Origin of the sequence: Nocardioides sp. NBC_00368 (assembly GCF_036090055.1) — a bacterium.
Taxonomy (GTDB): Bacteria; Actinomycetota; Actinomycetes; order Propionibacteriales; family Nocardioidaceae; genus Nocardioides.
The window spans coordinates 5,618,734-5,675,143 of sequence record NZ_CP107970.1 but is presented as its reverse complement, the minus strand read 5'-3'; the positions used below and the strand labels follow the sequence as shown (position 1 = coordinate 5,675,143).

Sequence of the window (56,410 nt, the reverse complement as noted above, 5' to 3'; positions counted from 1 at the left end):
GGAGCGGAGCGAGTCGGGCGGGGGCTGGAACCCTCGCGGCTCGGCGTGGGCGGTGGACGACGCGACGAGGGCGACGGTCGAGGCTGTAGCGATGGCTGCGGCCAGGTGGCGAATCTTCACGGTGCCTCCAGACGGTGAGTGTGATCGGCATCACAGACTGGCCCTGCCGAGGCGTGGCTGTCAATCGTTGTCGATAACGTTTTCTGAAGACGCGCACAGAAGCCCGCACCCGACTACGATCCGATCATGCGCACCGAGACCTCTACCCGCGAAGCTCCCGGATCGACGTGGGCCCGCAGCTATGACTACACCGCCCGCGCGCTCGTGCGACCACGTTCCGTGGAGGACGTACGCGACCTCGTGCTGCGCGAGCCACGACTGCGGGCGCTGGGGTCTCGGCACTCCTTCACCGATCTCGCGGACACATCGGGAGTGCTGGTCTCTCTCGACGCTCTGGAGTCCGCGCCGAGCCTGACCGGGGAGGTCGTCCGGGTGCCCGGCGGCACGCGCTACGGCGAGCTCGCCGCCTGGCTCGAGGAGCGCGGACGGGCGCTGCCGAACCTCGCCTCGCTCCCCCACATCTCCGTGGCCGGAGCGGTCGCGACGGGAACGCACGGATCCGGGGTCGGCAACGGGTCGCTGGCAACCTCCGTGACCGCGCTGGAGATCATCGACGGCAAGGGCGAGCTGGTGCGCCTGGAGGCCGGGTCGCCCGACTTCGCCGGGGCCGTGGTCGGCATCGGCGCGCTCGGGATCGTGACCCATCTCGAGCTGGCGACCTCGCCGACCTACCAGGTCCGGCAGACGGTCCACGACGGTCTTTCCTACGCCGACCTGCGAGAACACCTCACCGAGATCCTCGGCGCGGCCTACTCGGTGTCCGTCTTCACGCGGTGGGGCGACGAGCCGGACGGCTCCGTCGGCCGGGTCTGGGTGAAGTCACGTACGACGACTCCGGAGATCCCCGGGACGGAGCTCGCGACCCGTCCGCACCACGTCATCCCCGGTCTCGACCCGGCACCGTGCACCGAGCAGCTCGGGGTGCCGGGGCCGTGGCACGAGCGGCTGCCCCACTTCCGGCTCGACTTCCAGCCGAGCGTCGGCGCGGAGCTGCAGAGCGAATACCTGGTGCCGCTGGATCGCGCTCAGGAGGCCGTCGACGCCGTCCGGTCGCTCGCCGAACGGATTCGGCCGCTGCTGCAGGTGGGCGAGATCCGCGCGGTCGCCGCCGACGACCTGTGGCTCTCCCCCGCCTACGGCACCGACATCCTGGCGCTGCACTTCACCTGGCAGGCCGACCCCGTCGGTGTGGGCGAGCTCCTGCCCGAGCTGGAACGACGGCTTCCGGCGGGCACCCGGCCGCACTGGGGCAAGCTCTTCGCCACCGCGGACCCCGGCGCCGGCTTCCCGCACTGGGACGACTTCAAGCGCCTGGTCCGCCGCTTCGACCCGGACCGGCGGTTCTGGAACGCCTGGCTGGCCCGCGTGCTCGACTGAACCGGCTCAGCTCTCGAGGAACTGGCGGTGGTTGCGGATCACCTCGGCGATGATCACGTTGAGGATCTTCTCAGCGAACTCGGGGTCGAGACCGGCGTCGTCGGAGAGGCGGCGGAGCCGCTCGATCTGGATCGCCTCGCGGTTGGGGTCGGCAGGAGGGAACCCCGCGCGCGCCTTCAGCCGACCGACCTGCTCGGTGCACTTGAAGCGCTCGGCGAGAAGGTGGACGAGGGCGGCGTCGAGATTGTCGATGCTGCCGCGCAGGCGGAGGAGCTCTTCGTGGGCGGCGCTATCGGGTTCGGTCACAGCGCTATCAAACCTGATGGGCGCCGCGGAGCCACGACGAGTCTTACTCGCCGGACTCCTTCGAGGCCTGCTCGGCCAGCGCCTTGTCGATGTCGAGGTCGACGACCGCGTCGATGACCTGCTTGAGCGCGGGCGCGGGAAGCGCACCGGGCTGGGAGAAGACGAGGTTGCCCTTCTTGAAGGCCATCAGCGTCGGGATGGAGGTGATGTTGGCGGCACCGGCGAGCGCCTGCTCGGCCTCGGTGTCGACCTTGCCGAAGACGATCTCCGGGTGCTCCTCGGAGGCGGCGTCGTAGATGGGGCTGAACTGGCGGCACGGGCCGCACCAGGACGCCCAGAAGTCGACGAGAACGATCTCGTTGTCGGTGACGGTGCTCTCGAAGTTCTCTGCGCCGAGCTCGACGGTGGGCATGGGGCTCTCACTTCCGGTCTGAATTCGTGTGCGCGCCGGGCCGGCGGACACGTACGCCTCAACGCACGTGTGCCGCTGAGGATTCCCGGGGCGGTTGCCGGCGGGATCAGGGAAGGCGCTTGGTCTTCGGTCCGATGTGCCGCTCTATGCGGCTGCGTGGCTGCCCGGTCAGCTTGGCGACGATCGGCACCCGGAACACGTAGCCACCAACAGCCGCCGCGATGACGAGGAGAATGATCCAGAACATGTGAGCAAGCGTACGCCGCAGCACCCAGGCCCCACCTCAGGATTCTCCCTGAGATGGGGCCTGGATCGAGCCCGCGAACCGGGTCAGGCCGCTCGGCGACCCCGGCGACCCGACTCACGCTTGCGGAGCGCGTCGGTGAGCAGCGAGACCAGGGCCTCGAGCTGCACGTCGGCGGAGTCGGTGATCTCCTCGTCGGAGCCGTCCAGGGCGCGAGCCGCCAGGCCGGCCTTGGAGTCGATCAGCTCGGCGATCCGGGTGTCGATGGTCTGGCTCGCGATGATGCGCCAGGCGGTGACCGGCTCGGTCTGGCCGATGCGGTGGACCCGGTCGATCGCCTGGGTCTGCTCGGCATCGGTCCAGGAGAGCTCGGCCAGGACCAGGTTGGAGGCGGCCTGCAGGTTGACGCCGACGCCGGCGGCGGTGAGCGAGCAGACGATGACCTCGACCTCGGGGTCGTTCATGAACTCGTCGATGGCCTTCTCGCGCGCCTTCGAGGTCTGGTCGCCACGGATCGTGGAGTAGCGGATGCCGCGCTCCTCGAAGAGCTTCTGCGCGGTATCCATGACCTCGATGTGCTTGGCGAAGAAGACGACCTTGCCGACGTTGCGCGCCAGCTGGGCGGCGTAGTCGGCGGCCAGCGACGCCTTCGCGCGACCGATGCGGCGCATCATGCCGAAGACGTTCTCGCCGGTGGAGGCGTCCTGGTCCTCGCGCTCCCAGGTGGCAACCCGACGGATCAGCTCGAGGTCGAGCTCGCCCGGAGCCGGCTTGGCGCCGGTCACCCGGGTCTCGATCGCGGTGTCGTAGCGCTGCATCATCCGCTTGGCCAGCTCGGCCTCGGCGGCCCGGATCGAGCGGCCCTCGGCGTCGTCGAGCTCGACCGGCAGGTCGGCCACACGGCGCGCCGGGATGTCGCTGGCGACGTCGATCTTGCGGCGACGCACGATGCCCTGGTTGACGACCACACGGCGGGCGGCGCCGTAGAAGCTGTTGTCCTGCGGCGTCAGCCCGGTCTCCTCGAGCCCCTCGAGCAGACCGCCCAGCGGCTTGACGTCGTCGATCCAGCCGAGGAACTGCCAGATCGCCCGGAAGTCCTCGATGTCGTTGATCAGCGGGGTGCCGGTCAGAGCCATCAGCAGCGGGTTGGCCGTACGCTGCCGGATCTTCTCCGAGAGGGCCAGCACGTGCTGGGAGCGCTGGGAGGACTTGTTCTTGATGAAGTGGGCCTCGTCGACGACCATGCCCTTGAAGCCGAACTCGCCGAGCCAGCCGACGTGGCGGTCGAGGATCTCGTAGTTGACCACGATGATGTCGGCGAAACCGTCGATGTCCTCGCCGTTGCCGTGCACGACGGTCGCCTTCTTGGACGGCGTCCAGAGACTGACCTCGCGGGCCCAGTTGGCCTTGACGACGTTGGGCACGACCACCAGCAGCGGGTAGGCGTTGGCCGCCTCAGCGGCGAGCAGCGCCTGGGCGGTCTTGCCGAGACCGGGCTCGTCGGCCAGCAGGTAGGAGCGGTGTCCCTCGGCCGCGGAGGCGACCAGCTGCGCCTGGTGGTGCATGAGCTCACGGGTGCCGGGCGCCTCGACGTGGCCGGGCCCGTAGGCGGGCGGCTCGGGCAGCGGCATGCAGGAGGGGCCGGAGTCGGCGTACTCGAAGCTGCGGAACAGCGGCCCGAGCAGCTCCCAGCCGGAGAGCCGACGGGCATGCACCGGCGGGCGGGCGTTGGTGAAGTCGGGCGCCAGGAACGGGTTGGAGAGCTGGCGCTGGATGACGCTCGTCGGCACCACGCGCTTGTCGGGGACGACGACGGCGGGGGTCTCGTCCTCGTCCTCCTCCTCGTCCTCGGGCACGTCGACGCCACCGCGGGCCATCAGCTCGTGCTTGAGGTCGAGCGCGGCCTCGGAGATCTCGGCGTCCTCGGCCAGGAGCTCGAACAGACGCGAGTCCATGGTCGCCGTCTTGGCCAGGATCGTGGCGATCCCGTCCAGACGCTTGAGCTGCTCGGCTCGGCGTCCGTCGTTGAGGGTCTCGTCCTCGAGCACGCGGTGGCGCTCGTCTCGGGCGAGCAGCGCGACGACCTGGAACTTGGTGCGTACGTCGGGCATCGCCGAGCGGCGCTGCACGGCCGACTCGACCTCGCGGACGACCTGGGCGAGCACCGGGATGATGCCCTCGTTGTCCTTGTGGACGCCCTTGCGGCGACCGTTCTGCCCGGACCTGCCGGTATTGCCGTTGCTACGCGAACGGCCGGACCGGTTGTTGCGCCGGGTAGCGGCTCCCTGAGCCAACTGAATCCTCCTTGGGCCACGCACGGGTGAGTGGCATGTCCAAATGCCGACCCTCATCGGCCGGTCGCCCTCCCAGGGCTCGCGCAGGTCGATGGCTGACGACTGACGACCGCGTACAAACAGCGGATACGCGAGATCGGCGCCTCATCGACCGGGCAGTGACTCGTTCGGTCCCCACGACGAACGTCCACGAGCCGGGCGCTTGCAGCGAGTGTAACCCCACCCACACCGGTAAGTGGAAGTCTCGTTCGGTGTTTTCTGTCAATTGATCAAACATGCGTGTCAGGCAGACCGCGGACGCGCCCGGTAGAACTCGCGTGCGCGCCGACCGAGCCGCTTGGTGGCGGTGTCCGAGAGCACCACGCCGAGCGGGATGTTGAGCACCGGGATGCCGCGCAGCACGACACGCCGGGCCACCCGGGCACCGACGAGCTGCGCCATCGACCTGGTGGCCTGGACGGTCTTCCTCGCCGCCCACTGGGAGGCGGCGCGGACTCCGAACCGGCTGCCTGCCGCACCCGCCGCGCTGCCACCGCCGTCGAAGAGCAGATCCACCCCGGCCAGCCTGAGGAACTCGTCGATCCGGTCGGGATCCTTCAGATCGTGCCCGTACGCGGCGGCGATGTGCATCACCATGCGCTGCTCGATCCACGCCAGCGCGACCAGGTCTCCGAGGATGGCCGTTCCGGCCGCCGCGACGACCGCAGCAGGGCCTCCGATGAGGGCCGGCACCTCGGCGACTGCGATCATCGCGCCGCCGCCGGCACCCTGCAGCCGGGCGAGCCAGCGGTGCTTCCTGATCAGCTCGTCGACGTACGCCTCGGGGTCGAAGCCCGGCTCCTCGCGGTCCGCGGCCACCTTCCTGGCGATCTCCGGACCCTGGGTGGCCACCATGTGCCCGACCAGCACCTGCGGTGCCGCCGGACCTGCCTTGATCAGCTCCTTGACCGGGAACTTCGGCTTGTTGCTCATCTGCCCTCCGCGTCGATCGGCGACGGTGTCGCCTCCTGATGAGCAGAACCTATCCGAGGCCGGCCCCGGTCCGGCGCTACGACTCAGTCGTTCAGGTACTGATCCGCCCAGGCCGAGATGATCCGGGCGGCGCGCTGGGCCTGGCCCCGCTTGGTGAGGAGGTGGTCGGAGCCCTCGAGCGCCACGAAGGAGCGCGGGTGGCGGGCGGTGTTGAAGATGTCGGAGGCGTTCTCGATGCCGACCGTGGTGTCGGTGGGGCTGTGCATGACCAGGAGCGGCTTCTTGAGCTGCATGATCTTGTGGCGCAGGTCGGCGCGGCGTACGTCATGGACGAAGGCCTTGCGCAGGGTCAGCGACTTGCCGCCCGCCATCCACGGCGACTCGCCCTCCTCCATGACCCGGGAGAGCACGGCGTCGTAGTTGTGCTCGACGTGGGCCGGCTGGAACGGGGCACCGACGGTGGCCACGGCGTCGACCCCGATCGACTCGTTGGCCGCGGCCAGAACCGCGGCGCCGCCGAAGGAGTGGCCGACGAGCAGCTCGGCACGGGTGCCGCGCTCGGCCATGAAGCGGGTGGCCTCGACGGTGTCGGCGACCTTGTGGGTGAAGGAGCCGTCGCCCCAGTCGCCCTCGGAGTCACCCAGCCCGAGGTTGTCGAAGCGCAGCATCCCGATGCCCTCGGCGGCCAGCTGCTTGCAGATCCGCGCGGCGGCCGGAGAGTCCTTCCCGAGGGTGAAGCCGTGGCTGAACACTCCCCAGCCACGCACCTCACCCTCGGGCAGGTCGATGAGACCGGCCAGCATGGGTCCGGACGTACTCTTGAAGGTCACCTTCTCAGCCACGCACAGGATTCTCGCAGAGTCCGGCGCGACCGCTCAGGTGTGCTCAGCCCAGCTCAGCGCTCGACGTAGAACAGGCGCTTGTTGAGGAACTCGTCGATCCCGAGCGGACCGAGCTCACGTCCGAAACCGGAGCGCTTGGTGCCGCCGAAGGGGACGTCGGCACCCTCGCCGGCCGGGGTGTTGACGTTGGCCATGCCGACGTCGAGCTGCTGGGCGACGGCGATCGCGCGGGCCTCGTCGGTGGAGAAGACGGCACCGCCGAGGCCGTACTCGACCGCGTTGGCCAGCTCGACGGCCTCCTCGTCCGTGCTCACCTTGTAGACCACGGCGACCGGGCCGAAGAGCTCCTCGGTGTAGGCGCGCATCTCCGGCGTGACGTCGGTGAGGACGGCAGGAGCGAAGAACGCGTCGGGCCCGTCGGAGATCTCGCCGCCGGCGTGCAGCGTGGCGCCCTTGTCGACCGCATCCTGGATCTGCGCGCGCAGCGCCTCTGCGGCCTTGCGGGCCACCAGCGGGGAGTAGACGGTGTCGTCGCCGTCCTCGCCCTCGAGCGGCTTCATCGCGGCGGCGCGCTTGGTGAGGGCCGCGACGAAGTCGTCGTAGACGCCCTCGTTGACGATCATCCGCTTGTTGCCGTTGCAGACCTGGCCGACGTTCTCCATCCGGGTCGCCCAGGCGGTCTCGGCGGCCTCGTCGATGTCGTCGGAGTCGAGGATGATGTATGGGTCAGACCCGCCCAGCTCCAGGACGACCTTCTTCAGGTTGCGGCCGGCGGCCTCCGCGACCGCGGTGCCGGCGCGCTCGGAGCCGGTCAGGGACACGGCGCGCACCCGCGGGTCGGCGATCATCGTGGCGATCTGCTCGTGGGTGGCGTAGAGGTTCTGGTAGACGCCCGCGGGAAGACCGGCGTCCTCGAAGATCTTCGCGATCGCGGCCGAGGAGCGCGGGCAGTTCTCGGCGTGCTTGAGGATGACGGTGTTGCCGGCGACCAGGTTGGGAGCGGCGAAGCGGGCGACCTGGTAGTAGGGGTAGTTCCAGGGCATCACGCCGAGGACCGGGCCGAGCGGGAGGCGCTGGATGACCGCCTTGCCCTCGTGGCCGGGCAGGTCGGTCTCGGCGAGCAGCTCGGGGCCGTGGTCGGCGTAGTAGGCGGTGATCTCGCCCGAGAACTCGGCCTCGCCCGCGCCCGAGGAGGTCTTCTTGCCCATCTCGGTGCGGATGATCGCGCCGAGCTCCGCGGCGCGCTCGGTGAAGAGGTCCGCCGCGCGCTTCACGATCGCGGAGCGCTCCTCGATCGGGGTCGAGCGCCAGGCTGCGTACGCCTTCATGGACCGCTCCAGCGCCTCCTCCACCTCGGCGTCGGTGGCGAACGGGAAGGTCTCGATCACTTCACCCGTGGCGGGGTCGGTCACCTGGTACGGAGGCGTGGTGCTCATCGTCGTCCTCTTCGATCGGGGCTGCTTTGGGTGCGATGGTACGTGGTTTTAGGCCACTTGTAATGACGGAACCGTTACTATTTGCCGGTTTTCACAACTGAATCCGAAGTTAGGACACGTTCTAGAATGTCCGCATGGATCTCGCATTCTTCCGGCGCACCGATGACGGCTTCGAGCCTACGCTGATGGCTCGCAGCATGTGGGCCGACGACCACATGCACGGAGTGGCCGCCAGCGGCCTGATCGCCCGCGGCCTCGAGGACCAGATCGAGGACCTCGGCCGCGCCTCCGAACTGGTGCCGGCGCGCTATCACGTCGACCTGTTCCGGCCGCCGCGGATGGTCTCGACGAGGATCCGGACGAGCGTCGTACGCAACGGCCCCCGCATCGCGCTGCTCGACGCCGAGATGGTCCAGTCGTCCGGGGACGGCTCGGAACAGGTCGTCGCGCGGGCGACCTGCACCTACCTGCTCGCCGGGGAGAACCCGGCCGGGGAGGTCTGGTCGGCGACCGAGCGCGCCACTCCCCCGCCGCTCTCGGTGGCACCGCCGACCTCGGAACCCCACGTACCCTTCTTCGTCTCCGACAACCCCTGGTCCGACGACTTCGGCAAGCACCAGAACTCCGGGCGCCACGTCACCTGGCAGGTCGCGGTCCCGACCGTCGCCGGCGAGCCGATGACCCCGTTCCAGACCGTGGCCTCCATCGCCGACGCCACCTCGATGGTCACCAACTGGGGCAGCAACGGCGTCGAGTGGATCAACACCGACATCTCCCTCGCCCTCGCCCGCCGCCCCGCCGGCATGGAGGTCGGCCTCGCCACCATCGACCACGTCGCCCACGAGGGCATCTCCGTCGGCACCGCCGAGGTCTTCGACCGCGAGGGCACCATCGGCACCGCCACCGTCACCGCCCTCGCCAACGCCAAGCGCACCGTCGACTTCACCGCTCCTGTCGAGGGTGGGCCCGCGACCCCGGTCTAGCTCCGCCGAAACTGCAGTTCTGGTGGCCGAGTCCGCACTTGTGGGCGACGAAACTGTAGTTTCGTCGCCCACTTCTACGTTCTCGGCCACCAGGACTCACTTCTCGGCCGCCAATTCTGCAGATTCGGCGAGGGCTAGGTTCTGGGCGACGAGCTCGGCCATGAGGGCTCGCTGGCGGATCGGAGTGAGGCCGAAGCCGGACGGGGTCAGGTCGGGGGTGGCCAGGGACTCGTCGATGCCGTGCAGGCGGGCGGTGGCGTGGTTGACGTCGGTGATGGCCTGCCGGAGGTCGATGGTGGCGGGGTCATGGGCGCCGGGGTCGCCGACGAGGTTGAGTACGCCGGTGATGCCGAGCCGGCGCTCGATGCCGACCCGGTCCAGAGCCGCCAGGAGCGCCTCGCCGGCCGGGCGGAGCGGCGCGAGATCGACCGGGAACGGGTAGGTGGCACGCAGGCGCGAGGGGTTGTAGCGGTAGGCGGTGTTGAGCATGGTGCCGCCGGCGCGCATCGCCCAGACGCGGTGGAGGTCGGAGGCCAGGAAGGCGTACGCAGCCGCGTCCTGCGTCGGGTAGACGACCAGTCCGTTGGAGAACACGTGGTCGGCACCGACCAGCACCGGCCACAGGTGCTTGCTGTGCTTGCTGAACGCGATGACGTGCGACAGCCCGGCGGCGTCGCGGTAGAGCTCGTCGACCGGGCTGAGGAAGCCCCACCAGCGCTCCTTCAGCTGGGGGTACTTCACGAAGTGGCGGCGGCGCTCGGCCCGCACCTTGGACCGCACCAGGCGCGCGAGCGCGCGGTCCTCGGCGAGCTCCTCGAGGCCGAGCTTGCCGAGGTCGAGCACGAAGCGGGAGGCCGTTGAGCCGCACGGAGTGACCAGGTCCTCGCCGCTCAGATACGGCCGCACGGTGTGGCCGAGGGGGCCGCCGCCGAGCTTCTGCGCGTCGGACGGGGTCAGCACCAGCGAGCGCCCGAGCACGATGGTGCCCTGGTAGCCGTGCGGCAGCGGGACGTCGAGGTCCAGCCGCGCCGGCTCCGGGAGCGAGAAGCCGTCCTCGAGCGTCCCGGTGATCGCGGGGACCGAGCGGCCGTCGAGCCACGCGCTGTCGAGCGGCCGGGTGGTGAGCCAGATCTTCGCGAACCGCACGCCTGCCGTCGGCCACGGGGCCGACCGCTCCGCCCGAGCGACCTGCCAGCCGCGGTCGAGCAGCGCGCCGAGCCCGAACCGCGCGGTGTCACCCTCGCTGATCGAGTCGGTCGTGATCAGGCCGATCTCACCTCGGCTGAGCGCAGCGGCGCGGAGCAGGAAGTAGATGACGTAGTCGGCCCGCCGCGTCGTGCCGGCGGCGAGCGTGTGCGCGAGATAGTCACGCAGCTGCTGGCCGATCGCGTCGCGGACCCGCTTCACCCCGAGGTAGGGCGGGTTGCCGACCACCGCGTCGAAGCCGCCGCGCGCCATCACCTCGGGCGCGACCAGCGCCCAGTGGATCGGCCGGACCGCGGGAACGGGCAGGCGCCGGGCGCGGCCCAGCGTGGCGTACGCCTCCTCCAGCCGTTTCCCCGGTCGGCCGCCCAGCGGCAGCGCGACCGCGACCATCGCGTCGGCGTAGGCCGTCGGGTCGGCGAGGCCGGCCGGCAGCCCCTCGGCGTCGACGAGCCCGACCAGCGAGTTGCCGCACAGGATCCGGTCGTCGAGGAAGGTCAACGGCAGCGAGGGGTCCTCGCAGAGCAGCCAGAGCGACAGCTTCGCGATGTCGACCGCGACCGGGTCGATGTCGGCACCGTAGAGACATCGGCCGACGACCTCGGCCATCGGCACCTGGCACGACGCCGCCAGGTAGCGGGCGGAGGCGAGGAGGAAGACGCCGGTCCCGGCGGCGATGTCGACGACGGTCGCATCGGGGGCGGCGATCGGCGCCAGGGTGTGCGCGACGACCTCGTCGGCGAGCTCGGGCGGGGTGTAGTGGGCGCCGTTGTCGCGCCGGGAGGAGTCCTCGAGCAGCGCCTCGTAGACGTAGCCGATCTCCTCCAGGACCAGATCGTCCGCTCCCGTCCCGTCCGGGAAAAGATGGTCCGACAGCAGATGATCCGGTGGCGAACCATCTGTGACAGACAGCATCCCTGCCTCGTCCAGAGCCGCGTCGGTGAGCACCACGCCCCGCGCCTCCGCGAACGCCGCCACGACCCGGCGCATCACGGCGGCCACCGCCGAGGGGCCGCCGCCCAGCTCGGCCACCGCCGACCGCGCACGGGTGCGCAGTGCTCGGGCCGTGATCACAGGATGAACCTTAGAACGCCCGCAGGTTCGGGGAGGCGAACCGATGGTGAAGAGTGACGCGCCAGGGTGCCCCCGTTCACCACAACGTCACACCGTGCGTACAGAATCCGGCGCATGTCCATCGACTCGGAGCGGCTCAGGCCCCTCCTCCACCTCGGGCCAGGCGCGACACCTCGCGTGGCGATCATCTCGGCGAGCTACGGCGCCGGCCACAACTCGGCCTCCCGGGAGATCTCCCGAACGCTCGGAGAGGCCGGATGCGACGTCGAGATCTTCGACTTCGTCGACCTGATGCCCTGGCGGCTCGGGCACAGTCTGAAGGTCGGCTACAAGATGCAGCTCCAGGTCAGCCCCGACTCCTGGGGCACCACGATGAGCCTGGTCATGCCGGGACGTCCGCTCCACAAGCCTTTCAACCGCTTCCTCCGGCTCTCCACGCGCAAGATCACCGAGGCCATGCATGGCGCGGACCTGGTCATCTCCACCCACCCGTTCTGCTCCCAGGTCATCGGCCACCTGCGCACCATCGGGCAGCTCACCGTTCCCGCCGTCACCTACCTCACCGACGCCGCGGTCCCCGCGCTGTGGATCAACCCCGGCATCGACCTCAACCTCGCCATCCACGAGGTCGCCGCCCGCGAGGCGCGCATGCTCGGCGGCAACGCGGCGGTGGTCCAGCCGCTCGTCCCACCGGGGGCGGCGTACGTCCCGGGGCAGGTCTTCCCCGACCCGCTGGCCGACCTCCACCTGACGGGCCCGCGGGCGCTGGTCACCGGTGGCTCGCTGGGCGCCGGCGCACTCGAGCAGACCGCCCTCGACATCCTCGAGCACAGCGACATGACCCCGATCGTCCTCTGCGCGACCGACCCCTGTCTCAAGCGCCGTCTGGAGCGGATCCCCGGCGTGGTGGCGCTCGGCTGGCGCACCGACGTACGCGCCCTGATGGCGACCAGCGACTGCGTCGTCCAGAACGCCGGCGGCTTCACCTCGCTCGAGGCCCTGGCCTCGGGCACCCCGGTGATCACCTACCGCTCGATCTCCGGCCACGGGGCGGCCAACTCGGCCAACCTGGACCGCGCCGGGCTGATCCCGTGGGCCCGCGACGAGATCGAGCTCGCCAAGCACCTGGTCGTCGCTGCCGAGTCGCCCCGGTTCAACCGGCTCGCCCTCGGCGTCCCCGACATCGTCCAGATCCTCACCGACAGCTACGACGAGACGGCGGTCGCCTAGCGGCCCGAGGGCGGTCCGAAGAGTCGCGCGGCGTTCTCGTAGAGCACCCCGCGCGCCCATTCGTCCCCGAGCCCGAGGCCGAGCACTCCGTCGACTGCCTCGAGGTAGGGATAGGGGATGTTCGGGAAGTCGCTCCCGAACAGCACCCGCTCCCCCAGCGCCTTCAGCCGCGGCAGATCCTCGGCCGGGAACGGCGTCGAAGCCTCGGTGAACGCGGTGAACGCCATCGTCGTGTCCAGGTGCACCCCGTCGTACTTCTCCGCGAGGTCGAGGAACCGCGCATAGTCCGGCAGACCCATGTGAGCGACGATCAGCGCCAGATCGGGAAAGCGGCCGAGCAGCGCCTCCATCCCGGCCGGACCGGTGAACCGCCCCGGAGCGGGCCCGTGGCCGGAGTGGATCACCAGCGGCGTACGCGACTCCGACAGCGCCTCCCAGACCGGGTCCAGGAGCGGCGAGTTGGGGTCGTAGTCACCGACCTGGACGTGTGCCTTGAAGATCTGCGCGCCGGCCTCGACCGCCTCCCGTACGTAGTCCCCGGCACCCGGTTCCGGGTAGAACGTCGCCGACTGCAGGCAGTCCGGCTTGTCCGCCGCGAACTCCGCGCCCCACTCGTTCAGCCACGCCGCCATCCCGGGCTTGTGCGGATAGGTGAGCGCCGAGAAGCGACGTACGCCGAGGTCTCGCAGCACCCGGAGCCGCTCCTCCTCGGAGTGCCGATAGGCGATCGGCCACGCCCGGCCGGTCAGCGGACCGGCCGAGTCGAAGTAGGCCCACACCTTGTCGAGCATCCGCTGGGGCAGGAAGTGGGTGTGTACGTCGAAGATGCCGTCCAGGCCCAGCGCATCGAGCCGCGCGCGGATCTGCGCGGGCTCGTCCGGGGCGATGGTGACCGTCGGAGGATTCACACCGGGCGAACCTACCCGGCCGAGGCGGACCCGGAGGCCAACGGTGCGGCGAAGGTCTCCGCGATCGCCCGCGCCCTGCCGGGGATCTCGTCGGCGGTCAGCCCCCAGGTGCCCTCGGCGAAGCGCCGAGCCAGCTTCGCCAGCGAGTCGGCGCCCTCGTTGAGCGCCTCGCCGACATGGCCGCGTACCCACTCGAACGAGAGCCGCTCGGACTCGCGACAGAGCTCGTCGTGCATCCGGGTCAGGCCGGCGAGCTCGGCGCGGTGCTCGGTCTCGTAGCCCTTCGGCATCGACTCCTCGCCGCGCAGCCAGTCCTCGATCAGCGCGAGCGCGACGCGCGAGTCGGTCCGGATGGTCAGCGTGCGCCGCGGCAGCGCCCGCACCGCCTCCGCGATCGCCTGCAGCTCGGCCAGCACCACCAGTGAGTGCGGGTCCCGGATCCGGGCGTTGGGCACCTGCCGCCCGAAGCCGTGCTGGCCGTCACCGGCGAGCCATCCCCACCCGATGAACCCGCGATGCGCCGAGCCGTCGGTCGCCACCACCAGCGGCGGCAGCGGGCCGGCCCGATGGACCGCGAGCGCCTCCACGGCCTCGGCACGGATGTCCGCGTCGTCCTCGACGAACGGCACCACGGTGACCCCTGGATAGGCGTCCGCGATCTCGTCGGTCAGCATCCAGAACCGCGAGTTGGACGGCAGCGCGACCACGATCTGCACCGGAGCGAGCCGGATGAGGGAGTCGTACGCAGCCCCGACCGCCGCGATGATCGCGTCCTCGGTCCCGCGGGCTCCCAGCGATCCGGCCGCGTGCAGCCCGGGACCGGCCAGAACCCAGTCCCATCTCTCGGCGTCGCTGCGCTCCTTGACGACGATGAAGCAACGCATTGCAGACCTCCTGACCCGCCCGAACAAGTCGATCTCGACGTTACCGGGCGGATCCTGAGGACGAGAGGGCGGCGTCAGGATCCGGACGCCAACCCTTACTGCTCCGCGGCGTAGAGCCCGTCGATGATGTCGGCGTACTTCTTGCTCACCACGCGCCGCTTGAGCTTCAGGGTCGGGGTGAGCTCCTCGGACTCGGCGGTCCACTCCTCGCCGAGCAGCTCGAAGGCCTTGACCTGCTCGGGCCGCGACAGCCGGGCGTTGGCCGCCTCGACCGCCTGACCCACCGCGCCCCGGATGACCGGGTGCTGAGCCAGCTCGGCGAGCGAGCCGGCCTCGACGCCGAGCTTCTGAGCGACCACTGGAGCGATCTCGCCGTCGAGGGTGAGCACGGCGACGACGTACGAACGGCCGTCACCGACCACCATCGCGTGGCCGACCAGCGGGCTCTCCTTGAGGAGGTTCTCGATGTTGGACGGGGCGATGTTCTTGCCCGCGGAGTTGATGATCATCTCCTTCTTGCGGTCGACGACGCTGAGGAAGCCGTCCTCGTCGAGCGAGCCGATATCGCCGGTGTGCAGCCAGCCGTCGTCGTCGAGGAGCGCTGCCGTCGCCTCCGGCCGACGTACGTAGCCGGGGGTCGTGATGGGACCGCGGAACAGGATCTCGCCGTCCTGTGCGATGCGCACCTCGATCCCGGGATGAGCCCGGCCGACCGTGCCGAGCCGGAAGCCGTCGGGCCCGTTGGCGGTCGCGGCACCGGTGGTCTCGGTCATCCCGTAGACGTCGTAGACCTTGATCCCCAGCCCGGCGAAGAACTTCGCGACCTCGAGCGGCATCGGCGCGGCCGCGCTCGCCGCCCACTCGACCTTGTCGAGCCCGAGCAGGGCACGCATGGTCGAGAGGACCGCGGCGTCCGCCTGCTCGAACTGAGCCTGCAGCTCGGGCGAGGTGGTCTGCCCGGTCTGCTGCGACTCGACGTAGGCCAGGCCGACCGCCATCGCCTTCTCCACGGCCTCCCGCTTGGCGTCGTCGGTCTCGGCGGCGAGCAGGGCGGTGACGCCGGTGCGGATCTTCTCCCACACCCGCGGGACCCCGAAGAAGCTGGTCGGGTGCACCTCCTGCAGCGTGCTGAGCAGCAGCGTGGGGTCCTGGATGAGATAGACGTGGCCGCCGTTGAACTGCGGGATGTAGAGGCTGAGCACCCGCTCGGCGATGTGCGCGAACGGCAGGTAGGAGACCAGGATCCCCGGCTCCTCGATCCCCGAGGTCGACAGCGAGCTGGTGGTCTCGAAGACGATGTTGCGGTGGGTGAGCACCACGCCCTTGGGCTGCCCGGTGGTGCCCGAGGTGTAGAGCATCGTGACGGTGTCGTCCGGGGTCACCGCCGCGCTGCGCGCGTCCAGCTCCTCGCCGACCCCGTCGACTCCGTCGAGCGCCGCCGCCCCGGAGGCGACGAAGTCGTCCCAGGCGACCGCCCGCGGGTCGTCGGCCACCGCGGTGTCTATGGTGACGACGCGGAGGATCTCCTCCCGCTTCAGCCCGAGCGCCCAGCGGGCGACGTGGTCGTCGGTCTCCAGCACCACGATCCGCGGGTCCGCGTGCTCGGCGACGTAGCCCACCTGGTCGGGCGCGAGGGTGTTGTAGATGCTGATCGGCACACCTCCCGCGAGCACGGCCGCCAGGTCGGCGAGGATGTGCTCGATGCGGTTGGCGGCCATGATCGCGACCGACTCTCCCGGCTGGAGACCGGCCTTGATGTAGGCGGCGGCCAGCCCGCGGGCGCGCTGGTGCAGCTCGCCCCAGGTCAGGGTGCGCCAGCCCGTGCCGTCGACGGTGTGCCGGTCGGAGAAGGCCGGCTCGGCGCCGCGCTCGGCGACCACCTTGGCAAGCACGTCGACCATGGTCTGGTCGCCGATCTGGGACTCGAGGGCGGCGCGGTCGGCGAGGACGTCGGGCATCAGGGCGCTCCTTCATAGGTTGTGACTCGGGTCACAATTGAGTTGCCTCGACGGTAGGGACGCACCGGCGCGGACACAAGAGCCCGTCCGCACCATTTGAGAATCCGTCGAGGGTTCCGGTTTCCACTCAACGGAAAGCGGCGGTGGCGACGATCACTCGGACAGGAGTTGACTCGGCCCCATGGCAGATGAACGTACGCAGGTTGTGATCGTCGGCGCCGGCCCCGCAGGGATGCTGCTGAGCCATCTCCTCGCCGCCGACGGGGTCGACTCGGTCGTGGTGGAGACCCGGTCGGAGGAGTACGTCGCGGCCCGGATCCGCGCCGGCATCCTGGAGCAGTCGAGCGTCGACGTGCTCACCGAGGTCGGCCTCGGCGACCGACTGGCCCGCGAGGCCGACAAGCATCGCGGGATCTACCTGCAGTGGCCCGAGGAGCGTCACCACCTCGACTTCGTCGACCTGGTCGGTCGGGCGGTCTACGTCTACGGCCAGACCGAGGTGCAGAAGGACCTGATCGATGCACGCAGGGCCGCCGGGCAGGTCGTCCACTACGAGGTCGCAGACACCGCGTTGCACGACATCGAGTCCGACCAGCCCTCGGTCACCTTCACCGACCCCGACGGGGTCGCGCGGCGGATCCGAGCCGACGTGATCGTCGGCTGCGACGGATCCTTCGGCCCCAGCCGCGCCGCGATCCCGGCCCGCGAGAGCTGGGACCGCACCTATCCCTACAGCTGGTTCGGCATCCTCGCCGACGTCGCGCCCTCGACCGACGAGCTGATCTACGCCTGGCACCCCGACGGCTTCGCGCTGCACTCGATGCGCTCGGAGAGCGTCTCCCGGTTCTACCTCCAGGTGCCGAACGGCACCGACCCGGCAACCTGGTCCGACGACCAGATCTGGGACGCGCTCGCCTCCCGGCTCGGTCACGGCCAGAACGGCTGGACGCTGCAGTCCGGCCAGATCACCGACCGCAGCGTCCTGCCGATGCGCTCGCACGTCTCCACGCCGATGCGCCACGGCCGGCTCTTCCTGGCCGGCGACGCCGCCCACATCGTCCCGCCCACAGGCGCCAAGGGCCTCAACCTCGCCGTCGCCGACGTCGCGCTGCTGGCACCCGCGCTCACCGCGCTGCTCAAGGGCGACCCACGGCTGGCCGACGACTACTCCGCGACCGCGCTGCGCCGCGTCTGGCGCTGCACCCACTTCTCCTGGTGGATGACCACGATGCTGCACACCGCCGAGGACCCCTTCGACACCCAGCTCCAGCTCTCCCAGCTGCGCTGGGTGACCTCCAGCGAGCACGCCGCCGCCGGGCTCGCGGAGAACTACGCCGGGCTGCCGATCGGGTTCTGAAGGGTCTTCGGCGCTCAGCCGAGCGCTGCGCCCACTCCGAACTCGTCGAGATCCCGGCCGACGACGACCAGACCGGAGAAGTTCTTCTGAGCCCGGTGGAACTTGTGCTCCGGCCAGTTGGCGGGGACCAGATGATTCAGCACGAGCGTCCGTACGCCTGCTGCCTCAGCAATCGGCCCCACCTCGTCGATGGTGGTGTGCGCGTTGATCAGGTGCTGAAAGCGACCCTCGGCCGAGGTGTCTCGAGGCTCGGGGAAGATCTCTTCGGCCCATTCTCGGTCCATGACTTCGTGCACGAGGATGTCGGCGCCTCGCGCCATCTCGATGAGGTTCTCGCTCGGCGACGTATCGCCGGAGAACACGACCACCCCGTCCTCGGTCTCGAAGCGAAAGGCAAGCGCGGGAAAGACCGGAGCGTGCTGCACGAGTGTGGCCGATACCCGGACACGGTCGTCTTCGTAGAACGGCACGGGACTCATCCGGGGATGCGGGTTCCCGTTGGGGTCGGCGAGGTAACGCTCCGGGATGGGCACGTCATGCCCGGAGGCCAGGGCGGACGGCGGTGGTTTGCGGGTGTCGAAGACCCGGTCGTTGATGTCGGTCGCGTACGCCCGCATCATCAGGTCGATCGTCTCGGCTGTTCCCGGTGTCGGATTCTCCGGCGCCGTCACCGCCGGGTCCGGGGGCGGCCCGAAACGGGGAGGAAGCGTGCCCCGATTGCCGGGTCCCCACACCTGCACTGGTGCCGTCACCCGCGCGAGTCCGTTCGACAACCCCTCGATGAGCAGGTTGTTCAGGTCGATGATGTGGTCGGAGTGCAGGTGGGTCAGGAAGATCGCACGCAGAGCGTCGAGCGGACCGTCCGTGTCATGGCTCCAGTTGCCGAGCCGGGCATCCCGTGCCTGACGGCCCACTCCATGTCCAGCATCCACGATGTAGTACTTGTCGCCGACGACCACCGCTGACGCCACGCCCGCGCGGTCAGTTCCGGGCCACCAGGGCGGACCCCCGGACGTGCCCAGAAGAACGAGCCGGGTTCGCCTGCCGGCGCCGAACTTTCGGGCGGCGGACGTCGCACCTGCAGCGGACGCAGGCAGTGCGCCCGTCCCTGCGAGGACGCCTGTTGCACCGGCGCCGGCAAGCAGTGAACGCCTGGAAACGCCAGAGCTCGGTTTCGAATCGGCTGGTTCCTCGGAAGTGTTCATGGCATCAGATCTTGGAGAGGAAGTGGTCCAGGTCACCAATGCCAAACCTGCGTGCGGTATGCACGCCCGCTCATGCCGGACGCTGTCGAGGTCTCCGGTGGAACGGGTCCGGACTTGGCTCGAGGTCGAGCTTCAGATGACCGGGCTCCTTGGAGCAGCAGCACTCGGCACGGCCGCCGGTACAGCCTCATCGAGTTCGGTGGCGATGGTCGCCGCAGTGGCGGTGAGCGTATCGACCAACAGGCGTGCTTCTCGACTGACCGACCGGTCCGCAGGCAGCGTCACGCCGATGGCCCGCGGGACCGTGTCGAGACGGAGAGGCAGCATCTCGAGGAGCTCGTCGCGCACACCGATCAGCATCGGCAGTGGCGCGATGGCCTCTGTCTCCAGGAGCATGGCCCGTGAGGTGAGCAGGGTCGAGCACTCGGTGATGTCGCGCGGTGGACTGAGGCCTTCTCGGGCAAACATGTCATCGAGCTCGGCCCGCAGAGTGCTGGGCTGCAGAGGCAGGATCCACGGGTAGGACTGCAGGTCGGCGAGCCGTTGCGGCGCTGAGGCAAGTGCCGGATGGCCACAACGCACGACCGCCCGCACCGCTTCGTCGTAGAGCCGGATGTGGTGGAGCGCCCCGCGATAGGTTCCGGGATCCAAACGCCCGACGAGCAGATCGACCTCACTCCGGTGGAGACTCGTGGTCAGCTGCTCCGCGGTGCCCTCGACCACCGAGACCGTGATGTCGGGATGGGCCCGCTTCAGGGCGACCACGGCACGAGGAAGAAGGGCGTAGGCGCCGGCCAGGTTGGTCCCGACCCGAAGCGGCCGCGCGCCCCCTCGCAGCACTTCCTCGATCTGCTCGGAGGCGCGACGCAGGTTGCCGAGCGCGGATCGCGCCTGCTCGATCAGGATCTCCCCGGCCGGCGTGGGCGATACGCCTCGAGGTCCGCGCACGAAGAGCTCGACGCCGACGAGATCTTCGAGCTCCCGGACGCTTCGGGTCACGGCGGGCTGGGAGATGTAGAGGTTATCGGCGGCGCCTACGAACGACCCCTCATCGGCGATCGTGGTGAGGAGGACGAGATGGCGCAGCTTCAGCTTGCCGCCGAACAGTTGCTGGGTCTGCACGATGGGAACCTCTCGCCGACGACTGGCGGCCATCGTAGATCGGCTTATATCGGAATGCCTAGATATATCTTTTCCGACATGCCTGGCCTTGGATTGGCATTGGTGGTGTGCGTCTCAGCGGCAGCACGATTCTGGCATGCACCTCTCGTCTACCCCGGCCCGTACGCCGTCGGATCTGGCCAGTGCCGTCGCCTCGGGCGCCGTCACGGTCGTGGATCTGACCGCCAAGCTTTCAGCCTCGACACCCGTACTGCCTCTGCCCGAGGGGATGGCTCCGATCCCGCGCTTCGAGCTGGAGGAGCTGGCGAAGTACGACGAGCGGGGCGAGACCTCCTACCAGAACGGCATCCACACCGGCGAGCACGTCGGCACCCACTTCGACGCGCCGTGCCACTGGGTGACCGGCGTCGAGCACGGCGACGTGTCGCAGGTGCCGGCGGAGCGGCTCGTCGGGCCCGCTGTGGTCATCGACAAGACGGCCGAGGTCGCGGAGAACGCGGACTACCTGCTCACCATCGAGGACGTCGAGGCGTGGCAGCGCGAGCACGGCCGGCTCCCGAAAGGCTGGCTCCTCTACCGCACCGGATGGGCCGCCCGCTCCCACGACCAGGAGCTCTTCCTCAACGCTGACGACGAGGGCCCGCACACGCCGGGCGTGACCCCGGAGTGCGCGAAGTGGCTTGCCGAGGAGACCGACATCGTCGGGTTCGGCGTCGAGACCGTGGGCACCGACGCCGGGCAGGCGTTCGGCTTCGAGCCGGCCTTCCCGGTGCACACCTACCTCCTCGGTGCCGGCAAGTACGGCATCACCCAGCTGCAGAACCTCGCGCTCATCCCGACGACCGGCGCCCTGATCGTGGTCGCGCCGCTCCCGATCGTGGGCGGTTCGGGCAGTCCCGCACGCGTCCTGGCGATGGTCCCGGCTGCAGGCCAGGAGGTGGACTGATGCTGGTACGTGATGCGATCGGCGAGGTGCTCACGGATCTCGGCGTCCGGGCCGTCTTCGGCGTGGTCGGCAGCGGAAACTTCCACTTCACCAACGCGCTCGTGGAGCGTGGGGCGCGGTTCGTCCCGGCCCGGCACGAGGGCGGCGCTGCCACCATGGCTGACGCCTACGCGCGGATGTCCGGCGAGGTCGCGGTGCTGTCGCTGCACCAGGGGTGCGGTTACACCAACGCGCTCACCGGCATCGTCGAGGCGGCGAAGAGCAGGACGCCGTTGCTCGTGCTGACCGCCGAGGCGACCGAGCCCACCTCGAACTTCTTCATCGACCAGGCCGGCATGGCCGAGGGGGCGGGTGCCCTCGCGATGCGCGTACGGTCGCCGCAGACCGCCCTGGTGGATGTCGCCCGCGCCTTCGCGGCCTGCCTGCACCAGCAGCGCACCGTCGTACTGAACGTGCCGATCGACGTCCAGGACATGGAGCTGCCCGACGATGCGTCCCGACGCACGTTCGGCACCGTGGGCCTGCCGCAACCGGCGCCCGAGGACGTGCGCCGGTTCGTCGAGCTGATCCAGTCGGCGCAGCGACCGGTGTTCGTGGCCGGGCGTGGTGGCCGGGCAGAGGGCGCGAAGGAAGCGCTTCAGGAGCTCGCGGCTGCGTCGGGAGCTCTGCTGGCCACCTCCGCCGTCGCCCGCGGACTGTTCAACGAGGATCCGTGGGGCATCGACGTCTCCGGCGGCTTCAGCTCACCGCTCACCGCCGAGCTCATCGCCGACGCCGACCTCGTGGTCGGGTTCGGCTGCGCGCTGAACATGTGGACGATGCGGCACGGCAGGCTCATCGGCGATCAGGCCAAGGTCGTCCAGGTCGATGTCGAACCTCAGGCGATCGGCCGGAACCGCGACGTGGACCTGGGACTGTGGGGCGGCGTCGCTGAGACGGCTCGCGCGACGACCGCGGCCCTTCGTGCTGCACAGCCCGACGACCGCACCGGCTACCGGACGACGGCGGTCGGCGAACGGATCCGTTCGTCGTTGCGCTGGCACCAGGTCGACTTCGTGGATCAGTCGGGCGACGGACGGATCGACCCGCGGACCCTCTCGCTGGAGCTCAACCGCCTCCTGCCGACCGAACGGATCGTGTCGGTCGACTCCGGGAACTTCGTGGGCTACCCGAGCATGTACCTCGACGTTCCGGACGAGTTCGGCTTCTGCTTCACCCAGGCGTTCCAGTCCGTCGGGCTGGGCCTGGCGACGGGCGTGGGAGCCGCGCTCGCGCAACCCGGCCGGCTCCCGGTCGTGGGCGTGGGTGACGGCGGGTTCCTGATGGGCATCACCGAGCTCGAGACGGCGGTCCGGCTCGAGATCCCACTTCTCGTCGTGATCTACAACGACGCGATGTACGGCGCCGAGGTGCACCACTTCGGGTTCGACGGTCCCTCCCTGGACACCGTCGTCTTCCCCGACAGCGACCTCGCGCAGATCGCACGCGGATACGGGTGCGAGGCGATCACGGTCCGGGAGACCGCGGACCTCGCCCCGGTCAAGGACTGGCTGTCGTCAGAGTCGACCCGGCCGATGGTGATCGACGCCAAGGTGCTCTCGCGCGAGGGCTCCTGGTGGTTGCAGGAGGCGTTCGGCCACTGAGCCGGACGCGAGGTCTGGAGGACACATGGAGACCAGTAGGCCCGCGGTGCTGACCGCGACCAAGAGCACCCGCCCGATACCGCCACCTGGCGAGGACCGCGGTCGGATCGAGCTACCCCGAGGCGGCCGGGCGAACGAACGCACCGTCGTCGCCGCGCGCGGCGTGGCAGGCGTGCTCTGTTGCCTCGCCCTGTGGGAGGTGGTGGCGCGCTACGACCTGCTCCCCCGCGACGTACTGCCCCCGGCGTCGAGCACGCTGGTGCACGCCGCCCAGCTCCTCGGTGACCGATCGTTCCTCGGGCAGATCGGTTCGACCCTGTGGGCTGCTCTGGTCGGGTACGTCCTGGCCCTGGCGATCGCGGTGCCGGCCGGGCTGGTCCTGGGCCTGTCCGATCGGTTGCACGCCGCCACCGCGACCGTGGTCGAGCTGGTCCGGCCGCTCCCGCCGGTCGGCCTCGTCCCCCTCCTGGTCCTCGTGGTCGGCCAAGGGATCGAGATGAAGGCAGCGGTGGTCGCCCTCGGCTGCGTGTGGCCGCTGCTCATCAACACGATCCACGGGGTCCACTCCACCGACGGCACCGCCAAGGCCACGGCACGCTCGTTCGGCTGGTCGCAGCGGACGGTCGCGATCCGTGTCGTCTGGCCATCGGCGGTTCCGTCGGTGCTCACCGGGGTCAGGATCACCGTCTCCGTCGCGCTCATCCTCTGCGTCGGTGCGGAGTTCATCGGCGGGAGCCGCGACGGGCTCGGGAGCTGGCTGCTCCAGCAGAGCATGCTCCCCGGCGGCATCGACACCGTCTGTGCCGGCGTGGTCGTGGCGGGAGCCCTCGGTCTCCTCGTCAACGGCGTCGTGACCGTACTCGAGCGCCGCTTCGCGGCCTGGGCAAACCGGGAGGACTCGTGATGAGCAACACCGTGCAGCCGAACGAACGCATGCTACGGATCGCAGTCGGCTGGTGTGGCGCGCTCCTGTTGCTGGTCGCGTGGCAGCTGGCGACCGTGAACTCCGACTCGCTGTTCTTCCCCACCCCGCTGGAGATCTTCGACGATCTCGGGGAACGCTGGTTCTCCGACGGGCTCTCCGGCGGAATCCTGACGGATGCGTTCTTCGTCGACGTCACCCCGAGCCTGCAGCGCCTCCTGATCGGACTGCTCGTCGCCTGGTCGCTGGGAGTCTCGCTCGGCGTGCTCCTCGGCAGGATCCCCGCCGTCGCGCACACGGTCGAGCCGATCCTGCACTTCATGCGGGCGATGCCGGGCCCGGTGCTGCTCCCGCTGGCACTGGTTCTGGTGGGCACCGGGACGACGATGCGGGTCTCCCTGATCGCATTCGGCGCCGTATGGCCGGTCCTCTTCAACACCTACAGCGCCGTGCGACGGGTGCCCGAGGGCTATCTGGAGACGGCACGCACGGCGAGGGTCTCGCGGGTCCGGACCCTGTTCCAGGTGATCCTGCCGGCCGCCAGCACGGGCATCTTCGCCGGCATCCGGGTCTCCACCTCGCTCGGCATCATCTTGCTCATCGCCTCAGAGCTGGTCGCCGCCTCGGACGGCATCGGGTTCGGCCTGACGCAGGCCCAACGCTCCTTCCAGCTGCTTCCCATGTGGTCGTTCATCGTCGCTCTGTCGCTGCTCGGCTACCTGTCCAACCTCGTCTTGAGCGGGATCGAGTCCGGCGTACTGCGCTGGCACCGGCTCCTGATGGCAGTCCAGGACTGACCGCCCCGAAAGGATGCAGATGACAACCACGCTTCTGGAGGTCGAAGACCTCCGACACACCTACCGCACCCGACAGGGCGACCAGACGGTCCTCGACGGGATCAACTTCGACGTCCAGCGCGGCGAGTTCGTCTCGATCGTCGGCCCCTCCGGCTGCGGCAAGACCACGCTGCTGCGTACGCTGTCGGGCCTGCTCCGCCCCACCGGCGGAACGGTCACCCTGTCCGGGAACGTCATCACCGGTGTACCCAAGGGGCTCGCCATGGTCTTCCAGGACTATCGGGCGTCGCTGTTCCCCTGGCGACGCGTCGGCGCGAACGTGGAGTTCCCGCTGCTGGGCCGGGTGTCCAAGACCGAGCGCCGGTCGCGGACCATCGAGTCGCTGAGCGCCGTCGGCCTGGCGGACGCCGCCGACAAGTACGCCTGGCAGCTCTCCGGCGGCATGCAGCAGCGCGTCGCGATCGCCCGAGCGCTCGCCATGCGACCCGAGCTCCTCCTGATGGACGAGCCGTTCGCCTCCGTCGACGCACAGACCCGCTCCGATCTCGAGGACCTCCTGCTCCGGGTCCGCGAGCAGTTCGACATGACGATCCTCTTCGTCACCCACGACGTAGACGAAAGCGTCTACCTCAGCACTCGGGTGCTGTCGCTCAGCAAGGCGCCGACCGTCAAGACGGCCGACGTCCCGGTCCCGCTCACCTTCCCGCGGGACCAGATCCACACCCGAGAAAACCCGTCGTTCGTCGAGACCAGAAGCGAGGTGGCCCGTCTGATCCGGCAGGCGAGTCCCGGTGGGCTGGCCACTGCCGCCGGCGCTCATTGAAGGACGTCGGGCGCACCCCCACGGGCCCGACCTCCGGACACATGTCCGTCTCCACCGCGAGCGATGAAGCAATTCCAAGGAGAACACAGATGAACCTGCGTACCCCACGACGACTCGGCGCGGTCGTGCTCACGCTCCTGCTTGCCAGCGCCGCCGGCGCTTGCGGCGAAGATGCACCGTCGGCGTCGGCCGGCGACAGCAGCAAGGTGACCCTCTCGATCCCGCCGGTCGGCGACTCGCTGCCGGTGTACGACGCGATCAGCAAGGGCTACTTCGCCGACGAGGGTCTCGACGTCGAGCTCACCCCGGCCGCGAACGGCGCCACCACGATCAATGCCCTGGTCTCGGGCAGCACCGACCTGGCCCTGGTCTCCTATCCATCCTTGATCACCGCCTACTCATCGGACCTGCCCGTCACCATCGCGGCGCCGGCGATCGCGGGCACCGACGAGTACAAGTCCGGTCTCTACGTGCTGGCGGACTCCGAGATCGAGGAGCCGGCCGACATGGTCGGCAAGAAGATGGCCACGCCGTCCTTGGGCTCCGTGGGCGACATCTGGTTCCGAGGCGTGCTGCTACAACAGGGCCTCGACCCCGACAGCGTCACCTACATCGAGATCCCGCAGGCCAACATGGCGGCCGCGCTCGAGGCCGGCGACGTGGACGGCATCTTCCAGACCGAGCCGACCCTCAGTGCGACCGAGGCGAGCCTGGACGTTCGGCCGATCAGTTTCCAGAACGGACCCCAGGGCCTGTTCGCAACGTCCGAGAAGCTGGTGGAGGAACGGCCCGAGGTGGTGACTCGGTTCCGAGCCGCCCTGGCCAAGGCCGTCGCCGACATCGAGGCCGATCCGCAAGGAGTCGCCAAGGCGATGATGCCCGAGTACACCGAGATGACTCCGGAGGTCGCGGCCAAGATGCGGCTTCCCGAGTACCAGGTCGACTACGACGCCGCTGGTGTCCAGGACGTCGTGGACCTGATGGTCGAGGTGGGTCTGCTCGAGGACTCCTTCGACGCGAACGAGCTCTACCAGGACGCCAGCTGAGCATCATCCCTCGGCTCAGCTGACCAGCAACGACACCAACCACCAGCGCGGGCCGCGCCACCATCGGGCGCGGCCCGTCGGAGGAGATCTATGACTGACCACACCCGCGACCACGTCGCCATCGTCGGCGCCGCGGAGTCGCCCTACACTCGCCATCCTGTCGCCGGCACCACCACCGCCGGGGTGCTCGGCGACGCCGTCATACGGGCCCTGCGCGATGCCGGCCTCGAGCCCGGCGACGTCGACGGGCTGGGTGTCGCCAGCTTCACGCTCGGCCCCGACCATGCGATCGACCTCGCCTGGCGCCTGGGCCTCCACCTGCGCTGGATCATGCAGGACACCAACGGCGGAGCGAGTGCCGGCGGGATGCTCCAGCACGCGGTGCGGGCCGTCGAGTCCGGCGACGCCTCGGTGATCGTGCTCGTCGCCGGAGACGCCATGGACAGCGCGGCGCACGAGCGGCTGGTCAAGGCGTACAACCAGGCGACCGTCGACCACCTGGCCGAGCTCCCGATGACCGGGCCGAACGCGCTGTTCGCGATGCTCACGCAACGGCAGATGGCCGCATGGGAGCTGGACCGGAAGGACTACGGCAGCCTTGTGGTGGCCCAGCGTGCCTGGGCCGGGCTCAACCCCGGAGCCGTTTATCGCGCTCCCATGGCGCTGGAAGAGTACCTCGACGCGCCCCTGGTCGCGGCACCGCTGGGCCGCTTCGACTGCGTCCCGCCGGTGACCGGCGCCGACGCCATCGTCGTCGCGGCCGAGGACCGAGCCACCGGTCGCCGGGCACGGGTGCTGGCGGTCACCGCCGCCTACAACGGCGACGATCAGGCCGGCGACGGGATCCAGACGGCGGTCGCCGCCTGTGCCCCTGCGGCATGGGAACGCGCGGGCGTCGCACCGACAGATGTCGACGTGATCAGCGTCTACGACGACTATCCGGCGATGGTGCTCTCGCAGCTCGTCGACCTCGGCGTGACCGATCCCGGGGCGGTCAAGGCAGTCGTCGCAGAGCAGATCGCCACCCGGCGGCTTCCGATCAACACCTCTGGCGGCCAGCTCTCCGCCGGCCAGGCCGGCGCGGGAGGCGGCATGCACGGGATGGTGGAGGTCGTCCAGCAGCTGCGCGGGCGAGCCTCCGGCCGGCAGGTCGAGTCCCGGATCGGAGTCGTGACCGGCTACGGCATGGTGCTCTACCGGCACGGATCCTGCGGAAACGTCGCGGTGCTGGAGGCAGTCGCATGAGCCTCGTCGTCCAACGCTGCGCCAGCTGCGGCCGTGACTACTTCCCCCACCGGATCCTGTGCCCGACGTGCGGCACGGCAGATTTCAAAGACATGCCCGTCGAGCGGGGCCGCGTCATGGCGTCCACGCGCACGGGCGACGGATCGACGCTGCTCACCGTCGAGTGCCCGTCCGACCTGCAGGTCGTTGCCCGCCTGCTCGGAGACGACGCCTGCCTCGAGCTCGGCCAAGAGCTACCGCTCACCACGTCTCTCCTGACGCCTGGGCCCGCGGCGTACGTTCCGGACCCCACCACAGTGGAGATCGACCCGCGCCGGCTACCGAGCGATACGCCACTGGGTGAATGCACCGTTCCCGGGATGCTGCTGGCTCGGGCGTCACTGACGCCCGAGGCGCCCCTGCTCGTGTGCGGCGACGTACGCCGCACCGCGGCCGAGATGGTCGAGGCGGTCGCACGCGCCGCAGGAGCGCTCGCGGAGCGCGGCGTCGCGCCCGGGGAACGGGTCGCCTTCCTCGCCTCCAACCGGGTGGAGCTTCTCGACCTGGTGCTCGGCGCGGCATGGCTGGGCGCCATCGCGGTCCCGATCAACACCGCCGCTCGCGGAAGCCAGCTGCACCACATCCTGGCCAACTCCGGCGCTCGGCTGCTGGTGGTCGAGGCCGAGATCGAGCCTCATGTCGACGATCTCCCGGCCCTACCGGACCTTCAGGCGAGGTGGGTCCTGAGCGATCAGAACGCCACGATGGGTGCTCCGGTTCCGCACGCTGCGGTCGCGCCTGGCGACCCTGCCGCGATCCTCTACACGTCCGGTACGACGGGCGTCTCCAAGGGTGTCGTCTGTCCCCACGCGCAGTTCTGGTGGTGGGGCTGCAACGTCAGCGAGCAGATCGGCATCCGCTCCGACGACGTGCTGCACACCTGTCTCCCGCTGTTCCACACCAACGCCCTCAACGCGTTCAGCCAGGCGTTGGTCAGCGGTGCGACGTACGTCCTCGGTGGCCGCTTCTCGGCCTCCCGGTTCTGGTCGCAGATGGTGGACAGCGGTGCCACCGTGACCTATCTGCTCGGCGCCATGGTGGGCATCCTCGACAGCCGGCCACCGTCGGACCTCGATCGTGCTCACCGGGTGCGGATGGCGCTGTCGCCGGCCACCCCCGGCCGGCTGCTGGCACCGTTCCGCGAGCGGTTCGGCGTCGCTCTGCTCGACGGCTACGGATCGACCGAGACGAATGCGGTCGTGGCCACGCGCCCCGGGGAGGAGCGCCCGGGATACATCGGCAGGCTGCAGCCGGGCTTCCACATGCGGGTCGTCGATGCCGACGGAGCCGACGTCCCACCAGGGACGCCCGGGGAGCTGCTGCTGCGCAGCGACCAGCCCTTCGCCTTCGCCTCCGGCTACTTCGGCATGCCGGAGGCGACCACCGCGGCCTGGCAGGACCTGTGGTTCCACACCGGCGACCGCATCGCCGTGGAGGCGGACGGGTCGATGCGCTTCGTGGACCGGATCAAGGACGTGATCCGCCGGCGCGGCGAGAACATCTCCTCGGTGGAGGTCGAGGACGTGCTCCGCGCCCATCCGGCCGTCGCGGACGTGGCGGTCTACGCCGTCGACTCCGAGCTCGGTGAGGACGAGGTCATGGCGGCGGTCGTCGCCAAGGAGGCACAGGACCTGGACTTCGAGGAGCTCGTCGAGTTCTGCGGCCCGCGCCTGGCGGCGTACGCCATCCCCAGATTCCTGGTCCGGCTCGACGCCCTCCCGCTGACCGAGAACGGCAAGGTCCGCAAACCAGAGCTTCGCAGCCGTGGGACCGACGGCGCGTGGGATCGGCAGCCGCCGCGTCTGCGCCCGACCGCTCCTGCTTCGGCATCAACAGAACGGACACCACATGCGTGAGTACAAGAACTTCATCGACGGTCGGTTCACCGACGGCGCCGAGGCATTCGCCGACGTCGACCCGGCCACCGGGAAGCAGGTCGCCTGGGTGCACGAGGCGGACGCCGGCCTCGTCGACCAGGCGGTGCGGGCAGCCCGAACAGCCCTGGACGGACCCTGGGGGCGTACGTCGGTGCAGGAGCGCTGCACCCTGCTCCGTCGCGTGGCCGACGAGATCGACCGGAGAGCCGACGACCTGCTGGCCGCCGAGGTCGCCGACACCGGCAAGCCCGAGGCCGGCGCACGGGCACTCGACATCGCCCGTGCGGCCGCCAACTTCCGCGCCTTCGCCGACGTCATGGGCGCCGAAGGTGTGGAGTCCTACCTCCAGGACCTGGGCCAGGGCCGACAGGCGCTGAACTACGCCGTCCGCAAGCCGCTGGGCGTGGTGGCCGCGATCGTGCCCTGGAATCTGCCGCTCCTGCTGCTGACCTGGAAGCTGGCGCCTGCCCTGGCGTGCGGGAACACCCTCGTGGTCAAGCCGTCCGAGGAGACGCCCGGTTCGGCGACCGTGCTCGCGGAGGTGCTCGCCGCGGCCGGCGTGCCGAACGGCGTGTACAACGTCGTCCACGGGTTCGGATCCGGATCGGCAGGCGAGCACCTCACCAGCCACCCGGGCATCGACGGCGTCACCTTCACCGGCTCGACCGCCACCGGCGCCGGCATCATGAAGGCCGTCGCACCTCGCATCCGGCCGGTCTCCTTCGAGCTGGGCGGCAAGAACGCCGCCCTCGTCTTCGCCGACGCCGACCTCGACGCCACCATCGCCGGCCTGACACGTTCCGTGTTCGCCAACACCGGCCAGGTCTGCCTGTGCACGGAGCGTGTCTACGTCGAGCGCTCGGTCTTCGACGAGGTGAGCGAGCGGCTCGTCGCGGCTGCTGAGGCGCTTCGCCTCGGTGCCCCGTCGGATCCCACGACGACGACAGGTCCGGTGATCTCCCGGGCCCACCAGAAGAAGATCCTCGACTACCTCGACCTCGCCGAGCAGGCGGGCGCCAAGGTGCTGACGGGAGGACGTGCCGCCGACCTGGAAGGACCCCTGAGCGGCGGCTTCTGGATCGAGCCGACCCTCTGGACAGGTCTGACCAACAACGACCGTCCGGTCCGTGAGGAGATCTTCGGACCCGTCGCCGCCCTGATGCCGTTCGACACCGAGGACGAGGCGATCAGCCTGGCGAACGACACCGACTACGGTCTGGCGGCCGCCGTCTGGACGACCGACCTCGGCCGCGCGCATCGGGTCGCGGGTCGGATGCAGACCGGAATCTCCTGGGTCAACACCTGGTTCCAGCGCGAGCTGCGATCACCCTTCGGCGGCATGGGACTCTCCGGCATCGGCCGTGAGGGTGGCCGCCACTCGCTCGACTTCTACACCGAGACGACGAATGTGTGCGTGGCGCTGTGAACGGGCCACAAGAGCGTGACGTGACGACGCCGACCGCTGTGGTCCCTCGCGTCGCCGAGCTTCTCGACACCGCGCAGCAGACCGTCACCCCGGTGAACGCGGCGACGCCGTGGCCGCAGCTCGACCTCGACGAGGCGTACGCGAGCCAGGCGGCACTGATCGCACGGCGGCAGGCGCGCGGCGAGCACGGCGTCGGCCTCAAGCTCGGGTTCACCAGCGAGGCCAAGATGCGTCAGATGGGCGTGGACGAGCTCATCCTCGGACAGCTGACCGACGGCATGCAGGTCCCCGACGGCGGCACGATCGACCTGGACGCGCTCATCCACCCGCGGGTCGAGCCCGAGGTCGCCTTCCTGATCGGTGCCGACGTCGACCTCACTGCCCCGGACGTCGATCTGGCAGCGGCGATCACGGGAGTGGCGGCGGGACTCGAGATCATCGACTCCCGCTACGACGGGTTCCGGTTCGACCTGCCGCGCGTGGTCGCCGACAACACCTCGGCCGCGATGTTCGTCCTCGGGCCGTGGCGTGCCCCGGGCGAGGTGGACCTGGACGACATCCCCGTCACCCTGCGGGCCGAAGGCGAGGTCGTCGCCGAAGGCACGACCGCGGCCATCCTCGGTCACCCGCTGCGAACGCTGCCGCGTCTGGTCGCCCTCGGCGGCCGTCTGGGACTGCGGCTGCCTGCGGGCTCTGTCGTGCTCGCCGGTGCCGCAACCGAGGCCGTACCCCTTCGGCCGGGGGGTGTCAGCGCGACGGTCGCCGGGCTGGGCACGGTCAGCGCCGTAGCCGTCCCGGACGGCGCCGGCCCGCTCGGCGAGGGCGGTGGCCGATGAGCGACGCGTTCCTGGTCAAGAGCAAGGCTCGGCCCCGGGGGCGGTTCCCGCACGCACGCCGGGCGGGCGACCTGCTCTTCGTCTCCGGCACCAGCAGCCGACGGCCCGACAACACCTTCGTCGGTGTGGAGGTCGACGAGCTCGGGACCACCCGCCTGGACATCCGCGCCCAGACGGCCGCCGTGATCGAGAACATCCGCGACATCCTGCGAGCCGCGGGCGGCGACCTCGGCGACCTCGTCCAGGTGACCTCTTACCTGGTCAACATGAACGACTTCGGCGGCTACAACGACGTCTACGGCTCCTACTTCGACGAGTCCGGGCCGACGCGGACCACTGTCGCCGTCCACCAGCTCCCCCACCCGCACCTGCTCATCGAGATCCAGGCCGTGGCCCATCTGCCCGGCCCCACCCCTCAGGAGGAAACGAAATGACTCAGTCGACCACGAGCGTCCCCCCGGTCCTCGACTTCATGAAATGGATCAGCGACCACGAGCAGGAACTGAAGCCTCCCGTCAACAACAAGGCCATCTTCACCGGCGACGACTTCATCGTGCAGGTCGTCGGCGGCCCGAACCAGCGGACCGACTTCCACGTCGACCCCTACGAGGAGTGGTTCCACCAGATCAAGGGCTCCATGCACGTCGACGTCATGACCGAGGACGGCAAGGTCACCGTCGAGATCAAGGAGGGCGAGACCTGGCTCCTGCCCGGCAACCTCCCGCACTCGCCCCAGAGGCCGGAGGCCGGGTCGATCGGCGTGGTCATCGAGCGGATCCGAGAGGAGGGAACCCTGGAGAAGTTCCAGTGGTACTGCCTCGAGTGCTCGGCGCTCGTGCACGAGGTCGAGCTCCAGGTTCGCGACATCGTGGCCGACCTGCCCCCGGTGTTCACCACGTTCTACGAGGACGAGGCGGCCCGCACGTGTGGCCAGTGCAACGCCCTCCACCCCGGAAAGGGCTGAGGCGCGTGACCTCGTCCATCGACGTACACACGCACTCCGTACCACGCGGGTGGCCGCAGCTCCCCGGCCCGGAGCCGCGGCTGTGGCTCGACGTCACGAGCGAGAGCGAAGCGGTCATGATGATCGGCTCACGCGAGTTCCGGCGGATCAGCTCCTCCGCCTGGGAGGCTGATGTCCGTCTCGCCGCGATGGACGCCGACGACGTCGAGACGCAGGTGGTGTCGCCGACCCCGGTGTTCTTCAGCTACGACGCGACACCGTCCGACGCGGCCGCGATCTCCCGCATCTTCAACGACCTGGCGCTCGAGACCACCGCCGAGTCTCCCCGGCTGCTCCCGTTCTGCCAGGTACCGCTCCAGGACGCCGACCTCGCGTGCGCCGAGCTGGAGCGCTCCTTGACCAACGGCCACGTCGGGGTGGAGATCGGGAACCATGTCGGCGACCGTGACCTCGACGACGCCGGCGTCGTGACCTTCCTCCAGCACTGCGCGAGTCTCGGAGTGCCGGTCTTCGTGCATCCCTGGGACCTGCCCAACTCACCACGGCTCGACCGGTGGATGGCGCAGTGGCTGACCGGGATGCCCGCGGAGACGCACCTCTCGATCCTGGCGATGGTGCTGGGTGGGGTCTTCGACCGGGTGTCGAGCGACCTGCGGATCTGCTTCGCGCACGGCGGCGGATCCTTCCCGTACTGGCTGGGCCGGATGGACAACGCCTGGCACCACCGGCACGACGTCATCGGCACCTCCGAGCACCCGCCCTCGCACTACCGCGACAGGTTCTCGGTCGACACCGTGGTCTTCGAGGAGGCCCCCCTGCGCCTGCTGGTCGACACCCTGGGCGCCGATCACGTGATGGTGGGCAGCGACTACCCGTATCCGCTGGGGGAACGTCCGGTCGGCAACGTCGTACGGAAGGCGAGCTTCCTCAGCGATGGCGACCGGGAGCTCTTGCTGCGCGGGAACGCAGCCGCCTGGCTGGGCGCCGACCGGATGGTCGCGGCGTGACTGGCGATCCACTTCCGAGCCACATGCGGGCCGTGGTCGCGAGCCGACCAGGAGGACCAGAGGTCCTCGAGGTGACCCGGCGAGCCGTCCCGCAGCCAGGAGCCGGCGAGGCGCTGGTCCGCGTCGTCGCCGCCGGTGTCAACCGCGCCGACCTGATGCAGCGGGCCGGTACGTATCCGGGAGTGGCGGCCGATCCGGTCCTCGGCCTGGAGGTCTCCGGTGTCGTGGTCGCCACCGGCGCCGGTGCCCCGGACGACCTGATCGGCCGTGAGGTGTGTGCGCTGCTTCCCGGAGGCGGATACGCCGAGTACGTCGCGGTGCGAGCGGCCCACCTCGCGCCGGTGCCCGCCACCGTCTCCACGCGTGACGCCGGCGGTCTGATGGAGGCCGCCGCGACCGTGTGGTCGAACCTCTACATGCCGAATCCGCCCGAGCCCGGGTCCTGGATGCTCGTGCACGGTGGCGCCAGCGGCATCGGCTCGCTCGCCATCCAGTTCGCCGTCGCGTACGGCGTGCGGGTGGCGACGACGGTCGGCTCGCCCGAGAAGGCCACGTTCGTCGAGAAGCTGGGCGCGGAGCTGGTGATCGACCATCGCCGGCAGGACTTTGCCGACGAGCTGCGCGAACGGGGCATCCGGCCCGCGACCGTCCTCGACATCGTCGGTGCGGACTACCTGGAACGGAACCTGCAGGTGCTCGGCCGGGGCGGACGCCTGGTGATCATCGGCCATCAGAGCGGCTCCTCGTCCCAGATCGATCTCGCCCGCCTTCTCCTGGGCAACCTGACCGTGAGCGGCAGCGGCCTGCGGATGCGTCCCGACCACGAGAAGGACCGGATCATCGACGATCTCGTCCGGAACATCTGGCCGCTGTACGAACGCGGCGCCATCCTCCCCACGACCCACGTAGCCCTCCCCTTCGAGCGGGCTGCGGAGGCACACCTTCTGCTGGAGCGATCCCACCACCGCGGCAAGGTCCTGCTCCTCGCAGACCCGGACCTGTCCCCGACACCCGAGAGGCACGCATGAACACCCCTCCCACCCGGATCCTCTATCAGAGCTTCACCGATCCCGCGGTGCACCAGCCCTACCTGAAGAGGCTGGAGGCCTACCTCACCGAGATCGCGGCGCCCGGGGTCACCTACGAGGTCAGGGGAATCAGCCCGGCCGACACCCAGCTGGGCAGACTCAGCGAGCTCCGTTGCGGCGTCCAGTCGATCGAGGGCATCGTCGAGGCCGCGTCGGAAGGCTTCGACGCCGTCCTCGTCGGCCACTTCCAGGATGCGTGCCTCTATGAGGCGCGGACCGCGGTGGACATCCCCGTCATCGGCCACGGTGAAGCCAGCATGCTCCAGGCGTGCATGCTGGGTGGCCGTATCGGCCTGGTGACCCTCGACCCCGTCTACCTCCCGTGGCACCGCGAACAGATCGCACGCTACGGCCTGGACTCTCGGGTGGTCGACGTCCGCGCGTTCCGGCTGACCCCGGACCAGGCGGTGGCCGCGTACGACGACGAGCTGGCCTACCGGTCGATCAAGGACACCTTCATCTCGCTGGCCAGCACGATGGTGCAGGAGAGCCAGGTCGATGTGGTGATGTCGGCCGGTGGCCTGTTCGCCCTCCTCAGCGCCGACGACCACGTCGAGGTGCCGGGCGCCCTGGTGGTGAACCCGACGCTTCTCGCCGTCCGACAGGTCGAGGCGTCCGTCGCGATCGCGCGCGCCACGGGAACTCCGGTCTCTCGGGGAGGCACCTTCGCGCGAGCAACTCAGCAAGCAGTAGACGAACTTCTCACTCTCGTAAAAGGGACTCGATGATGACAACGCTCAGCTACACCGCCGACGCCGTGGCGACCGGTGACGGCCGTAACGGACACGTGCGTTCCAGCGACGACCTGGTCGACCTGGATCTCGGCATTCCCGAGGACCTCGGCGGCGCCGGCGGGCAGGTCAGCAACCCCGAGCAGCTGTTCGCCGCCGGCTACTCGGCGTGCTTCCTCTCGGCGCTGCACTCGGTCGCCCGCGTACAACGCGTCAAGCTGCGCGACGCACAGGTGCAGGCGAAGGTGACGATCAGCGGCGGCAGCGCCGGTTTCGATCTGGCCGTGGAGCTGCTCGCCCTCCTGCCCGACGTCCCGCCGGAGACCGGCGAGGCGCTGCTCGAGGCCGCTCATCGCAAGTGTCCGTATTCGAAGGCTGTCGCGGGGAACATCCCCGTGAAGCTGTCGCTGGTCCAGTCTTGAGCGGACGCCGCCCGCCCCTTGTCCCGTCACCCGATCCATGTTTAGGTAAGCCTTACCTAAACATGGAGGTGTCATGGAGTCGACTCCCCGCATTGCCCGCAGCATCCTGTCCTGCCCCCGCGGGGGCAGCGTGGTGATCGACGGCATCCCCTACTCGATGGAGGAGCTCGAGATGCAGGGGTTCGCCGACGACGGCGGGCGGCCGACGTTCCTGTGCCCGCCCGAGCAGAGGATGGCGTACGCCGGCCGCCGCGGCAGCCATGTCGTGCTGGTCCTCCAGGGCGCGCTCGGTGATCGCGAGGCGGTCCGGCTGACCGGCACACTGCGATGGCTGCGTACGGATGCATGCACGTGCTGCGAGACGGAGTGGGAGGAGGTCGTCATGGACGTCTCCAACGTCATGCTGGTCCGGCCCAGCGGCGAGGCGGTCCCGATCCCCCTCGACGCCTTCACCGACCGCGACCTCGACCTCAACGACGGCGTGCTCCACCGCAACCAGGACCACCTCAACAACCACCACGGCAACGAGCTGCGCGAGGCGGTGGCGACCCGCTCCTACATCCCGGTCGACACCATCCTCGCCGCCCAGATCACCGGGCTCTGCGCCGACGGGTTCGAGTTCCAGTGGGTCGACGAGCGCGGCGCGCACAGCGCGCGCACCACCTTCGACCGACCCGCCCGGACACCGGAGGATCTGGTCGCCGGAGTCCGGAAGGCGCTCGCCGCCGAGATCTGCTGAACGAGAAAAACACGATCCGTTCGGGTTCCCGGGACGCAAATCCCATGTACATTGGTTGACAGACCAACGTCGCAAGGAGGCTCGGATGGTTGTGCAGACACTTCGCTCGATCGGTGGCTACGTGGGTGCGGTCGCCGGCACCCCGGTCCGGATGATCACGCCGGCCAGGCCCGTGGCCCGCCGGGAGTACGACGAGACGCTGCGTACGTTGTCGGAGGCGTCGGTCGAGAAGTACTTCAACGCGTTCAAGGACGTCGACTGGGACGCGCCGGAGATGGCCGTCGACGAGGACGACGAGCGCTGGATCCTGCCGACGCTCGACCTTCTCGGCGCCCACCCCTGGTATCAGTCGCTGCCCAAGGCGCGACAGATCGAGGTCGGCCGGCACCGGCTCACCGCGATGGTGAAGACCGGCTCCCAGTTCGAGCAGCTGCTTCTCCTCGGCGGCACCCAGTTCCTGATGGGCGTCGACAACGGCGACCCCGAGTTCCGCTACTTCATGCACGAGCTCACCGAGGAGACCCACCACATCCAGATGTTCCAGGAGTTCACGAACCGGGTCTGCCCCGATGTCGTGGGCGCACCCGGCTGGCTGATGCGGTCCATCCCGCTCGTGGGACATCTCGGCGCGCTCTACCCGGCCCTCTTCTTCGCGATCATCCTGGCCGGCGAGGAGCCGATCGACCACGTGCAGAAGGAGGCCATGCGCGGCGGCGGCACCCACCCGCTCCTGGACCGGATCATGGCCATCCACATCGCCGAGGAGGCGCGACACATCGGCTTCGCGCACGCCTGGCTGGAGGAGCACGCTCCCTCGCTCAACCCGGTCTCGCGTCTCGCCCTCGGCATCCTCACGCCGCTCGCGATGCGCCTGGGCTCCGACGCGATCATCATCCCGTCCCGCGCCGACCGGGAGCTCATGGGCCTCCCGGACGAGGTCGTACGCGAGGTCTGGGGCACCGGTCCCGAGGCCGCCGCGTTCCGCCGCCACCTCTTCGCCGACGTCCGGATGCTCTTCGACAACCTGGGGCTGCGTACGCCGCTGACCCGGTGGTCCTGGCGGGTGCTCGGGGTCGACGGCCGGCCGGCACGCTTCCGCGCCGAGCCGCCCGGCGTCGCTGCTTGACGAGCGGAGTTGAATGGCATCACCGACTCAACCGAGGAGCACGATGCCGAACAACGACAATGGCCGCGCGAACATCGGCGTGGTGGGCCTGGCCGTGATGGGGTCCAACCTGGCCCGCAACCTCGCCTCCCGCGAGGGCAACACAGTGGCGGTCTACAACCGCACCTACGCCCGCACCGAGGAACTCGTCACCGATCATCCCGAGGCCGGATTCATCGCCTCCGAGACGATCGACGACTTCGTGGCGACGCTGGCCAAGCCGCGTACGGCGATCATCATGGTCCAGGCCGGCAAGGGCACCGACGCGGTGATCGAGCAGCTGGCCGAGCGGTTCGAGCCGGGCGACATCATCGTCGACGGCGGCAACGCCAACTTCAACGACACCATCCGGCGCGAGCGCGAGCTGCGCCAGCGGGGCCTGAACTTCGTCGGCACCGGCATCTCCGGCGGCGAGGAGGGTGCGCTCAACGGCCCCTCGATCATGCCCGGCGGCTCGGCCGAGGCCTGGGAGACGCTCGGCCCGATCCTGAAGTCGATCGCCGCTGTCGCGGAGGGCGAGCCCTGCGTGACCCATGTCGGCACCGACGGCGCCGGCCACTTCGTGAAGATGGTCCACAACGGCATCGAGTACGCCGACATGCAGCTGATCGCAGAGGCCTACGACCTCCTCCGCCGGGTGGGCGGGCTCTCGGTGGAGCAGCTGGTCGACGTCTTCCGCGAGTGGAACTCGGGCGACCTGGAGTCCTACCTGATCGAGATCACCGCCGAGGTGCTGGCGCAGAAGGACGCCGAGACCGGCCAGCCGCTGGTCGACGTCATCCTCGACGAGGCCGGCTCGAAGGGCACCGGCGTCTGGACGGTGCAGAACGCGCTCGGCCTCGGCATCCCGGTCTCCGGCATCGGCGAGGCGGTCTTCGCCCGGGCGGTCTCCTCCAAGCCGGCGCAGCGCGGCGCGATGCGGGCCACTGTCACCAACCGTCCGAAGCCGCCCGAGGTCCCCGACACGTTCGTCGACGACGTACGCGCGGCTCTCTACGCCTCGAAGGTGGTCGCCTACGCGCAGGGGTTCGACCTGATCGTGGCCGGCGCGAAGGAGTACGGCTGGGACATCGACCTCGGTGCGCTCGCCAAGATCTGGCGGGCCGGCTGCATCATCCGGGCGCGGTTCCTCAACCGGATCGTGGACGCCTACGCCACCAAGCCCGACCTGGAGACGCTCCTGGTCGACCCCTACTTCGCCGACGCGGTCGCGTCCGGCGAGGAGGCGTGGCGCCGGGTCGTCGGGATCGCGGCCGCCTCGGGCGTACCCGCTCCCGGGTTCTCCTCGGCCCTGGCCTACTTCGACTCGCTCGCCGCCGACCGGCTCCCGGCCGCGCTCATCCAGGGCCAGCGGGACTTCTTCGGCGCGCACACCTACAAGCGCGTCGACAAGGACGGCACCTTCCACACGTTGTGGTCCGACAACCGCTCGGAGATCGCGACGACGCCCTCGACGCACTAGATACCGAACTTGGGTCTGTCGGCGTGGCGAGCGGCGGTCCTAGCCTGAAGCATGGGCTTCGACGTCGCCGCTGAGAGGTATGCCCGCTTCATGGGGCGCTACGCCGAACCCCTTGCACCCCACTTCGCCGACTTCGCCCGGGTCAGCATGGGTCAGCGCGTGCTCGACGTCGGCTGCGGGCCGGGCACGCTCACCCGGCACCTGGTGACGCTCACCGAGGCCCACCTGGTCGCTGCCGTCGACCCCTCACCGCCCTTCATCGAGGCGGTCGCACGGCAGCTGGCCAGGGTGGACGTGCACACCGGCGTGGCCGAGGCGCTTCCCTTCGCCGACAACTGGTTCGACGTCTCGCTGGCACAGCTGGTCGTGCACTTCATGACCGACCCGGAGGCGGGGATCAAGGAGATGATCCGGGTCACCCGTCCCGGCGGCACCGTCGCCGCGTGCGTCTGGGACGGCGACACCGGTGCTGTCGCGCCGTTCTGGGCGTGCGTGCACGAGATCGATCCGGAGGCCGAGGACGAGGCCCTTCTCGCCGGTTCCCGGCTCGGTGACCTCGAGAAGCTGTTCAAGAAGCTGGGCCTTCGCAAGGTCGAGCCCAGCGGCCTGGTCATCCGCGTGACTCACCCGACCTTCGAGGACTGGTGGGATCCCTACACCCTCGGCGTCGGCCCGGCGGGTGACTACGTGGCGTCCCTCGACGACGCCGGCCGTACGGCCCTCGAGGAGGTCGCCCGGCGCCGGCTCGGGAACGGCCCGATCACCGTGACCGCGACGGCCTGGGCCGCCCGCGGCACCGTCGCCTGATCGCTCGTTCGACCACGTCCTCGTCCGGCGTGGCAATTTGCATCGTTCCCCTATCCTCCATAAGGTTGTAAAAGTCAACCAATCAGAGGGGCGATGATGGAGCAGGCGACCTACCGCGACCTGATGCATCGACTCAGCGAGGTCGGGGCCGTCAAGAAGAGCCTGGCCCGCAACCTCCCGCCCGACCTGCCGGCCGGGTCCGCGGGCGTGCTGGGTCTGCTGAGCCGGCACGGCGAGATGACGATCAGCGAGCTCACCGATCTGCTCGCCATCGACATCTCGGTGACCAGCCGCCACGTGTCGTACCTCGCCGACCAGGGCTGGCTCGAACGCTCCCCCAACCCGGCCGACGGACGCTCGCGCCTGCTGCGTCTCACCGACTCCGGACGCGACCTGCTCGCCGGCTTCGCCGACCACATCACCGAGCTGCTCGCCGGGCGGCTCAGCGACTGGGACGACGACGAGGTGCACGAGCTGATCCGGCTGATGGCCAAGCTGCACGACAGCCTCGCCTGCCCGGCCCACCCCCTCACCCACGTACGCAACGAACGCTTCGCTCAACCCCGCTGAGCTCACTACAGAAGGGAAGTCCATGGCAACGACGACAGCCGAACGGACTCACGCCGGTCCGCCGGGAGGCGCGGCCGGCGACGGCTTCCACATGTCTCACCGCGAGATCATGGAGGCGCTCTCGGGCCTGCTGCTCGGCATGTTCGTGGCGATGATCTCCTCCACGATCGTCTCCAACGCCCTGCCCGAGATCATCGCCGACATCGGCGGCGGGCAGTCCGCCTACACCTGGGTGGTCACGGCCTCCCTGCTGACCATGACGGCCACCACCCCGCTGTGGGGCAAGATGGCCGACCTGTTCAGCAAGAAGCTGCTCATGCAGATCGCGCTGGTCCTGTTCGTGGCGGCCTCGGCCGTCGCCGGCCTGGCTCAGAACCCGGGCGAGCTGATCGCCGCGCGGGCCGTCCAGGGCGTCGGCATGGGCGGCCTGACCGCCCTCGCCCAGATCATCATGGCGGCGATGATCTCGCCGCGCGAGCGTGGCCGCTACTCGGGCTACCTCGGCGCCGTCTTCGCGGTCGCCACCGTCGGCGGCCCGCTGATCGGCGGCGTCATCACCGACGCCGACTCGCTCGGCTGGCGCTGGTGCTTCTACGTCGGCATCCCGTTCGCGGTCATCGCGTTCATCGTCCTGCAGAAGACCCTGCACCTGCCCGTCATCAGGCGCGAGGGCGTCAAGGTCGACTGGGCCGGCGCGTTCTTCATGGCCGCCGGCGTCTCCCTGCTGCTCATCTGGGTCACCTTCGCCGGCGACAAGTACGACTGGGCCTCCTGGGAGACCGCGGCCATGGTCGGCGGCTCCGTGCTGCTCCTGCTGGTCTTCGTGCTCGTCGAGTCTCGGGCCAAGGAGCCGATCATCCCGCTGCGGCTCTTCGCGAACCGCACGATCACGCTCTCCTCGCTCGCCTCGCTCTTCGTCGGCGTGGCGATGTTCGCGGGCACGATCTTCTTCAGCCAGTACTTCCAGCTGGCTCGCGGCGAGTCGCCGACGATGGCCGGCGTGATGACGATCCCGATGATCGCCGGACTGTTCCTCTCCTCGACCATCTCCGGTCAGGTCATCACCCGCACCGGGAGGTGGAAGGCCTGGCTGGTCGTCGGTGCCGTCCTCATCGTCGGTGGCCTCGGCCTGCTCGGCACGATCCGCTACGACACCGAGTACTGGCACGTCGCCGTCTTCATGGCCGTCCTCGGTCTCGGTGTCGGCATGACGATGCAGAACCTGGTCCTCTCCACCCAGAACCAGGTCGCCCCCGCCGACCTCGGTGCGGCGAGCTCCATGGTCACCTTCTTCCGCAGCCTCGGCGGCGCGATGGGCGTCTCCGCGCTCGGCGCGCTGATGGCCCACCGGGTCACCGACTACGTCTCGGACGGTCTCGCGGACCTCGGCCCGCGCTATGCCACGCTCGCCCAGGGCACCTCGGGAGAGATCCCGGACATGGACAAGGTGCCCGAGCCGCTGCGGACGGTGCTGGAGAGTGCGTACGGCCACGGCATCGCCGACATCTTCTTGGTCGCCGCCGGCGCTGCCGTGATCGCGCTGCTGTTCGTGGTGTTCATCAAGGAGGTGCCGCTGAAGACCAAGGGCGGGCTCGCCCAGGCCGCCGAGGAGGCTGCCTCGGTCGACGGGCCGGCCGCGGTCGCGGAGGGCGTAGCCGGGGTGCCGGAGCAGCACGCGGCGCCCGCCTCCACGCCCGTCTCCACGCCCGTCTCCACCGGGATCCCGCTGCACGGGTCCGTCCGCGGTTCCGGGAACATCCCGATCCCGCACGCCGCGGTCACGCTGATCTCGCTCTCCGGGCGCCAGCTCGGTCGCTCGGTCGCCCACGCCGACGGCTCCTACGCGGTGGACGCACCCGGCGCGGGGACCTACGTCCTGATCGCCTCCGCCGACGGCTTCCAGCCGCAGGCCTCCACGGTGGTCGTGGGCGGTGAGCCGGTGGCGTACGACCTCCTGCTCAGCGGCACCACCGGCCTCAAGGGCATCGTGCGCGGCGGCGAGGACGGCGCGCCGATCAAGGACGCGATGGTGATCGTGACCGATGTACGCGGCGACCTGCTCTCCACCGGCACCACCGTTGCGGACGGCACCTTCTTCATCGACGAGCTGGTCCCGGGACCGGCCACGGTGGCGGTCAACGCCGAGGGCTACCGCCCGCACGCGGTGCCGATCGAGATCGGAGCCACCGGGGTGACCCGGATCGAGGTGGAGATGGTCACCGGCGCCCGGCTGACCGGCGTCGTCAAGGCGGCCTTCGGACCCCTCGCCGACGCCCGGGTGACGCTGGTCGACGCGGCCGGCAACGTCGCCGGGACCGCGACGACCGGCCCGGACGGGGCGTACGCCTTCGCCGATCTCGACAGCGGTGACTACACGGTCCTGGCGACCAGCTATCCGCCGGCGGCCGGCGCGGTGAGCCTCACCGGCCACGGTGTCGACGGCCACGAGATCGTCCTCTCCCACCCCGAGGACTGATCGGCGATGGCACTGACCGCACGGATCCGCACCCGCGACGGCTGGCCCGTGGCGCACGCGGTCGTCACCCTCACTGACACGGCCGGCGGTCAGGTGCTGCGCGCCGAGGCCGACGAGGACGGTGTCGTCACCGACGACACCGTCCTCGCCCCCGGGCCGTACGTCGCGATCGTCACCGCCATCGGCTGGTCTCCCACCGCGGCGACCGCGCTGGTGACCGGCTCCGGCCTCGCTTCCCTCGGGACCGTCACGCTGACCCGCCAGGGCGACACCTCGCTGCCGCCTCCCGGCCCGTGGACCATCGATCCCGCCCACTCCACCGTCGGCGCGGTTGCCCAGCACCTCGGCATCTCCAGCGTGCGCGGCCGCTTGACCGACTTCTCCGGGGTCGTCGAGATCGCTCCCGACCACCTCGAGAAGTCGCGCGTCGAAGCGGTCATCCGCGCCGCCTCGATCGACACCGGCAACCGGATGCGCGACGACCACCTCCGCAGCGACGACTTCCTCGACGTCGACGCATTCCCCGAGATCGTCTACCGCTCCACCGGCCTCACCCCCGCCGGGGCGGACCGCTGGACCGTCCACGGTGACCTCGCGATGCACGGCCAGACCCGCCCCGTCGACCTCGACGTCGCCTACCTCGGCACCGGCCCGGACGCCTGGGGCGGCACCCGAGCCGCCTTCCGTGCGACCGCCCAGCTGCGGCGCGAGGACTTCGCGATGAACTACAACCAGGCCGTCGCCGCCGGCGTCGCCGCCATCGGTACGACCCTCAAGGTGGAGCTGGACATCCAGGCCGTCCAGGGCGACTCGCTCCCAGCCTGAGCCCGCCGAGTCGGTTGAAGTGGCAGCCGAGAAGGTAGTTGTGGGCGACGAAACTGGCGTTTCGTCGCCCACAACTACCTTCTCGGCGCGCCAGAACTGATGTCTCGGCGCGGGCCTTACCGGCGGACTGAGACTCTGCGAGTATGAGTTCATGGAGCTGCGCCATCTTCGCTACTTCGTCGCGGTCGCCGAGGAGCGCCACTTCGGACGGGCGGCCGAGCGGCTCCACATGGCGCAGCCGCCGCTGTCGCAGCAGATCCGCCAGCTCGAGGCCGAGCTGGGGCTGACCCTGCTCACCAGGACGACGAGACGGGTCGACCTGACACCGGCAGGGGCTGCGTACCTGGAACGGGCGCGGGAGATCCTCGGCGCCGTCGACGCCGCCGCGCACGAGGCCGCCAGCATCGCCTCCGGTCGGCGCGGGCGGCTGCTGATCGGGTGCGTCGGATCGGCGACGTACTCGCTGCTCCCTGCCCTCGCGCGCACCCTGCGCGCGGAGCTGCCCGAGGTGGAGTTCGGGTTCCGGGGCGAGATGCTCTCGCCGGACCAGGCCGCGGCGCTCACCGACGGCACCCTCGACCTCGGTCTGCTCCGTCCCCTGCCCACGAGTCCCTCCCCCGGCACCGGCCTCTCGATCACCCATGTGCGCCAGGAGAGCCTGCTGGTGGCGATGCCGAAGGACCACCGTTTCGCCGCCCGTCGTCGCGTACGCATCCCCGACCTCGACGGCGAAGGCCTCGTCATCCACGCCGGCGGCGGCCGCTCGGCGATGAACGCGATGATCGAGCACCTCTTCGACGAAGCCGGGATCAGCACCCACATCACCCACGAGGTCGCCGAGACCTCCACCCTGGTCACCTTCGTGGCAGCCGGCCTCGGCGTCGCGATCGTGCCCGAGCCGACCGCAGCCCTGGCCGTCCCGGGCGTCGTCTACGTCCCGCTCTCGGGAACTCCCGGCGTCGAGCTCGTCGCCGCCACCCGAGCCGGGGACGGGAGCCCACTGCTCACCCGCGCGCTGACCATCCTGGCCGGCCTCGGCGCCGACTGACCGGCATGGGGTAGTCTCCCCCACCGAAGGTGGCAGATGATCCAAGGAGGTGAGACCCGTGTACGCAGTCAACGCGTGGGTGCTCCCCTCCGAGCCACGGGAGATCGGCTGACCTAGGAGCCGTCGCGAGTGCCCAGCACTCCCGAAAGGCATTCCTATGGAACAAACGTCTGCGTCGGTGCCGGCCGACGTCACCCGACGACCCGACGGTCGCACCTACCTGAGCATCGACGCCTGGGCCTCGGACGTATTCGTCACGACCGCACGCGAAGCCGTGTCCAGGTTGCCGCGCCCTGCGTTCACCCTGGTCGACGAAGAGGACGCCGATGGGCTCTCGCTCTGGGAGTCCGTGGGCTTCGCGGAACATCGTCGCGAAGCCGTCTTCGTCATCACCCCGCAACCATCTCCGCCGTCCGGGGTGACCGTCGAGCCGTTCGGCGCGACTGATCCGGACCGGCTCACGACGTTGTACGACCGCGTTCGCGACGAGGTGGACGCCGAGCTCGGCTGGCACCGAATGCCCACCGAGCTCGTCGACCCGCGCACATCCCTCGACGCCTCCCACTATGCGGTGGCGACGCGGAACGGACAGGATGTGGGCCTCGTCCGGGTGACCGGTCGCGACCGACAGCCGCGCATCGGTCTGGTGGCCGTGCTTCGGTCCGAGCGGCGTCGCGGGGTCGGCACTGCACTGATCGCCTTCGCGCTCGACGCGCTGTATCGGCGCGGTGTCGACTCGGCGATCGCCGAGGTCGACGAGGGCAACAACCCGGCGCTCGGCCTGGCTTCACGATTCGAGGCCATGCGCAGGGGCGGGCTCGTCGAGCTGGTGTGCCGATGAGCCGCGGGATCAGGATCGAAGGGTCTGTGACGGAGTGTCTGCGCTCCGCGACCTTCCGGGTCGAGCTGGAGAACGGCCACGAGATCCTCGCGCACCTGGGCGGGAAGCTCCGGAAACACTACATCCGGATCGAGCTGGGCGACCGAGTTCAGGTCGAGCTCACGCCCTACGACCTCGACCGAGGCCGGATCACCTACCGCTACCGAAGGTGAGCCGCAGACTGTGAGATCACGCCGAGTCGGCTCGTCATGACGAGCCGACTCGGCAGACGGGGTCAGCGGCAGCGCAGCGTCTGTGACGGGGCGACGCCGTAGGCCTGCCGGTAGGCGGCGGCGAAGCGGCCGAGGTGGGTGAAGCCCCAGCGGTAGGCGACCTCGGCGACGGTGTCGCCGCGGCTGGCGATGAGATCGGCGTGGACGCGTTCGAGGCGGATCTCCTGCAGCCGCTGGGTCGGGGTGCGGCCGAGGTAGCGCTGGAAGCCCTGCTGGAGCCGGCGGATGCCGACGTCGGCCTCGCGGGCCAGGTCGGAGACGGTCCACTCCCTGGCCGGGTCGGCCTCCATGGCCTCCACGACCCGGGAGACGATGCGGGGCTGGACGGAGCCGACGGCGGGCTCCTCGGGGAAGCAGGCCGCGACGAAGGCCGCGGTGAGCGTCCCGGCCAGCCGGTGACGTACGCGCTCGTCGCCCACCAATGCCGGGTTGCGCATCGCCTCGGTGCCGAGTGAGCCCAGCAGGCCGATCCAGGCACGGGCGCCGTCGGCGCGCAGGTCGAGCTGGGCGGGCAGCCGGTCGGTGTGCAGGCCGACCAGTGCGGCGACCTCCTCGACCAGGTAGTCGCGCTCGACCCGCATCCCGACGATCGAGCAGTCGGCCGACCAGCGCGTCATCTTGGTCGGCCGGTCCGGAGGACACACGGTCGCCTGACCGTCGAGGGAGAGCACGTGGGCGCCACCGACGTTGGCCTCGAGGACACCGCTGCGCGGGACGTTGACCGCCCAGGCCCCCGGATGGTCGGACTCGACCGACACCTCGGCGCCCCAGCCGATCCGGGTGAGCCGGACCGGGCCGAGGTCGACGGCACGCAGCTCGGCAGGACGAGCTGGACGGCCGCGCATGGTCAGGGCATGCGGGAAGTAGGCCCGAGAGACCTCGTCGGAGAAGGTCTCCATGTCGCCGGGCGACCCGGAGGACCCGGACGAAACGGTGAGAGTGCCGGTCACGCTCATCTGCCACCCCCTAGTGACGTCCTTCACATTAACAGCGCATCGGCCTCCCGCCGAGAGCGTCCGGAAACCCGGTGCGCAATCCGGACAACCCCTTCGCCCAGCGGATCGCCGCCACCGCGATCCGGACCTACCGTCGTCCTCCAACGTGACCGCCGCCACACGTCCTGCGGCCCGACGAAGGAGGAGCTCCATGGACCCACGCACCCTGCGGTCGACCTTCGGCCGCTTCGCGACCGGCGTCACCGTGATCACCTGCCGCACCCCCGACGGCGCCCACCACGGCGCCACGGTCACGGCCTTCACGCCGATCTCGCTCGACCCGCCGTTGGTGCAGGTCGCCCTGACGCGTACGTCCAAGGCGGCCGCCTATCTCGAGGGCGCCGCCTTCGCGGTCAACGTGCTCGCGGCCGACCAGAGCGACGTCGCGATGCACTTCGCCGGACGCCCGTGCGGCGACCCGCTCCCCTGGCGCGAGGGCACGACGGCGCCGCGGCTCGGCGGGACCGCCGCGACGCTGGTGTGCCGGCCGTGGCGTACCGACGACGGTGGCGACCACCTGCTGTTCCTCGGCGAGGTCGTCGAGGTGATCACCACCGACCGCAAGCCGCTGCTCTTCCACGACAGCGCCTTCCACCACATCGGCAACCCGTCCTCGGAGGTCGTCTGGCTCGGCTGCCAGGACGACCCGCACACCGGCTGGTTCGACGCGACCACGTCGTTCACCGCCGTCGAGGTCCCCGCGATCCCGCGATCCACCCACTACTGACGCCAACCGACAGCCCATCAAGGAGAGAACCATGACCGACACCCTCGCCCCCGAGTCCCAGACCGACGGCCCGCCGACCGTCAACCCGGCCGCCGAGTCGCCGGCCAACAAGCAGACCAACTTCGCCTCCCGGCCGATGACCGGCGACGAGTACATCGAGAGCCTGCGCGACGGCCGCGAGATCTACCTGCACGGCGAGCGGGTCGAGGACGTCACCACGCACCCGGCCTTCCGCAACCCGGTGCGGATGACCGCGCGCCTCTACGACGCCCTGCACACCGGCCCGCACGTCGACGAGCTCACCGTGCCGACCGACACCGGCAACGGCGGCGTCACGATGCCGTTCTTCAAGACCCCGACCTCCTCGGCGGACCTGCTCAAGGAGCGCGACGCGATCGCGCGCTGGGCGAAGATGACGTACGGCTGGATGGGCCGCTCCCCCGACTACAAGGCCAGCTTCCTCGGCACCCTGCACGCCAACAAGGAGCTGTACGCACCCTTCCAGGACAACGCCGAGCGCTGGTATCGCGAGTCCCAGGAGAAGGTCCTCTACTGGAACCACGCCATCATCAACCCGCCGGTCGACCGCCAGCTGCCGCCGGACGAGGTCGGCGACGTCTACATGAAGGTCGAGAAGGAGACCGACGCCGGTCTGATCGTCTCCGGTGCCAAGGTCGTGGCGACCGGCAGCGCGATCACCAACTACAACTTCATCGCGCACTACGGCCTGCCGATCCGCAAGAAGCAGTTCGCGCTGATCTGCACCGTCCCGATGGACGCCCCCGGGATCAAGCTGATCTGCCGCTCCTCCTACACCGAGCAGGCGGCCCGGAACGGCGAGCCGTTCGACTACCCGCTGTCGAGCCGGATGGACGAGAACGACACCATCTTCATCTTCGACAAGGTGCTGGTGCCGTGGGAGAACGTCTTCATGTACGGCGACGTCGACCGGATCAACGCGTTCTTCCCGCAGTCGGGGTTCCTGCCGCGGTTCACCTTCCAGGGCTGCACCCGCCTGGCCGTCAAGCTCGACTTCATCGCCGGCCTGCTGATGAAGGCGCTCGACGCCACCGGCTCGGGCGGCTTCCGTGGCGTACAGACCCGGGTGGGCGAGGTCATCGGCTGGCGCAACCTGTTCTGGTCGCTGACCGAGTCGATGGCTCGCGACCCCGAGCCGTGGGTCGGCGACGCGGTCATCCCGAAGCTGGAGTACGGCCTGACGTACCGGATGTTCATGATCCACGGCTACCCGCGGGTCAAGGAGATCATCGAGCAGGACGTCGCCTCCGGGCTGATCTACCTGCCCTCCGGCGCCGCCGACTTCAAGAGCCCCGGGGTGCGGCCGTACCTCGACAAGTACGTCCGTGGCTCCAACGGGATCACAGCCGTCGACCGGGTGAAGGTGATGAAGGCGCTGTGGGACTCGATCGGCTCCGAGTTCGGCGGCCGTCACGAGCTCTACGAGCGCAACTACTCCGGCAACCACGAGAACGTGAAGGCCGAGCTCCTCTTCGCCGCCCAGAACCGCGGCGGGGCGGACGCCATGAAGGGCTTCGCGGACGAGTTCCTGGCCGAGTACGACCTCGACGGCTGGACCGTCCCGGACCTGTTCTGACCGATCACCCTCCCCACTGACGAGGACGGCGCTCCCCCTGGGGGCGCCGTCCTCAGCGCAGCACGAGCCAGAGCCCGACCGCCGAGGGCAGGAGTCCGAGGACGAGCCACGGCGTGAGCGGGTTGCGCCGGTGGATCAGGAACCCTCCGGCCAGACCGAGCACCCCGAAGCCCGCGGCGATGACGCACAGCCCGATCCGTGAGCTCTGGTAGACCGGGTCGATCGCCACCGCCCCGATGACCAGCCCGACCACCAGGTGAGCGACGGTGAAGACGACGAGGACGGACGCGACCCACTGCTTCACCTGGGTCAGCGACTTGTCGTTGACCGGCCGGATCGGGTTGTCCGGGTCCATCAGGTGTCGCGGTCGTCGCTGCTGCTCGTTCACAACACAATACTTACCAGACAAATTGTTTGTGCACCAATAATTGGTACGCTAACTCACATGCCGACGAAGAAGGATCCCCTCTCGGAGATCGAGAACCCGCTGGCGCTCGATCAACAGGTCTGCTTCGGCCTGGCCGTCGCCGCCCGCAGCGTCATCGCCCTCTACCGACCGCTGCTCGAGCCGATGGGCCTCACCCACCCGCAGTATCTGGTCATGCTCGCCCTCTGGGAGGAGGAGTCGCTGCGGGTCTCCGAGCTCGGCCGGAAGGTCCAGCTCGATCCCGGCACGCTCTCTCCCCTGCTCAAACGCCTCGAGGCCCAGGACTACATCCGGCGCGAGCGCAACAAGCACGACGAGCGCGCACTCGCCGTCGTGCTGACCGAACGCGGCCGCGCGCTCCGCGACGACGCCGAGAAGATCCCGCCGGCGATCGTCGAGCGCCTCGACATGAGCGTCGAGGAGCTCATGGAGCTCCACCGCCGGCTGCTGGAGGTCATCGCCGCGGCAACCCGGTGAACCCGGCGACCCGGCACCGACAGAACGCCTAGGTGTACTCGGCCATGAGGTTGGTGACACTCCGGGTCGGTTGTTGACGTAGCGAAGACCTCCGGGTGCGGTGGTTGCTGTCTAGGTCATCCACCGTCCGGAGGTCTTCGTGTCCCACCGTAATGCCCGGCTGAACTTTCGTGGCCGGCAACTCTTGGTCCAGCGAGTCGTCGAGGACGACTGGGCCGTCGCGCACGCAGCCAAGGCCCAAGGCGTCTCGCGCCAGTGCGCGCACCGCTGGATCGCCCGGTTCCGTGCCGAAGGCGAAGCCGGTCTACACGACCGGTCCTCGCGTCCCCACCACTGCCCGAATCAGACACCGGCCGAAGTCGAGGAAGCGATCGTGGTCAAGCGCCACCAAGAGCGCCGCGGCCAGGACTGGCTCGGGCCCGAACTCGGTGTCCCAGCACGGACCGTGGGCCGGGTCCTACGCCGCCACCGCGTCCCGTACCTGCGTGAGTGTGACCCGTTGACCGGGGAGGTCATCCGGGCCTCGAAGACCACCACGGTGCGCTACGAACGCGACCGGCCCGGTGAGCTGGTCCATGTCGACGTCAAGAAGATCGGCAAGATCCCCGACGGCGGCGGCTGGAAGGCCCACGGCCGTCAGATGGGGTCAACCTGGGCCAAGAAACAGGCCCGGATCGGCTACGACTACGTGCACTCGATGGTCGATGACCACTCCCGAGTGGCCTACTCCGAAATCCTGCCCGACGAGAAAGGCCCCACCTGCGCAGGGTTCATCCGCCGGGCCGCCGACTACTTCGCGGCCCACGGCATCACCCGCATCGAGCGGGTCATCACCGACAACCACTTCTCCTACCGCAGATCCAACGACGTGGCTGAGGCGATCACCACGCTGGGAGCCAAGCACAAGTTCATCAAGCCCCATTGCCCCTGGCAGAACGGCAAGGTCGAAAGATACAACCGCACCCTGGCGACCGAGTGGGCCTACCGCCAGGTCTACCTCACCAACACCGACCGAGCCGCCGCGCTTTCCCCATGGCTCGAGTGCTACAACACTGTTCGACGCCACAGCGCACTCGCAGGACTCCCACCGATCAGCCGACTGTCACCAACGTGATGGCCGAGTACACCTAGGGCTGGGAGCCCAAAGCGCCCGCGAGCGAGTCGAGGGCGCCGGGGACGATGGAGAAGTAGGCCCACCGGCCGCGCTGCTCGCGGGCGACCAGTCCGGCCTCGACGAGCAGCTTCATGTGATGGGAGACCGTCGGCTGGGACAGCCCGACCGGCTCGGTGAGGTCGCAGACGCACGCCTCCTGACCCTCGGAGGCCGCGATGATGGAGAGCAGCTTGACCCGGTTGGCATCGCCGAGCGCCTTGAACACCCGCGCCAGCGCCTCGGCCTGGTCGTCATCGAGGACACCGGCGGTCACCGGCGAGCAGCATGCGACGGCGGCGGAGGGAAGCACGGGAAGAACGGTCATGGCAGGAGTCTAGCGAATGATATTGACGAACGTCGATACGTCGCCTAAGGTCGCCGACATATCGAAGTTCTTGAATCTGAGGAGCATCATGACCGACCTGCCTGTTGCCGTCATCGGCGCCGGACCCCAGGGCCTCGCGGCCGCAGCCCACCTCCTCGAGCGCGGCCTCACCCCGCTCGTGCTCGAGCAGGGACGCGAGCCCGCCGCGGCCGTCGCCGAATGGGGCCACGTACGCCTCTTCTCGGCCTGGCCCGAGCTCGTCGACAAGGCCGCCGCCCGACTGCTCGAGCCGACCGGCTGGGAGGCGCCGGAGAAGGGGTATCCCACCGGCGCGCAGTGGCGCGAGCGCTACCTCGTTCCGCTCGCCGACGCTCTCGGGGCCCACGTCCGCTATGGCGCCACGGTGACCGGAGTCTCCCGCAAGGGCCGCGACCGGCTGGTCGACGCGGACCGCGCCGAGCAGCCGTTCGTCCTCCACGTGACCAGCGCCGACGGCTCCGAGGCGATGTATCGAGCTTGTCGAGATGAGCGTATCGAGGCGCAGGCCGTCATCGACGCCTCCGGCACCTGGCGCCGGCCCAACCCGGCCGGGGCCGACGGGCTCCCCGCGCTCGGCGAACGCGCCGCCCACGCAGCCGGCAAGGTCAGCTACGCGGTGCCCGACCGGGCCGACGCCGCGACCTACGCCGGCAAGCACACCGTCGTGATCGGCGCCGGTGACTCGGCGTTCAACGCCGTCAACGAGCTCACCGCCATCGCCAAGGACCACCCGGGAACGAAAATCACCTGGGCGATCCGCCGGGCGGTCTCGACCAACACCTTCGGCGGCGGCGAGGCCGACGAGCTCCCGGAGCGGGGTGCCCTCGGCGTACGCGCGAAGAAGGCGGTCCAGGACGGCTCGGTCGAGCTGGTGACCGGGTTCCGCACGGAGCGGGTCGACGGCGCCACGGTGACCGCCGAGGATGGACGCACCATCGAGGCTGACCAGGTGGTCGTCCTGACGGGCTACCGCCCCGACCTCGGCTTCCTGAGCGAGATGCGGCTCGACCTCGACCCGACGCTGGAGGCGCCGCGCAACATCGCGGTCCAGATCGACCCCAACATCCACTCCTGCGGCTCGGTCAGCGCGACCGGGGCCAAGGACCTCGCCCAGCCCGAGCCCGACCTCTACCTGGTGGGGATGAAGTCCTACGGCCGGGCGCCGACATTCCTGGCGATGACCGGCTACGAGCAGGTACGCAGCGTGGTGGCCGAGCTCGCCGGCGACCACGACGCGGCCGCCCGGGTCGAGCTGGAGCTCCCCGACACCGGAGTCTGCGGCGGCGCCGGGGTCTTCGACGACCCGGACAGCACGAAGAGCGGTGGCGGCTGCTGCGGCCCGGCGGCTCCGAGCGAGGAGCTGTTCACGATCAGCCGGGCGCCGATCACTCTCTCGTGACGGAGCGGGCGGGGGTCACGCCGAGCTCGTCGAGCAGGCCGAGCACCCGCTGCTCGATCTCGTCCCGGATGCCGCGTACGTGGTCGATGCCGCCGCCCTTGGGGTCGGTGACCTTCCAGTCCTCGTAGCGCTTGCCCGGGTAGTACGGGCAGGCGTCACCGCAGCCCATGGTGATGACGGCGTCGGCGCTGCGTACGACCTCGTCGGTCCAGGGTTTCGGGAACTCGCCGGAGATGTCGATCCCGAGCTCGGACATGACCTCGACGGCGACCGGGTTGATCGCCGCTGCCGGCGCAGAGCCGCCGGACCAGCCGATCGCCTGGTCGCCGGCGTAGTGCTGGAAGAAGCCGAGCGCCATCTGGGAGCGGCCGGCGTTCTCGATACAGAGGAAGAGGACGGCGGGCTTGTCGTCGGGCGTCGATCGATCAGCGTTCATCGGAGCTTCTCCTGGGGTGGGGGTGTGGGGAAGAGCAGGGATCAGGAGTCGAAGCGGGAGGCGAGGGCCCTGACCCGGCGCTCCAGCTCGAGGTAGGCGGCGTCGAAGGCTTCGGGGCCCTTGTCCACCGGGTCGGGGATCGACCAGTGCAGCTCACCGGGGACCTTCGCCGTCTCGTGGGCCCGGTCGCAGACGGTGACCACCAGGTCCTCGGGAGCGAGCACGTCGTCCATACGGGCGGGCTCGACGATCGGGAGGTCCAGGTGGTGGCGAGCAGCGGCGTCGACCGTCCCGGGATTGATGCGATCGGCGGGATGAGTGCCGGCCGATGCGGCCGGGATCGTGCTGACCTGGCGCCACAGCGCGGCGGCCAGATGGGACCGCGCCGAGTTGCCCGTGCAGACGAACAGGACACGCCTGGGCACCGCCACGGGGGACGCGGTGCCCAGGCTCTCGAGCGTGTCCTGCTCGAGGTGCAGGTACGTGCGTCTCCCGTCGCCCTCGGAACGATGACGGGAAACGACGCCTGCGCTCATCAAGGTCTGCACATGATGAGCAAACAAGTTCGACGGGATGGACAACATCCCGGCGAGCTCTGTGGGGGAGGCATCACTCGTCTGGAGGCTGTCGACGATGCGAAGCCGCACGGGATCGCCGAGCGCGGCATGTATCTTGGCCCGGCGTTCCAGCTCGGCCTGTCTTTCAACCTCCATTGACTCAATATTGACTGAGCAATCTCCGGAAGTCAAGAATGCCGGGGTGACCTCCTCCCTCCCGCGCCGCCTGCTGGCCGAGTTCCTGGGCAGTGCGCTGCTCGTCGCCGTCGCCGTCGGCTCCGGCATCGCCGCGCAGCAGCTCTCCCCCGGAGACACCGGCCTGCAGCTCCTGGAGAACTCGATGGCGACCGTCTTCGGGCTGGCCGCGCTGATCCTGATGTTCGGCCCGGTCTCCGGCGCCCACTTCAACCCTGTCGTCTCGCTCGCCGACTGGTTCCTCGGCCGCCGCACCGGCAAGGGGCTCTCGCTCGCCGAGGTCGGCGCCTACGCGGTCGCCCAGATCCTCGGAGCGATCGGGGGTTCGCTGCTCGCCAACGTCATGTTCGACGTCGACCAGGCGATCTCGACCAAGGACCGCGCCACCGGCGGTCACCTCGTGGCCGAGATCGTCGCCACCGCGGGCCTGGTCGCGCTGATCTTCGCCCTCGTACGCAGCGACCGCGGCGCCCTCGCGGCGCCCGCGGTCGGCGGCTACATCGGCGCGGCCTACTGGTTCACCAGCTCCACCTCGTTCGCCAACCCTGCTGTCACGATCGGCCGGGTCTTCTCCGACACCTTCGCCGGCATCGCGCCGGGCTCGGTCGCGCCGTTCGTCCTCGCCCAGCTCGGCGGGCTCGTTGTCGGCGTACTCCTGATCCTGGCTCTCTACCCCGATGCCGGCGACCGTGCCGACGACGTCGTCGTCCCGCATCACTGAGCACAGACCCCCGATCCCGACGAGTGGTCCACGACGACGATGATGTCTTCGAGCACACCGCTTCGACCTTCCACGTTGTCCACACCTCCTCACGACGGACCCTGCTCACCGGAACGGACACCCCATGACCTCCGAGAAGACCCGCAACCGTGACGTGATCCCGCTCCAGGAGGCGACTCGCACCTGGTTCTCGATCTCCTTGCAGACCTTCGGCGGACCTGCCGGCCAGATCGCGGTCATGCAGCACAAGCTGGTCGACGAGAAGCGCTGGATCGGCCAGCAGCGCTTCCTGCACGCGCTGAACTACTGCATGCTGCTGCCCGGTCCCGAGGCCCAGCAGCTGGCCATCTACATCGGCTGGCTGCTCAACGGCACCCTCGGCGGGCTGATCGCCGGGATCCTGTTCGTGCTCCCCGGAGTCGTCGCCCTTCTCGCCCTCTCGGCGCTCTACGTCGGCGCCGGATCGACCGCCGTCGTGACCGGGCTGTTCGCCGGCCTCGCCCCGGCGGTCATCGCGATCGTGGTCCAGGCCGTGCAGCGGGTCGGCAAACGAGCTCTGCATCATCCGATCCTGGTCGCGATGGCGATCGCCTCGTTCCTGGCGCTGACCGTCTTCAAGATTCCGTTCCCCGTCGTGATCGTCGTCGCCGGCCTGCTCGGCTGGCTGGTCGGCACCCGGGTCCCCGCCTTCGTCCAGAGCAAGGGCCACGGCAGCGCGGACGACGGACCGGCACCGCTGATCAGCGACGACGCCCTGCACCACGACGCCCCTTCGAAGGTCCGCGGCCTGAAGATCCTCGTGCTCGGACTGGTGCTGTGGTTCGCTCCGGTGGCGCTGGCGGCGATCGTCTTCAGCCGTGCGAGCGTCTTCGTGGACATGGGCCTGTTCTTCTCGGGCGCCGCCGTCGTCACCTTCGGAGGCGCGTACGCCGTTCTGGCCTACGTCGCCCACCAGGCCGTCAACGTCTTCGGCTGGTTGAAGGCCGGCGAGATGGTCCGCGGTCTCGCGCTCGCCGAGACCACCCCGGGACCGTTGATCATGGTGGTCCAGTTCGTCGCCTTCGTGGGCGCCTACCGCAACCCCGGCTCGCTCGACCCCTGGGTCGCCGCCGTGATCGCCTCGCTGCTGGTGACCTGGGTGACCTTCGTGCCCTGCTTCCTGTTCATCTTCCTCGGCGCGCCCTACGTCGAGCGGCTCCGGAACAACCACCACCTCACCGCGGCGCTCACGGGCATCACCGCGGCGGTGGTCGGCGTGATCGCCAACCTCGCGCTGTTCTTCGCGCTGCACACCCTGTTCGACCGCTCCCGTGCTCTGGCCTGGGGCCCGGTCGACCTCGACCTCCCCGTCCTGTCGTCCTGGGACCCGGTCGCCTTCGCGATCACAGCGGTCGCGATCG

At 69.7% G+C, this 56,410-nt stretch carries 57 protein-coding genes (2 of these 57 running past the window's edge); 38 read left to right on the top strand and 19 right to left on the bottom strand.

Features of this window, described 5'->3' with window-relative positions; translation table 11 throughout:
* Positions 1–120 carry the beginning of an endo-1,4-beta-xylanase gene (locus OG984_RS27155; protein ID WP_328529204.1) on the bottom strand. The gene continues 1,026 nt to the left of window position 1, outside the view, so only the first 120 of its 1,146 coding nucleotides appear in the window; the start codon lies at positions 118–120; its stop codon lies off the left edge, out of view.
* A 126-nt stretch (positions 121–246) separates the two neighbouring features.
* Between OG984_RS27155 and OG984_RS27150 the strand changes: the two genes are divergently transcribed.
* The gene (locus OG984_RS27150; protein WP_328529203.1) at positions 247–1,497 is read left to right on the top strand and encodes an FAD-binding protein; all 1,251 of its coding nucleotides are present in this window, start codon (positions 247–249) and stop codon (positions 1,495–1,497) included.
* Positions 1,498–1,503: 6 nt separating this feature from the next.
* Here OG984_RS27150 and OG984_RS27145 read toward each other — a convergent pair whose 3' ends face one another.
* From OG984_RS27145 to OG984_RS27115, 7 genes are all read right to left on the bottom strand, one after another.
* Positions 1,504–1,803 (bottom strand): chorismate mutase, encoded by a 300-nt coding sequence (locus OG984_RS27145; RefSeq protein WP_196873129.1) that lies wholly within the window; start codon positions 1,801–1,803, stop codon positions 1,504–1,506.
* Between the two features lie 43 nt (positions 1,804–1,846).
* Positions 1,847–2,215 (bottom strand): thioredoxin, encoded by a 369-nt coding sequence (gene trxA, locus OG984_RS27140; protein ID WP_196873128.1) that lies wholly within the window; start codon positions 2,213–2,215, stop codon positions 1,847–1,849.
* Between the two features lie 106 nt (positions 2,216–2,321).
* Positions 2,322–2,462 carry a hypothetical protein gene (locus tag OG984_RS27135; RefSeq protein ID WP_328529202.1) on the bottom strand — a complete coding sequence of 47 codons (141 nt, stop codon included), beginning with the start codon at positions 2,460–2,462 and terminating at the stop codon, positions 2,322–2,324.
* 83 nt (positions 2,463–2,545) lie between these two features.
* Positions 2,546–4,753 carry a DEAD/DEAH box helicase gene (locus OG984_RS27130; RefSeq protein WP_328529201.1) on the bottom strand — a complete coding sequence of 736 codons (2,208 nt, stop codon included), beginning with the start codon at positions 4,751–4,753 and terminating at the stop codon, positions 2,546–2,548.
* A 282-nt stretch (positions 4,754–5,035) separates the two neighbouring features.
* Positions 5,036–5,725, bottom strand: a complete 690-nt coding sequence (locus OG984_RS27125; RefSeq protein ID WP_328529200.1) for a hypothetical protein — start codon at positions 5,723–5,725, stop codon at positions 5,036–5,038.
* 83 nt (positions 5,726–5,808) lie between these two features.
* The gene (locus tag OG984_RS27120; RefSeq protein ID WP_328529199.1) at positions 5,809–6,567 is read right to left on the bottom strand and encodes an alpha/beta hydrolase family protein; all 759 of its coding nucleotides are present in this window, start codon (positions 6,565–6,567) and stop codon (positions 5,809–5,811) included.
* A gap of 53 nt (positions 6,568–6,620) precedes the next feature.
* Complete coding sequence (locus OG984_RS27115; protein WP_328529198.1) at positions 6,621–8,003, bottom strand: NAD-dependent succinate-semialdehyde dehydrogenase; 1,383 nt, start codon at positions 8,001–8,003, stop codon at positions 6,621–6,623.
* A 134-nt stretch (positions 8,004–8,137) separates the two neighbouring features.
* Here OG984_RS27115 and OG984_RS27110 point away from each other — a divergent pair, with 134 nt between their 5' ends.
* The gene (locus OG984_RS27110) at positions 8,138–8,986 is read left to right on the top strand and encodes an acyl-CoA thioesterase domain-containing protein (protein WP_328529197.1); all 849 of its coding nucleotides are present in this window, start codon (positions 8,138–8,140) and stop codon (positions 8,984–8,986) included.
* A gap of 96 nt (positions 8,987–9,082) precedes the next feature.
* Here OG984_RS27110 and OG984_RS27105 read toward each other — a convergent pair whose 3' ends face one another.
* Complete coding sequence (locus OG984_RS27105; RefSeq protein WP_328529196.1) at positions 9,083–11,263, bottom strand: Eco57I restriction-modification methylase domain-containing protein; 2,181 nt, start codon at positions 11,261–11,263, stop codon at positions 9,083–9,085.
* Positions 11,264–11,377: 114 nt separating this feature from the next.
* Here OG984_RS27105 and OG984_RS27100 point away from each other — a divergent pair, with 114 nt between their 5' ends.
* A complete protein-coding gene (locus OG984_RS27100) occupies positions 11,378–12,493 on the top strand; it encodes an MGDG synthase family glycosyltransferase (protein WP_328529195.1) in 1,116 nt (371 codons plus the stop codon).
* Here OG984_RS27100 and OG984_RS27095 read toward each other — a convergent pair.
* The 3 genes from OG984_RS27095 to OG984_RS27085 form a co-directional block, all read right to left on the bottom strand.
* Positions 12,490–13,401 carry an amidohydrolase family protein gene (locus tag OG984_RS27095; protein WP_328529194.1) on the bottom strand — a complete coding sequence of 304 codons (912 nt, stop codon included), beginning with the start codon at positions 13,399–13,401 and terminating at the stop codon, positions 12,490–12,492. The genes OG984_RS27100 and OG984_RS27095 overlap by 4 nt on opposite strands.
* 11 nt (positions 13,402–13,412) lie before the next feature.
* Positions 13,413–14,285, bottom strand: a complete 873-nt coding sequence (locus tag OG984_RS27090) for a ribonuclease HI (RefSeq protein WP_328529193.1) — start codon at positions 14,283–14,285, stop codon at positions 13,413–13,415.
* 95 nt (positions 14,286–14,380) lie between these two features.
* Positions 14,381–16,243: an AMP-dependent synthetase/ligase gene (locus OG984_RS27085; protein ID WP_328529192.1), complete on the bottom strand. Its 1,863-nt coding sequence runs from the start codon at positions 16,241–16,243 to the stop codon at positions 14,381–14,383.
* Positions 16,244–16,424: 181 nt separating this feature from the next.
* Here OG984_RS27085 and OG984_RS27080 point away from each other — a divergent pair, with 181 nt between their 5' ends.
* Positions 16,425–17,600: a 4-hydroxybenzoate 3-monooxygenase gene (locus tag OG984_RS27080; RefSeq protein WP_328529191.1), complete on the top strand. Its 1,176-nt coding sequence runs from the start codon at positions 16,425–16,427 to the stop codon at positions 17,598–17,600.
* A gap of 14 nt (positions 17,601–17,614) precedes the next feature.
* Here OG984_RS27080 and OG984_RS27075 read toward each other — a convergent pair whose 3' ends face one another.
* Both OG984_RS27075 and OG984_RS27070 read right to left on the bottom strand, forming a co-directional pair.
* Positions 17,615–18,805, bottom strand: coding sequence for an MBL fold metallo-hydrolase (locus tag OG984_RS27075; RefSeq protein ID WP_328529190.1), 1,191 nt, complete (start codon positions 18,803–18,805; stop codon positions 17,615–17,617).
* A 132-nt stretch (positions 18,806–18,937) separates the two neighbouring features.
* Complete coding sequence (locus OG984_RS27070; RefSeq protein ID WP_328529189.1) at positions 18,938–19,927, bottom strand: LysR substrate-binding domain-containing protein; 990 nt, start codon at positions 19,925–19,927, stop codon at positions 18,938–18,940.
* Positions 19,928–20,063: 136 nt separating this feature from the next.
* Here OG984_RS27070 and OG984_RS27065 point away from each other — a divergent pair, with 136 nt between their 5' ends.
* From OG984_RS27065 to infA, 26 genes are all read left to right on the top strand, one after another.
* Positions 20,064–20,873: a cyclase family protein gene (locus OG984_RS27065; RefSeq protein WP_328529188.1), complete on the top strand. Its 810-nt coding sequence runs from the start codon at positions 20,064–20,066 to the stop codon at positions 20,871–20,873.
* Positions 20,873–22,516, top strand: coding sequence for a thiamine pyrophosphate-binding protein (locus OG984_RS27060; protein WP_328529187.1), 1,644 nt, complete (start codon positions 20,873–20,875; stop codon positions 22,514–22,516). Before OG984_RS27065 ends, OG984_RS27060 begins: the two co-directional genes overlap by 1 nt.
* 25 nt (positions 22,517–22,541) lie before the next feature.
* Positions 22,542–23,420 carry an ABC transporter permease gene (locus OG984_RS27055; RefSeq protein ID WP_328529186.1) on the top strand — a complete coding sequence of 293 codons (879 nt, stop codon included), beginning with the start codon at positions 22,542–22,544 and terminating at the stop codon, positions 23,418–23,420.
* Positions 23,420–24,235: an ABC transporter permease gene (locus OG984_RS27050; RefSeq protein ID WP_328529185.1), complete on the top strand. Its 816-nt coding sequence runs from the start codon at positions 23,420–23,422 to the stop codon at positions 24,233–24,235. The genes OG984_RS27055 and OG984_RS27050 overlap by 1 nt, the downstream gene beginning before the upstream one ends.
* 19 nt (positions 24,236–24,254) lie before the next feature.
* Positions 24,255–25,058 carry an ABC transporter ATP-binding protein gene (locus OG984_RS27045; protein ID WP_328529184.1) on the top strand — a complete coding sequence of 268 codons (804 nt, stop codon included), beginning with the start codon at positions 24,255–24,257 and terminating at the stop codon, positions 25,056–25,058.
* Between the two features lie 89 nt (positions 25,059–25,147).
* Positions 25,148–26,104, top strand: coding sequence for an ABC transporter substrate-binding protein (locus OG984_RS27040; RefSeq protein ID WP_328529183.1), 957 nt, complete (start codon positions 25,148–25,150; stop codon positions 26,102–26,104).
* Between the two features lie 90 nt (positions 26,105–26,194).
* A complete protein-coding gene (locus tag OG984_RS27035; RefSeq protein WP_328529182.1) occupies positions 26,195–27,349 on the top strand; it encodes a thiolase family protein in 1,155 nt (384 codons plus the stop codon).
* Positions 27,346–29,244, top strand: a complete 1,899-nt coding sequence (locus OG984_RS27030; RefSeq protein ID WP_328529181.1) for an ATP-dependent acyl-CoA ligase — start codon at positions 27,346–27,348, stop codon at positions 29,242–29,244. Before OG984_RS27035 ends, OG984_RS27030 begins: the two co-directional genes overlap by 4 nt.
* Positions 29,237–30,691, top strand: coding sequence for a 2-hydroxymuconic semialdehyde dehydrogenase (locus tag OG984_RS27025; protein ID WP_328529180.1), 1,455 nt, complete (start codon positions 29,237–29,239; stop codon positions 30,689–30,691). Before OG984_RS27030 ends, OG984_RS27025 begins: the two co-directional genes overlap by 8 nt.
* Before the next feature lie 20 nt (positions 30,692–30,711).
* On the top strand, positions 30,712–31,527 hold the full coding sequence (locus tag OG984_RS27020) for a 2-keto-4-pentenoate hydratase (RefSeq protein ID WP_328529179.1): 816 nt from the start codon (positions 30,712–30,714) through the stop codon (positions 31,525–31,527).
* A complete protein-coding gene (locus tag OG984_RS27015; RefSeq protein ID WP_328529178.1) occupies positions 31,524–31,961 on the top strand; it encodes a RidA family protein in 438 nt (145 codons plus the stop codon). Before OG984_RS27020 ends, OG984_RS27015 begins: the two co-directional genes overlap by 4 nt.
* On the top strand, positions 31,958–32,491 hold the full coding sequence (locus tag OG984_RS27010) for a 3-hydroxyanthranilate 3,4-dioxygenase (protein WP_328529177.1): 534 nt from the start codon (positions 31,958–31,960) through the stop codon (positions 32,489–32,491). Before OG984_RS27015 ends, OG984_RS27010 begins: the two co-directional genes overlap by 4 nt.
* A 5-nt stretch (positions 32,492–32,496) precedes the next feature.
* A complete protein-coding gene (locus OG984_RS27005) occupies positions 32,497–33,498 on the top strand; it encodes an amidohydrolase family protein (RefSeq protein ID WP_328529176.1) in 1,002 nt (333 codons plus the stop codon).
* Positions 33,495–34,526: an NAD(P)H-quinone oxidoreductase gene (locus tag OG984_RS27000; RefSeq protein WP_328529175.1), complete on the top strand. Its 1,032-nt coding sequence runs from the start codon at positions 33,495–33,497 to the stop codon at positions 34,524–34,526. Before OG984_RS27005 ends, OG984_RS27000 begins: the two co-directional genes overlap by 4 nt.
* Positions 34,523–35,314: an aspartate/glutamate racemase family protein gene (locus OG984_RS26995; RefSeq protein ID WP_328529174.1), complete on the top strand. Its 792-nt coding sequence runs from the start codon at positions 34,523–34,525 to the stop codon at positions 35,312–35,314. The genes OG984_RS27000 and OG984_RS26995 overlap by 4 nt, the downstream gene beginning before the upstream one ends.
* Complete coding sequence (locus OG984_RS26990; protein WP_328529173.1) at positions 35,314–35,739, top strand: Ohr family peroxiredoxin; 426 nt, start codon at positions 35,314–35,316, stop codon at positions 35,737–35,739. Before OG984_RS26995 ends, OG984_RS26990 begins: the two co-directional genes overlap by 1 nt.
* 73 nt (positions 35,740–35,812) lie before the next feature.
* A complete protein-coding gene (locus OG984_RS26985) occupies positions 35,813–36,478 on the top strand; it encodes a DUF2470 domain-containing protein (protein WP_328529172.1) in 666 nt (221 codons plus the stop codon).
* 85 nt (positions 36,479–36,563) lie between these two features.
* Positions 36,564–37,604 carry an AurF N-oxygenase family protein gene (locus tag OG984_RS26980; RefSeq protein ID WP_328529171.1) on the top strand — a complete coding sequence of 347 codons (1,041 nt, stop codon included), beginning with the start codon at positions 36,564–36,566 and terminating at the stop codon, positions 37,602–37,604.
* 43 nt (positions 37,605–37,647) lie between these two features.
* Positions 37,648–39,105 (top strand): NADP-dependent phosphogluconate dehydrogenase, encoded by a 1,458-nt coding sequence (gene gndA, locus OG984_RS26975; protein ID WP_328529170.1) that lies wholly within the window; start codon positions 37,648–37,650, stop codon positions 39,103–39,105.
* A 51-nt stretch (positions 39,106–39,156) separates the two neighbouring features.
* Positions 39,157–39,912: a class I SAM-dependent methyltransferase gene (locus OG984_RS26970; protein WP_328529169.1), complete on the top strand. Its 756-nt coding sequence runs from the start codon at positions 39,157–39,159 to the stop codon at positions 39,910–39,912.
* A 96-nt stretch (positions 39,913–40,008) separates the two neighbouring features.
* Complete coding sequence (locus tag OG984_RS26965) at positions 40,009–40,482, top strand: MarR family winged helix-turn-helix transcriptional regulator (RefSeq protein WP_328529168.1); 474 nt, start codon at positions 40,009–40,011, stop codon at positions 40,480–40,482.
* A 22-nt stretch (positions 40,483–40,504) separates the two neighbouring features.
* Complete coding sequence (locus OG984_RS26960) at positions 40,505–42,958, top strand: MFS transporter (protein WP_328529167.1); 2,454 nt, start codon at positions 40,505–40,507, stop codon at positions 42,956–42,958.
* Between the two features lie 6 nt (positions 42,959–42,964).
* Entirely contained in the window at positions 42,965–43,783 is an 819-nt protein-coding gene (locus OG984_RS26955; protein ID WP_328529166.1) for a YceI family protein, read from the top strand.
* Between the two features lie 151 nt (positions 43,784–43,934).
* A complete protein-coding gene (locus OG984_RS26950; protein WP_328529165.1) occupies positions 43,935–44,831 on the top strand; it encodes a LysR family transcriptional regulator in 897 nt (298 codons plus the stop codon).
* A 157-nt stretch (positions 44,832–44,988) separates the two neighbouring features.
* Positions 44,989–45,672: a GNAT family N-acetyltransferase gene (locus OG984_RS26945; RefSeq protein ID WP_328529164.1), complete on the top strand. Its 684-nt coding sequence runs from the start codon at positions 44,989–44,991 to the stop codon at positions 45,670–45,672.
* Positions 45,669–45,884 carry a translation initiation factor IF-1 gene (infA, locus tag OG984_RS26940; RefSeq protein ID WP_442940930.1) on the top strand — a complete coding sequence of 72 codons (216 nt, stop codon included), beginning with the start codon at positions 45,669–45,671 and terminating at the stop codon, positions 45,882–45,884. Before OG984_RS26945 ends, infA begins: the two co-directional genes overlap by 4 nt.
* A 62-nt stretch (positions 45,885–45,946) precedes the next feature.
* Here infA and OG984_RS26935 read toward each other — a convergent pair whose 3' ends face one another.
* Positions 45,947–46,900 (bottom strand): AraC family transcriptional regulator, encoded by a 954-nt coding sequence (locus tag OG984_RS26935; RefSeq protein WP_328529162.1) that lies wholly within the window; start codon positions 46,898–46,900, stop codon positions 45,947–45,949.
* Positions 46,901–47,090: 190 nt separating this feature from the next.
* Between OG984_RS26935 and OG984_RS26930 the strand changes: the two genes are divergently transcribed.
* Positions 47,091–47,666, top strand: a complete 576-nt coding sequence (locus tag OG984_RS26930) for a flavin reductase family protein (RefSeq protein WP_328529161.1) — start codon at positions 47,091–47,093, stop codon at positions 47,664–47,666.
* Positions 47,667–47,697: 31 nt separating this feature from the next.
* Positions 47,698–49,281, top strand: a complete 1,584-nt coding sequence (locus tag OG984_RS26925; RefSeq protein WP_328529160.1) for a 4-hydroxyphenylacetate 3-hydroxylase family protein — start codon at positions 47,698–47,700, stop codon at positions 49,279–49,281.
* Between the two features lie 52 nt (positions 49,282–49,333).
* Here OG984_RS26925 and OG984_RS26920 read toward each other — a convergent pair whose 3' ends face one another.
* Entirely contained in the window at positions 49,334–49,669 is a 336-nt protein-coding gene (locus OG984_RS26920) for a hypothetical protein (RefSeq protein WP_328529159.1), read from the bottom strand.
* A 57-nt stretch (positions 49,670–49,726) separates the two neighbouring features.
* Between OG984_RS26920 and OG984_RS26915 the strand changes: the two genes are divergently transcribed.
* Positions 49,727–50,185: a MarR family winged helix-turn-helix transcriptional regulator gene (locus tag OG984_RS26915; protein WP_328529158.1), complete on the top strand. Its 459-nt coding sequence runs from the start codon at positions 49,727–49,729 to the stop codon at positions 50,183–50,185.
* A gap of 139 nt (positions 50,186–50,324) precedes the next feature.
* Complete coding sequence (locus tag OG984_RS26910) at positions 50,325–51,299, top strand: IS481 family transposase (RefSeq protein WP_328528435.1); 975 nt, start codon at positions 50,325–50,327, stop codon at positions 51,297–51,299.
* A 13-nt stretch (positions 51,300–51,312) separates the two neighbouring features.
* Here the strand turns inward: OG984_RS26910 and OG984_RS26905 are convergent, their stop codons facing one another.
* Positions 51,313–51,663: an ArsR/SmtB family transcription factor gene (locus OG984_RS26905; protein ID WP_328529157.1), complete on the bottom strand. Its 351-nt coding sequence runs from the start codon at positions 51,661–51,663 to the stop codon at positions 51,313–51,315.
* An 88-nt stretch (positions 51,664–51,751) separates the two neighbouring features.
* Between OG984_RS26905 and OG984_RS26900 the strand changes: the two genes are divergently transcribed.
* Positions 51,752–53,101 (top strand): NAD(P)-binding domain-containing protein, encoded by a 1,350-nt coding sequence (locus OG984_RS26900; protein ID WP_328529156.1) that lies wholly within the window; start codon positions 51,752–51,754, stop codon positions 53,099–53,101.
* Here OG984_RS26900 and OG984_RS26895 read toward each other — a convergent pair.
* Positions 53,088–53,537, bottom strand: a complete 450-nt coding sequence (locus OG984_RS26895; RefSeq protein WP_328529155.1) for an arsenate reductase ArsC — start codon at positions 53,535–53,537, stop codon at positions 53,088–53,090. The two genes, OG984_RS26900 and OG984_RS26895, sit on opposite strands and share 14 nt — an antisense overlap.
* Positions 53,538–53,578: 41 nt before the next feature.
* On the bottom strand, positions 53,579–54,073 hold the full coding sequence (locus OG984_RS26890; protein WP_328529154.1) for an arsenate-mycothiol transferase ArsC: 495 nt from the start codon (positions 54,071–54,073) through the stop codon (positions 53,579–53,581).
* A gap of 12 nt (positions 54,074–54,085) precedes the next feature.
* Here OG984_RS26890 and OG984_RS26885 point away from each other — a divergent pair, with 12 nt between their 5' ends.
* The 3 genes from OG984_RS26885 to chrA form a co-directional block, all read left to right on the top strand.
* On the top strand, positions 54,086–54,253 hold the full coding sequence (locus OG984_RS26885; RefSeq protein WP_328529153.1) for a hypothetical protein: 168 nt from the start codon (positions 54,086–54,088) through the stop codon (positions 54,251–54,253).
* Positions 54,254–54,296: 43 nt separating this feature from the next.
* On the top strand, positions 54,297–55,010 hold the full coding sequence (locus OG984_RS26880) for an MIP/aquaporin family protein (RefSeq protein ID WP_328529152.1): 714 nt from the start codon (positions 54,297–54,299) through the stop codon (positions 55,008–55,010).
* 124 nt (positions 55,011–55,134) lie between these two features.
* Positions 55,135–56,410 carry the 5' portion of a chromate efflux transporter gene (gene chrA, locus OG984_RS26875; protein ID WP_328529151.1) on the top strand. 89 nt of this gene lie beyond the right edge of the window, so the window shows 1,276 of its 1,365 coding nt (coding positions 1–1,276); it begins with the start codon at positions 55,135–55,137; its stop codon lies off the right edge, out of view.

Bases quoted from the DNA above. Each gene is read 5' to 3' on its own strand.
- OG984_RS26960 (WP_328529167.1), top strand. From the start codon at position 40,505: ATGGCAACGACGACAGCCGAACGGACTCACGCCGGTCCGCCGGGAGGC.
- OG984_RS27055 (WP_328529186.1), top strand. From the start codon at position 22,542: ATGGAGACCAGTAGGCCCGCGGTGCTGACCGCGACCAAGAGCACCCGC.
- OG984_RS26995 (WP_328529174.1), top strand. From the start codon at position 34,523: ATGAACACCCCTCCCACCCGGATCCTCTATCAGAGCTTCACCGATCCC.
- OG984_RS26935 (WP_328529162.1), bottom strand. From the start codon at position 46,900: ATGAGCGTGACCGGCACTCTCACCGTTTCGTCCGGGTCCTCCGGGTCG.
- OG984_RS27060 (WP_328529187.1), top strand. From the start codon at position 20,873: ATGCTGGTACGTGATGCGATCGGCGAGGTGCTCACGGATCTCGGCGTC.
- OG984_RS27115 (WP_328529198.1), bottom strand. From the start codon at position 8,003: ATGAGCACCACGCCTCCGTACCAGGTGACCGACCCCGCCACGGGTGAA.
- OG984_RS27040 (WP_328529183.1), top strand. From the start codon at position 25,148: ATGAACCTGCGTACCCCACGACGACTCGGCGCGGTCGTGCTCACGCTC.
- OG984_RS26945 (WP_328529164.1), top strand. From the start codon at position 44,989: ATGGAACAAACGTCTGCGTCGGTGCCGGCCGACGTCACCCGACGACCC.
- OG984_RS26930 (WP_328529161.1), top strand. From the start codon at position 47,091: ATGGACCCACGCACCCTGCGGTCGACCTTCGGCCGCTTCGCGACCGGC.
- OG984_RS26985 (WP_328529172.1), top strand. From the start codon at position 35,813: ATGGAGTCGACTCCCCGCATTGCCCGCAGCATCCTGTCCTGCCCCCGC.
- OG984_RS27135 (WP_328529202.1), bottom strand. From the start codon at position 2,462: ATGTTCTGGATCATTCTCCTCGTCATCGCGGCGGCTGTTGGTGGCTAC.
- OG984_RS26955 (WP_328529166.1), top strand. From the start codon at position 42,965: ATGGCACTGACCGCACGGATCCGCACCCGCGACGGCTGGCCCGTGGCG.
- OG984_RS26915 (WP_328529158.1), top strand. From the start codon at position 49,727: ATGCCGACGAAGAAGGATCCCCTCTCGGAGATCGAGAACCCGCTGGCG.
- OG984_RS26905 (WP_328529157.1), bottom strand. From the start codon at position 51,663: ATGACCGTTCTTCCCGTGCTTCCCTCCGCCGCCGTCGCATGCTGCTCG.
- OG984_RS27150 (WP_328529203.1), top strand. From the start codon at position 247: ATGCGCACCGAGACCTCTACCCGCGAAGCTCCCGGATCGACGTGGGCC.
- OG984_RS26950 (WP_328529165.1), top strand. From the start codon at position 43,935: ATGGAGCTGCGCCATCTTCGCTACTTCGTCGCGGTCGCCGAGGAGCGC.
- OG984_RS26990 (WP_328529173.1), top strand. From the start codon at position 35,314: ATGACAACGCTCAGCTACACCGCCGACGCCGTGGCGACCGGTGACGGC.
- gndA (WP_328529170.1), top strand. From the start codon at position 37,648: ATGCCGAACAACGACAATGGCCGCGCGAACATCGGCGTGGTGGGCCTG.
- OG984_RS27075 (WP_328529190.1), bottom strand. From the start codon at position 18,805: ATGAACACTTCCGAGGAACCAGCCGATTCGAAACCGAGCTCTGGCGTT.
- OG984_RS27050 (WP_328529185.1), top strand. From the start codon at position 23,420: ATGAGCAACACCGTGCAGCCGAACGAACGCATGCTACGGATCGCAGTC.
- OG984_RS27030 (WP_328529181.1), top strand. From the start codon at position 27,346: ATGAGCCTCGTCGTCCAACGCTGCGCCAGCTGCGGCCGTGACTACTTC.
- OG984_RS26965 (WP_328529168.1), top strand. From the start codon at position 40,009: ATGGAGCAGGCGACCTACCGCGACCTGATGCATCGACTCAGCGAGGTC.
- OG984_RS26890 (WP_328529154.1), bottom strand. From the start codon at position 54,073: ATGAGCGCAGGCGTCGTTTCCCGTCATCGTTCCGAGGGCGACGGGAGA.
- OG984_RS26970 (WP_328529169.1), top strand. From the start codon at position 39,157: ATGGGCTTCGACGTCGCCGCTGAGAGGTATGCCCGCTTCATGGGGCGC.
- OG984_RS27125 (WP_328529200.1), bottom strand. From the start codon at position 5,725: ATGAGCAACAAGCCGAAGTTCCCGGTCAAGGAGCTGATCAAGGCAGGT.
- OG984_RS27015 (WP_328529178.1), top strand. From the start codon at position 31,524: ATGAGCGACGCGTTCCTGGTCAAGAGCAAGGCTCGGCCCCGGGGGCGG.
- OG984_RS26895 (WP_328529155.1), bottom strand. From the start codon at position 53,537: ATGAACGCTGATCGATCGACGCCCGACGACAAGCCCGCCGTCCTCTTC.
- OG984_RS27090 (WP_328529193.1), bottom strand. From the start codon at position 14,285: ATGCGTTGCTTCATCGTCGTCAAGGAGCGCAGCGACGCCGAGAGATGG.
- OG984_RS26925 (WP_328529160.1), top strand. From the start codon at position 47,698: ATGACCGACACCCTCGCCCCCGAGTCCCAGACCGACGGCCCGCCGACC.
- OG984_RS27025 (WP_328529180.1), top strand. From the start codon at position 29,237: ATGCGTGAGTACAAGAACTTCATCGACGGTCGGTTCACCGACGGCGCC.
- OG984_RS27010 (WP_328529177.1), top strand. From the start codon at position 31,958: ATGACTCAGTCGACCACGAGCGTCCCCCCGGTCCTCGACTTCATGAAA.
- OG984_RS26900 (WP_328529156.1), top strand. From the start codon at position 51,752: ATGACCGACCTGCCTGTTGCCGTCATCGGCGCCGGACCCCAGGGCCTC.
- OG984_RS27035 (WP_328529182.1), top strand. From the start codon at position 26,195: ATGACTGACCACACCCGCGACCACGTCGCCATCGTCGGCGCCGCGGAG.
- OG984_RS27110 (WP_328529197.1), top strand. From the start codon at position 8,138: ATGGATCTCGCATTCTTCCGGCGCACCGATGACGGCTTCGAGCCTACG.
- OG984_RS26980 (WP_328529171.1), top strand. From the start codon at position 36,564: ATGGTTGTGCAGACACTTCGCTCGATCGGTGGCTACGTGGGTGCGGTC.
- OG984_RS27085 (WP_328529192.1), bottom strand. From the start codon at position 16,243: ATGCCCGACGTCCTCGCCGACCGCGCCGCCCTCGAGTCCCAGATCGGC.
- OG984_RS26885 (WP_328529153.1), top strand. From the start codon at position 54,086: ATGATGAGCAAACAAGTTCGACGGGATGGACAACATCCCGGCGAGCTC.
- infA (WP_442940930.1), top strand. From the start codon at position 45,669: ATGAGCCGCGGGATCAGGATCGAAGGGTCTGTGACGGAGTGTCTGCGC.
- OG984_RS27100 (WP_328529195.1), top strand. From the start codon at position 11,378: ATGTCCATCGACTCGGAGCGGCTCAGGCCCCTCCTCCACCTCGGGCCA.
- OG984_RS27065 (WP_328529188.1), top strand. From the start codon at position 20,064: ATGCACCTCTCGTCTACCCCGGCCCGTACGCCGTCGGATCTGGCCAGT.
- OG984_RS27080 (WP_328529191.1), top strand. From the start codon at position 16,425: ATGGCAGATGAACGTACGCAGGTTGTGATCGTCGGCGCCGGCCCCGCA.
- trxA (WP_196873128.1), bottom strand. From the start codon at position 2,215: ATGCCCACCGTCGAGCTCGGCGCAGAGAACTTCGAGAGCACCGTCACC.
- OG984_RS27045 (WP_328529184.1), top strand. From the start codon at position 24,255: ATGACAACCACGCTTCTGGAGGTCGAAGACCTCCGACACACCTACCGC.